This is a genomic window from Curtobacterium sp. MCBA15_009 (genome assembly GCF_001864895.1).
Classification (GTDB): Bacteria; Actinomycetota; Actinomycetes; order Actinomycetales; family Microbacteriaceae; genus Curtobacterium.
This window is the reverse complement of sequence record NZ_MJGO01000037.1, coordinates 617,038-671,932: the sequence shown is the minus strand read 5'-3', so window position 1 is coordinate 671,932 and position 54,895 is coordinate 617,038. Positions and strand designations below refer to the sequence as shown.

56 protein-coding genes (2 of these 56 running past the window's edge) are annotated in these 54,895 nt (G+C 72.8%); 24 read left to right on the top strand and 32 right to left on the bottom strand.

All coding sequences use genetic code 11. From position 1 onward, the window contains the following. The 4 genes from BIU97_RS11665 to BIU97_RS11650 all read right to left on the bottom strand — a co-directional run. Positions 1 to 421, bottom strand: the 5' portion of a protein-coding gene (locus BIU97_RS11665) for an NAD-dependent epimerase/dehydratase family protein (RefSeq protein ID WP_071297699.1). It extends 686 nt beyond the left edge of the window; the window shows 421 of its 1,107 coding nt (coding positions 1-421); the start codon lies at positions 419 to 421; its stop codon lies beyond the left edge, outside the window. After that, positions 421 to 1,614, bottom strand: a complete 1,194-nt coding sequence (locus BIU97_RS11660; protein ID WP_071254204.1) for a zinc-dependent alcohol dehydrogenase — start codon at positions 1,612 to 1,614, stop codon at positions 421 to 423. Before BIU97_RS11660 ends, BIU97_RS11665 begins: the two co-directional genes overlap by 1 nt. A 133-nt stretch (positions 1,615 to 1,747) precedes the next feature. Next, positions 1,748 to 2,383 (bottom strand): DNA alkylation repair protein, encoded by a 636-nt coding sequence (locus BIU97_RS11655; protein WP_071254205.1) that lies wholly within the window; start codon positions 2,381 to 2,383, stop codon positions 1,748 to 1,750. Positions 2,384 to 2,548: 165 nt separating this feature from the next. Then, entirely contained in the window at positions 2,549 to 3,760 is a 1,212-nt protein-coding gene (locus BIU97_RS11650; RefSeq protein WP_071254206.1) for a peptidoglycan DD-metalloendopeptidase family protein, read from the bottom strand. Positions 3,761 to 3,921: 161 nt separating this feature from the next. On the opposite strand from BIU97_RS11650, the gene BIU97_RS11645 reads away from it, so the two are divergent. Then, positions 3,922 to 5,817, top strand: coding sequence for a gamma-glutamyltransferase family protein (locus BIU97_RS11645; protein ID WP_071254207.1), 1,896 nt, complete (start codon positions 3,922 to 3,924; stop codon positions 5,815 to 5,817). Positions 5,818 to 5,864: 47 nt separating this feature from the next. On the opposite strand, the gene BIU97_RS11640 is transcribed toward BIU97_RS11645, so the two are convergent. Both BIU97_RS11640 and BIU97_RS11635 read right to left on the bottom strand, forming a co-directional pair. After that, entirely contained in the window at positions 5,865 to 6,269 is a 405-nt protein-coding gene (locus BIU97_RS11640) for a VOC family protein (protein WP_071254208.1), read from the bottom strand. A gap of 57 nt (positions 6,270 to 6,326) precedes the next feature. Further along, positions 6,327 to 7,370: an NAD(P)-dependent alcohol dehydrogenase gene (locus BIU97_RS11635; RefSeq protein WP_071254209.1), complete on the bottom strand. Its 1,044-nt coding sequence runs from the start codon at positions 7,368 to 7,370 to the stop codon at positions 6,327 to 6,329. Between the two features lie 428 nt (positions 7,371 to 7,798). On the opposite strand from BIU97_RS11635, the gene BIU97_RS11630 reads away from it, so the two are divergent. From BIU97_RS11630 to BIU97_RS11620, 3 genes are all read left to right on the top strand, one after another. Beyond that, the gene (locus BIU97_RS11630; RefSeq protein WP_071254211.1) at positions 7,799 to 8,239 is read left to right on the top strand and encodes an OsmC family protein; all 441 of its coding nucleotides are present in this window, start codon (positions 7,799 to 7,801) and stop codon (positions 8,237 to 8,239) included. Positions 8,240 to 8,325: 86 nt separating this feature from the next. After that, complete coding sequence (locus BIU97_RS11625; protein WP_071254213.1) at positions 8,326 to 8,583, top strand: hypothetical protein; 258 nt, start codon at positions 8,326 to 8,328, stop codon at positions 8,581 to 8,583. A 58-nt stretch (positions 8,584 to 8,641) separates the two neighbouring features. After that, on the top strand, positions 8,642 to 10,153 hold the full coding sequence (locus BIU97_RS11620) for a threonine/serine ThrE exporter family protein (protein WP_071254215.1): 1,512 nt from the start codon (positions 8,642 to 8,644) through the stop codon (positions 10,151 to 10,153). A gap of 158 nt (positions 10,154 to 10,311) precedes the next feature. Here BIU97_RS11620 and BIU97_RS11615 read toward each other — a convergent pair whose 3' ends face one another. Both BIU97_RS11615 and BIU97_RS11610 read right to left on the bottom strand, forming a co-directional pair. Further along, a complete protein-coding gene (locus BIU97_RS11615) occupies positions 10,312 to 10,506 on the bottom strand; it encodes a DUF2795 domain-containing protein (protein ID WP_071254217.1) in 195 nt (64 codons plus the stop codon). Positions 10,507 to 10,604: 98 nt separating this feature from the next. Then, positions 10,605 to 11,291: a TetR/AcrR family transcriptional regulator gene (locus BIU97_RS11610; RefSeq protein WP_071254219.1), complete on the bottom strand. Its 687-nt coding sequence runs from the start codon at positions 11,289 to 11,291 to the stop codon at positions 10,605 to 10,607. Between the two features lie 165 nt (positions 11,292 to 11,456). Here BIU97_RS11610 and BIU97_RS11605 point away from each other — a divergent pair, with 165 nt between their 5' ends. Beyond that, a complete protein-coding gene (locus BIU97_RS11605) occupies positions 11,457 to 11,774 on the top strand; it encodes a hypothetical protein (protein ID WP_139196005.1) in 318 nt (105 codons plus the stop codon). A gap of 94 nt (positions 11,775 to 11,868) precedes the next feature. On the opposite strand, the gene BIU97_RS11600 is transcribed toward BIU97_RS11605, so the two are convergent. Next, positions 11,869 to 12,768, bottom strand: coding sequence for an SDR family oxidoreductase (locus BIU97_RS11600; protein WP_071254270.1), 900 nt, complete (start codon positions 12,766 to 12,768; stop codon positions 11,869 to 11,871). A 198-nt stretch (positions 12,769 to 12,966) separates the two neighbouring features. Between BIU97_RS11600 and BIU97_RS11595 the strand changes: the two genes are divergently transcribed. Then, positions 12,967 to 13,698: a hypothetical protein gene (locus BIU97_RS11595; RefSeq protein WP_071297698.1), complete on the top strand. Its 732-nt coding sequence runs from the start codon at positions 12,967 to 12,969 to the stop codon at positions 13,696 to 13,698. Positions 13,699 to 13,713: 15 nt separating this feature from the next. Here BIU97_RS11595 and BIU97_RS11590 read toward each other — a convergent pair whose 3' ends face one another. The 3 genes from BIU97_RS11590 to BIU97_RS11580 all read right to left on the bottom strand — a co-directional run bounded on the left by BIU97_RS11590 (position 13,714) and on the right by BIU97_RS11580 (position 16,788). Then, on the bottom strand, positions 13,714 to 14,496 hold the full coding sequence (locus BIU97_RS11590; RefSeq protein WP_071254225.1) for an endonuclease/exonuclease/phosphatase family protein: 783 nt from the start codon (positions 14,494 to 14,496) through the stop codon (positions 13,714 to 13,716). 54 nt (positions 14,497 to 14,550) lie between these two features. Next, positions 14,551 to 16,071, bottom strand: coding sequence for an LCP family protein (locus tag BIU97_RS11585; RefSeq protein ID WP_071297697.1), 1,521 nt, complete (start codon positions 16,069 to 16,071; stop codon positions 14,551 to 14,553). Between the two features lie 66 nt (positions 16,072 to 16,137). Continuing rightward, the gene (locus BIU97_RS11580) at positions 16,138 to 16,788 is read right to left on the bottom strand and encodes a GntR family transcriptional regulator (RefSeq protein ID WP_071290523.1); all 651 of its coding nucleotides are present in this window, start codon (positions 16,786 to 16,788) and stop codon (positions 16,138 to 16,140) included. Between the two features lie 71 nt (positions 16,789 to 16,859). Here BIU97_RS11580 and BIU97_RS11575 point away from each other — a divergent pair, with 71 nt between their 5' ends. Further along, the gene (locus BIU97_RS11575) at positions 16,860 to 17,258 is read left to right on the top strand and encodes a MarR family winged helix-turn-helix transcriptional regulator (protein ID WP_071254231.1); all 399 of its coding nucleotides are present in this window, start codon (positions 16,860 to 16,862) and stop codon (positions 17,256 to 17,258) included. A gap of 79 nt (positions 17,259 to 17,337) precedes the next feature. Further along, a complete protein-coding gene (locus tag BIU97_RS11570) occupies positions 17,338 to 18,360 on the top strand; it encodes an LCP family protein (protein WP_071254233.1) in 1,023 nt (340 codons plus the stop codon). A gap of 80 nt (positions 18,361 to 18,440) precedes the next feature. Here the strand turns inward: BIU97_RS11570 and BIU97_RS18480 are convergent, their stop codons facing one another. From BIU97_RS18480 to BIU97_RS11540, 6 genes are all read right to left on the bottom strand, one after another. After that, on the bottom strand, positions 18,441 to 19,145 hold the full coding sequence (locus BIU97_RS18480) for a LysM peptidoglycan-binding domain-containing protein (RefSeq protein ID WP_071297696.1): 705 nt from the start codon (positions 19,143 to 19,145) through the stop codon (positions 18,441 to 18,443). A gap of 299 nt (positions 19,146 to 19,444) precedes the next feature. Further along, entirely contained in the window at positions 19,445 to 20,596 is a 1,152-nt protein-coding gene (gene rlmC / locus BIU97_RS11560; RefSeq protein ID WP_071254237.1) for a 23S rRNA (uracil(747)-C(5))-methyltransferase RlmC, read from the bottom strand. A 7-nt stretch (positions 20,597 to 20,603) separates the two neighbouring features. Then, on the bottom strand, positions 20,604 to 21,482 hold the full coding sequence (locus BIU97_RS11555) for an SMP-30/gluconolactonase/LRE family protein (RefSeq protein ID WP_441294394.1): 879 nt from the start codon (positions 21,480 to 21,482) through the stop codon (positions 20,604 to 20,606). Positions 21,483 to 21,519: 37 nt separating this feature from the next. Then, the gene (locus BIU97_RS11550) at positions 21,520 to 22,140 is read right to left on the bottom strand and encodes a DedA family protein (protein WP_071254239.1); all 621 of its coding nucleotides are present in this window, start codon (positions 22,138 to 22,140) and stop codon (positions 21,520 to 21,522) included. Between the two features lie 68 nt (positions 22,141 to 22,208). After that, complete coding sequence (locus BIU97_RS11545; RefSeq protein WP_071297695.1) at positions 22,209 to 22,868, bottom strand: FadR/GntR family transcriptional regulator; 660 nt, start codon at positions 22,866 to 22,868, stop codon at positions 22,209 to 22,211. Then, a complete protein-coding gene (locus tag BIU97_RS11540) occupies positions 22,865 to 23,587 on the bottom strand; it encodes an SDR family oxidoreductase (protein WP_071254243.1) in 723 nt (240 codons plus the stop codon). Before BIU97_RS11540 ends, BIU97_RS11545 begins: the two co-directional genes overlap by 4 nt. Before the next feature lie 45 nt (positions 23,588 to 23,632). Between BIU97_RS11540 and BIU97_RS11535 the strand changes: the two genes are divergently transcribed. The 7 genes from BIU97_RS11535 (at position 23,633) to BIU97_RS11505 (ending at position 30,856) form a co-directional block, all read left to right on the top strand. Beyond that, positions 23,633 to 24,382 (top strand): SDR family NAD(P)-dependent oxidoreductase, encoded by a 750-nt coding sequence (locus BIU97_RS11535; RefSeq protein ID WP_071297694.1) that lies wholly within the window; start codon positions 23,633 to 23,635, stop codon positions 24,380 to 24,382. Positions 24,383 to 24,510: 128 nt separating this feature from the next. Beyond that, positions 24,511 to 27,423, top strand: a complete 2,913-nt coding sequence (locus BIU97_RS11530) for a Na+/H+ antiporter subunit A (protein WP_071254247.1) — start codon at positions 24,511 to 24,513, stop codon at positions 27,421 to 27,423. Continuing rightward, entirely contained in the window at positions 27,420 to 27,830 is a 411-nt protein-coding gene (locus BIU97_RS11525) for a Na(+)/H(+) antiporter subunit C (protein WP_071254249.1), read from the top strand. Before BIU97_RS11530 ends, BIU97_RS11525 begins: the two co-directional genes overlap by 4 nt. Further along, positions 27,827 to 29,578 carry a Na+/H+ antiporter subunit D gene (locus BIU97_RS11520; protein WP_071297693.1) on the top strand — a complete coding sequence of 584 codons (1,752 nt, stop codon included), beginning with the start codon at positions 27,827 to 27,829 and terminating at the stop codon, positions 29,576 to 29,578. The genes BIU97_RS11525 and BIU97_RS11520 overlap by 4 nt, the downstream gene beginning before the upstream one ends. After that, on the top strand, positions 29,575 to 30,156 hold the full coding sequence (locus tag BIU97_RS11515; protein ID WP_071254253.1) for a Na+/H+ antiporter subunit E: 582 nt from the start codon (positions 29,575 to 29,577) through the stop codon (positions 30,154 to 30,156). The genes BIU97_RS11520 and BIU97_RS11515 overlap by 4 nt, the downstream gene beginning before the upstream one ends. Beyond that, complete coding sequence (locus tag BIU97_RS11510) at positions 30,153 to 30,506, top strand: hypothetical protein (protein ID WP_071254255.1); 354 nt, start codon at positions 30,153 to 30,155, stop codon at positions 30,504 to 30,506. Before BIU97_RS11515 ends, BIU97_RS11510 begins: the two co-directional genes overlap by 4 nt. Next, the gene (locus BIU97_RS11505) at positions 30,503 to 30,856 is read left to right on the top strand and encodes a cation:proton antiporter (RefSeq protein ID WP_111042026.1); all 354 of its coding nucleotides are present in this window, start codon (positions 30,503 to 30,505) and stop codon (positions 30,854 to 30,856) included. Before BIU97_RS11510 ends, BIU97_RS11505 begins: the two co-directional genes overlap by 4 nt. Before the next feature lie 4 nt (positions 30,857 to 30,860). Here BIU97_RS11505 and BIU97_RS11500 read toward each other — a convergent pair whose 3' ends face one another. Together BIU97_RS11500 and mgrA are read right to left on the bottom strand one after the other, a co-directional pair. Next, positions 30,861 to 32,096 carry an MFS transporter gene (locus tag BIU97_RS11500; RefSeq protein ID WP_071297692.1) on the bottom strand — a complete coding sequence of 412 codons (1,236 nt, stop codon included), beginning with the start codon at positions 32,094 to 32,096 and terminating at the stop codon, positions 30,861 to 30,863. A 217-nt stretch (positions 32,097 to 32,313) separates the two neighbouring features. Next, complete coding sequence (mgrA, locus tag BIU97_RS11495; protein WP_071297691.1) at positions 32,314 to 33,357, bottom strand: L-glyceraldehyde 3-phosphate reductase; 1,044 nt, start codon at positions 33,355 to 33,357, stop codon at positions 32,314 to 32,316. A gap of 88 nt (positions 33,358 to 33,445) precedes the next feature. Between mgrA and BIU97_RS11490 the strand changes: the two genes are divergently transcribed. The 3 genes from BIU97_RS11490 (at position 33,446) to soxR (ending at position 35,555) form a co-directional block, all read left to right on the top strand. Next, positions 33,446 to 33,898: an iron chaperone gene (locus BIU97_RS11490; RefSeq protein ID WP_071297690.1), complete on the top strand. Its 453-nt coding sequence runs from the start codon at positions 33,446 to 33,448 to the stop codon at positions 33,896 to 33,898. A 64-nt stretch (positions 33,899 to 33,962) separates the two neighbouring features. Further along, complete coding sequence (locus BIU97_RS11485) at positions 33,963 to 35,012, top strand: YdcF family protein (protein WP_254782965.1); 1,050 nt, start codon at positions 33,963 to 33,965, stop codon at positions 35,010 to 35,012. A gap of 21 nt (positions 35,013 to 35,033) precedes the next feature. After that, positions 35,034 to 35,555: a redox-sensitive transcriptional activator SoxR gene (soxR, locus tag BIU97_RS11480; RefSeq protein ID WP_071297689.1), complete on the top strand. Its 522-nt coding sequence runs from the start codon at positions 35,034 to 35,036 to the stop codon at positions 35,553 to 35,555. A 70-nt stretch (positions 35,556 to 35,625) separates the two neighbouring features. Here soxR and BIU97_RS11475 read toward each other — a convergent pair whose 3' ends face one another. Beyond that, positions 35,626 to 36,357, bottom strand: a complete 732-nt coding sequence (locus BIU97_RS11475) for a phosphatase PAP2 family protein (RefSeq protein ID WP_071297688.1) — start codon at positions 36,355 to 36,357, stop codon at positions 35,626 to 35,628. 88 nt (positions 36,358 to 36,445) lie between these two features. Between BIU97_RS11475 and poxB the strand changes: the two genes are divergently transcribed. Then, the gene (gene poxB / locus BIU97_RS11470) at positions 36,446 to 38,170 is read left to right on the top strand and encodes a ubiquinone-dependent pyruvate dehydrogenase (RefSeq protein ID WP_071297687.1); all 1,725 of its coding nucleotides are present in this window, start codon (positions 36,446 to 36,448) and stop codon (positions 38,168 to 38,170) included. Positions 38,171 to 38,296: 126 nt separating this feature from the next. Here poxB and BIU97_RS11465 read toward each other — a convergent pair whose 3' ends face one another. Then, positions 38,297 to 38,980 carry an SDR family NAD(P)-dependent oxidoreductase gene (locus BIU97_RS11465; RefSeq protein WP_071257898.1) on the bottom strand — a complete coding sequence of 228 codons (684 nt, stop codon included), beginning with the start codon at positions 38,978 to 38,980 and terminating at the stop codon, positions 38,297 to 38,299. A 101-nt stretch (positions 38,981 to 39,081) separates the two neighbouring features. Between BIU97_RS11465 and BIU97_RS11460 the strand changes: the two genes are divergently transcribed. Continuing rightward, entirely contained in the window at positions 39,082 to 39,924 is an 843-nt protein-coding gene (locus BIU97_RS11460; protein WP_071297686.1) for a helix-turn-helix transcriptional regulator, read from the top strand. Between the two features lie 123 nt (positions 39,925 to 40,047). Here the strand turns inward: BIU97_RS11460 and BIU97_RS11455 are convergent, their stop codons facing one another. Next, complete coding sequence (locus tag BIU97_RS11455; RefSeq protein WP_071297685.1) at positions 40,048 to 40,830, bottom strand: SDR family NAD(P)-dependent oxidoreductase; 783 nt, start codon at positions 40,828 to 40,830, stop codon at positions 40,048 to 40,050. Positions 40,831 to 40,916: 86 nt separating this feature from the next. Here BIU97_RS11455 and BIU97_RS11450 point away from each other — a divergent pair, with 86 nt between their 5' ends. Further along, the gene (locus tag BIU97_RS11450) at positions 40,917 to 41,780 is read left to right on the top strand and encodes a helix-turn-helix transcriptional regulator (protein WP_071297684.1); all 864 of its coding nucleotides are present in this window, start codon (positions 40,917 to 40,919) and stop codon (positions 41,778 to 41,780) included. Between the two features lie 562 nt (positions 41,781 to 42,342). Here BIU97_RS11450 and BIU97_RS11445 read toward each other — a convergent pair. The 3 genes from BIU97_RS11445 to BIU97_RS11435 form a co-directional block, all read right to left on the bottom strand. After that, a complete protein-coding gene (locus BIU97_RS11445; RefSeq protein WP_083404715.1) occupies positions 42,343 to 42,660 on the bottom strand; it encodes a Dabb family protein in 318 nt (105 codons plus the stop codon). An 84-nt stretch (positions 42,661 to 42,744) separates the two neighbouring features. Beyond that, positions 42,745 to 43,632, bottom strand: coding sequence for an SDR family oxidoreductase (locus BIU97_RS11440; protein WP_071260182.1), 888 nt, complete (start codon positions 43,630 to 43,632; stop codon positions 42,745 to 42,747). Between the two features lie 35 nt (positions 43,633 to 43,667). Beyond that, positions 43,668 to 44,255, bottom strand: a complete 588-nt coding sequence (locus tag BIU97_RS11435; RefSeq protein WP_071257926.1) for a hypothetical protein — start codon at positions 44,253 to 44,255, stop codon at positions 43,668 to 43,670. Between the two features lie 61 nt (positions 44,256 to 44,316). Between BIU97_RS11435 and BIU97_RS11430 the strand changes: the two genes are divergently transcribed. After that, on the top strand, positions 44,317 to 44,919 hold the full coding sequence (locus BIU97_RS11430; RefSeq protein ID WP_139196004.1) for a hypothetical protein: 603 nt from the start codon (positions 44,317 to 44,319) through the stop codon (positions 44,917 to 44,919). Positions 44,920 to 44,985: 66 nt separating this feature from the next. Here the strand turns inward: BIU97_RS11430 and BIU97_RS11425 are convergent, their stop codons facing one another. Beyond that, on the bottom strand, positions 44,986 to 45,717 hold the full coding sequence (locus tag BIU97_RS11425) for a S1 family peptidase (RefSeq protein ID WP_083404716.1): 732 nt from the start codon (positions 45,715 to 45,717) through the stop codon (positions 44,986 to 44,988). Between the two features lie 141 nt (positions 45,718 to 45,858). Here BIU97_RS11425 and BIU97_RS11420 point away from each other — a divergent pair, with 141 nt between their 5' ends. Beyond that, positions 45,859 to 46,440: a TlpA family protein disulfide reductase gene (locus BIU97_RS11420; protein ID WP_071257932.1), complete on the top strand. Its 582-nt coding sequence runs from the start codon at positions 45,859 to 45,861 to the stop codon at positions 46,438 to 46,440. Between the two features lie 18 nt (positions 46,441 to 46,458). Here BIU97_RS11420 and BIU97_RS11415 read toward each other — a convergent pair whose 3' ends face one another. From BIU97_RS11415 to BIU97_RS11400, 3 genes are all read right to left on the bottom strand, one after another. Then, on the bottom strand, positions 46,459 to 47,928 hold the full coding sequence (locus BIU97_RS11415; RefSeq protein WP_071297683.1) for a glycosyltransferase family 39 protein: 1,470 nt from the start codon (positions 47,926 to 47,928) through the stop codon (positions 46,459 to 46,461). 461 nt (positions 47,929 to 48,389) lie between these two features. Then, on the bottom strand, positions 48,390 to 50,525 hold the full coding sequence (locus tag BIU97_RS11405) for an Ig-like domain repeat protein (RefSeq protein WP_071297681.1): 2,136 nt from the start codon (positions 50,523 to 50,525) through the stop codon (positions 48,390 to 48,392). Between the two features lie 129 nt (positions 50,526 to 50,654). Continuing rightward, on the bottom strand, positions 50,655 to 51,920 hold the full coding sequence (locus tag BIU97_RS11400) for a HupE/UreJ family protein (RefSeq protein WP_254782964.1): 1,266 nt from the start codon (positions 51,918 to 51,920) through the stop codon (positions 50,655 to 50,657). A gap of 179 nt (positions 51,921 to 52,099) precedes the next feature. Between BIU97_RS11400 and BIU97_RS11395 the strand changes: the two genes are divergently transcribed. Beyond that, on the top strand, positions 52,100 to 52,804 hold the full coding sequence (locus tag BIU97_RS11395; RefSeq protein ID WP_083404719.1) for a hypothetical protein: 705 nt from the start codon (positions 52,100 to 52,102) through the stop codon (positions 52,802 to 52,804). 6 nt (positions 52,805 to 52,810) lie between these two features. Here BIU97_RS11395 and BIU97_RS11390 read toward each other — a convergent pair whose 3' ends face one another. Both BIU97_RS11390 and BIU97_RS11385 read right to left on the bottom strand, forming a co-directional pair. Further along, positions 52,811 to 53,749, bottom strand: coding sequence for an ROK family protein (locus tag BIU97_RS11390; protein ID WP_175472086.1), 939 nt, complete (start codon positions 53,747 to 53,749; stop codon positions 52,811 to 52,813). Beyond that, a protein-coding gene (locus tag BIU97_RS11385; RefSeq protein WP_071257950.1) for a dipeptide ABC transporter ATP-binding protein crosses the window boundary here: on the bottom strand, positions 53,746 to 54,895 show its 3' portion. It continues 536 nt past the right edge of the window; 1,150 of the gene's 1,686 nt are visible here — the last part of the coding sequence; its start codon lies off the right edge, out of view; its stop codon occupies positions 53,746 to 53,748. The genes BIU97_RS11390 and BIU97_RS11385 overlap by 4 nt, the downstream gene beginning before the upstream one ends.

Genomic DNA, 54,895 nt, shown 5'->3' with positions numbered 1-54,895 from the left:
CGATGACGACCTGGGGCACCCCGACGCGGGCGACCGCCGCCAGGACGTTCGCCGTCCCGGTGACGTTCGTCCGGTACTGCGTCGGGATGTCGTGCGTCGGCTGCAGGGCCCACGCCAGGTGGATGACGGCGTCGGCGCCGCGGAACACGGCCGCGAGCCGGTCGACGGCGTCCGTCGCGCCGACGTCGACGCTGTGCCACACCGCCGAGGCGTACGGCTCGGCGTGCGCGTCGGGCAGCCGTCGGGCGACGCCGACGAGCTCGACCTCGCCGCGAGCGGCGTCGGGCACCGTGGCCGCGTGGGCGCCGCCGTGCCCCGCGCCCGTCCCCCCAGCCCCGTCGCCGCCGGCGCGGACCGCGGCGAGCCGGCGGAGCACCGCCGTTCCGACGTTGCCGGTCGCGCCGACGACGACGATCCGCATCAGGCGGCTGCCATGGCCGGGTCGAGCACGACCTTCACGCAGTCGTCCTGCTTCTTCTGGAACACCTCGTACATGTGCGGGGCGTCCTCGAGCGACACCCGGTGCGAGGTCAGGTCGAGCGTGCCGAGCGGGTCCGACGGGTCGGACACGAGCGGCATGAGGTCGTCGACCCAGCGGCGGACGTTGCACTGGCCCTCGCGGACCGTGATCTGCTTGTCGAACAGCGTCATCATCGGCATCGGGTCGGCCATGCCGCCGTAGACACCGCTCAGGGAAACCGTGCCGCCGCGGCGGACCAGGTCGATCGCCGCGTGCACCGCAGCGAGCCGGTCGACGCCGGCGGTCTCGATCGCCTTCTGCGCGAGGGCGTCCGGCAGGAGCCCGGCCGCCCGCTGGGCGAACCCGGCGACGGGGTTGCCGTGCGCCTCCATGCCGACGGCGTCGACGACCCCGTCGGGGCCGCGGCCGTCCGTCAGGTCGACGAGTTCCGGCACGACGTCCTTCGTCAGGTCGAACACCTCGGCACCGTGCTTCGCACCGAGGTCACGGCGCACCGACTCCGGGTCGACGGCGAGCACGCGGTAGCCGAGGTGCTTGCCGATGCGGGCGGCGAACTGGCCGACCGGGCCGAGGCCGAGCACCGCGAGGGTGCCGCCCTCGGGCACGTTCGCGTACTGCACGGCCTGCCAGGCCGTCGGCAGGATGTCGCTCATGAACAACCAGTGGTCGTCGGGGGTGCCGTCGTCGGGGATGACGATGGGGCCGTAGTCGGCGTGCGGCACGCGGAGGTACTCCGCCTGGCCGCCGGGCACCTGGCCGTACATCTTCGTGTAGCCGAAGAGCGCCGCACCGGAGCCGTACTCGGTGACCTGGGTGGTCTCGCACTGCGACTGCAGGCCGCGCTCGCACATGTAGCAGTGCCCGCACGAGATGTTGAACGGGATGACGACGCGGTCGCCGACCTTGAGGTTCGTGACGGCGGAACCGACCTCCTCGACGATGCCCATCGGCTCGTGCCCGAGGACGTCGCCCTTGTCGATGTACGGTCCGAGCACCCGGTACAGGTGCAGGTCGGAGCCGCAGATCGCCGTCGAGGTGATCCGCACGATCGCGTCGGTCGGCTGCTGGATGGTCGGGTCGGGGACGGTCTCGACGGACACCTTCTCGGTGCCCTGCCAGGTGAGTGCGCGCACGTCGCGTTCCTCTCGTGGTTCGCTTCGGGCCGGCCGGGAGGCACGGCTCGCGTTCACGTCCTCGGTACCCGCCCGCCCCGTGGTGCGTTCCCAGCCCGGTGTGCCGTGCGCGCGTCGGCGCGCGTGGCGGCGGTCAGCCGCGCAGGCGGTCCCGCTCGGCCGCCGGCAGGTGCTCGGTCGCGGTGGCGAGCGCGGCGGGCGTCAGGAACCGTCCGCTCTGCTCGAGGAACGCCACGAGGGCGGGTTCCGACGCCCGCTTCCCCGTCTCGCGCAGCACCCGGCCGAGCGCCGATTGCACGGTGTCGCCGCGTTCCCGCACGAGCCGGCCCGCGATCCCGAGCGGCACGTCGGCGTCGCCCTGCTTCGCGAACGCCAGGGTCGCGACGACGGCGATCCGTCGCACCATCGCGACGTCGGACTTCACGAGCGCGAAGAGCGGGCCCGTCGAACCGCCGACGAGCGGGGCGCCGACGAGCTCCTCGGCCGCGAGGTCGACGAGCACCGGGTCGTCGAACCGCTCCGCCTTCGCGGCGGCCAGGTACTCCTCGGTCAGCTCCGGGTCGGGGTGCGCCCGCATGGCCTGCACGAGCAGCAGGACGGCGACGGTCTTCGCGCCGTCGTCCTCGCTCCAGAGCAGGGCGGAGCGCTCCCCCTCGTCGAGGTCCTGGAACTGCCGCGCGACCCGGCGGGCCGCCGCGACGTCCCCGGTGGTGCGGGCGAACGCGGCCAGCACGGCCTCGGCGTCGTGTCCTCCGCGGCTCTGTCCCATCGCCTCCAGCCTACGGTCCCGGAGCGGGGGCGTGGCGGGGTGTCGCCCGCCCCGCTCGGTGGGCAGGGGTGCGGACGCGCGCCCGTGGACGACGCGGCCGTCCCCGTCCACCCGAGCCGTGCCTCCCGGCCGGGACGCGCTCGTGCCGTCCGCCCGCGCGCCGCGTCAGCGGAAGTGCAGCGTTCCCAGCGGGTCGACGAGGGTGCCGTTCCGCCGGACCTCGACGTGCACGTGCGGCCCGGTCGACTGCCCGGTGTTGCCGGACTTCGCGATCTCGGTCGAGAGCTTGACGATCTGCCCCTGCTTGACCTCGATCTTGCTGAGGTGCGCCGTCAGGACGGTGGTGAGGCCGTAGGTCACGACGACGTAGTTGCCGTACGAACCGTCGTTCGCCACGGTCTTCGTCACCGTGCCCGAGCCGGACGCGTACACGGCGGTGCCCACCGCGACGGGCGCGTCGGTGCCCTGGTGGTAGCGCGGCACGTGTCCGGCGCCGCGGTCGTCGCCGTAGCGGCCGCTGATCTTCGTGCCGTTGACCGGCCACGCGAGGCCGGTGACCGGGCGGCTCGACCAGACCCGGGTGTCCTTGCCGCCGTAGAGCACGACGTTGCCGTCGACCTGTACCAGGAGCGTGCCGGAGCCGGCCGTGCCCGTGCGGCTGGACCAGAGCGCGACCTTCTTGCGCGAGGCGTCTCGGGTCCAGACGACCATGTTGCCCTTCGTCTGCAGCTCCACCCAGGCGCCGGGGTGCCCGCCGGTCTTCGACTGCCAGACGACGCGGCCGCCCTGCTTCTGCACGAGGTTGCCGTCGGTGCGCATGTTGAGGGTGCGGGTCGCGCTCGTGTCGGAACGCAGGACGGTGCCGCCGAGGATGCGGTTGCCGGACAGGACCCGGTCCTGGAAGTTCGTCCAGTTCACGACGACCTTCTTGCCCGCCAGGAGCGCCATGGTGCCGTCGGCACGGACCTTGAGCGCCGTCGACTGCCCGGTGCCGGCCGAGGCCCAGCGCGCGAGCCGCTTGCCGTTCCTGGTGATGTCGAGCGCGCGGTTCTTGCCGACCACGGCGACCGCGCCCGGCGCACCGGACGTGTTCGATGCCCAGAGCACCTGGTTCCCGATGCCGTACTCGACCAGGTTGCCGTCGCCCTGCATGATGAGGCGGAACTGGCCGTTCGGCGAGGTGACCTGGTCACCGGGGGCGATCGTGGTGCCGGCCGGTGCCGAGCCGACCCAGACCGCCGACGCCGAAGCGGGACGAGCGGTCACCGCGAGGTCGCCCGCGACGAGTGCGGTCGCGGCCACGGCGAGCGCCGTGACGAGCCCGGCGATGCGGAGGGACCGGCGCGCGCGCACGACGGTCGAGTGGTTGGTGGTCATGGAGTCCCTGCCTCGTGGAGCGGCCGCGCCCCTGCGCGGTCGTTCGGCGCTCGCCCTGCACGAGTCGCCGAACGATGGTCGCTTCTCACCGCGGGGCGCACAACCCCGTGACAGGGGGGTACGGCGACACCTGTCCGCCGGCGCTGGGACAGGATGGGGCCATGCCGACGCCGAACCCCGCCTTCGTCCCGCCCGCCGGGCACACCACGCGCCCCGACCTGCAGGGCACCTTCGGCATGGCCGCCGCGACCCACTGGACCGCCACGGCCACCGCGCAGTCCGTGCTGGAGCGGGGTGGGAACGCCTTCGACGCGGCGGTCGCCGGGGCGTTCGTGCTGCACGTCGTCGAGCCGCACCTGAACGGGCCGGGCGGCGACCTGACGGCGGTGTTCGCGACGGCGACGGACCCGACCCCGGTCGTGCTGGTCGGGCAGGGCCCCGCACCGGCCGCTGCGACGCCTGAGCACTACCGCGCCGAGGGCCTCGCCCTCGTGCCGGGGTCCGGCGCCCTCGCCGCGACGGTCCCCGGCGCGGTCGACGCGTGGCTGCTCCTGCTCCGCGACCACGGCACGTGGGAGCTCGCCGACGTCCTCGCCTCGGCCATCAGCTACGCCCGCGACGGCCACCCCGTCGCCCCCGCCGTGGTCCGCACGATCACGGCCGTGCACGACCTGTTCCGGCAGCACTGGCCGACGTCCGCGGCGCAGTGGCTGCCCGACGGTGCGGTGCCGGCCGCCGGCGACCTGGTGCGCAACGAGGCGCTCGCCTCGGTGCTCGACCGGCTCGTCGCCGCCGGTGCCGGCACCGACACCCGGACCGCCCGCATCGACGCCGCCCGCACCGAGTGGTCCGAGGGGATGGTGGCCGAGGCGATCGACCGGTTCGTCCGCGAACCGCACCGCCACGCCTCCGGCACCGACCACGCGGGGGTGATCCGCGCGTCGGACCTCGCGGCCTTCCGGGCGTCCTACGAACCGGCGACGACGGCGACGTTCCGCGGGTGCACGATCGCGAAGACCGGGCCGTGGGGGCAGGGGCCGGCGCTGCTGCAGACGCTCCGCCTGCTCGACCCCCTCGACGACGCACTGCTCGACCCGTCCACCGAGGTCGGCGCGCACACGATCGTCGAGGCGCAGAAGCTCGCGCTCGCCGACCGCGAGGCCTTCTACGGCGACGGCGACGTCCCGATGGACGTCCTGCTCTCCGACGCCTACACCGACGAACGTCGCGCGCTCATCGGCGACCGGGCGTCCGCGGAGCTCCGCCCGGGCACCGTCGCGGGCGTCGAGCACGTGCTGCCGCCGTTCCGTACCCCCGACGACGCCGAGCGCCCGGCGGGGCTCGGCGAGCCGACCGTGCAGGTCGCGCGGGGCGCCGGTCGCCCGCCCGCCGCGCCCGCCGCTCCCGCCGCTCCCGCTGCTCCCGTGGAGGACCGCGGCGAACCGTTCGTGGCCCCGGACGGCGAGACCCGCGGCGACACCTGCCACATCGACGTCGTCGACCGCTGGGGCAACATCGTCAGCGCGACCCCGTCCGGCGGCTGGCTGCAGTCGTCGCCGACGATCCCCGGCCTCGGGTTCTGCCTCGGCACGCGCCTGCAGATGACGTGGCTCGAGCCGGACACGGCCTCGACCCTGCGTCCGGGGGACCGTCCGCGCACGACGCTCACCCCGACGCTCGTGCTGCGGGACGGCGAGCCGGTCGCGGCCCTCGGCTCACCGGGCGGCGACCAGCAGGACCAGTGGCAGCTGCTCTTCCTGCTGCGCTGGATCGTCGGCGGGTACTCGCCGCAGCAGGCCATCGACGCCCCGGCCCTGCACACCACGTCGTTCCCCGGTTCGTTCTGGCCGCGCACGTGGGAGCCGGCGGGGCTCGTGGTCGAGGACCGGCTCGGCGACGCGGTGATCGCCGGCCTGGAGGCCCGTGGGCACGTCGTCACGCGCGCCGGCGACTGGTCACTCGGTCGCCTCTCCTGCGTCACCCGCGACCCGTCGACCGGCGTCCTCGGCGCAGCCGCCAACCCGCGGGGCGCGCAGGGCTACGCCGCCGGGCGCTGACACCCGGGGCGGGGTCGCGGGCGCCGGCATGACGGTCGCGGTCGCCGTCAGGGCGTCGGTCCCGTTCCCGGCTTCATCCAGAACGGCGAGTAGTGGTACCCGTCGGGGTCGTCGAACTGGCGCTGGTACATGAACGGGAAGTCGTCGGTGTCCCCGACCCGCCCCCCGGCGGCGGCGGCTCGCTCCACCAGGTCGTCGACCGCCTCGCGGCTGGCCAGGTCGAACGAGACCGTCACCTTCGAGGGTGTGTCCGGACCGCCGACGAGGTCCTCGGTCCCGCCGACGCTCGCGTACACCGCACGGCTGGCGAGCATGACGAACTGCCCGGGCGTGATCGCGAAGCACGACACGTCGTCGCGGGACATCGTGGTGTCCTGCGTCCAGCCGAGTGCGCTGTAGAAGGCGGTCGCGCGTTCGACGCTCTCGACCGGGCAGCTGATGAACAGGCTCATGCGGGCAAGGATCACCCCGCCCGCGACACCCGTCAAGGGCGCCGCGGGCACTGTCCGTCAGAGCGTCGGGACGACCACCGCGCGGCCCGAGAGCTCGCCGGCCTCGAGCTTGCGGTACGCCTCGAGCGCGTCCGACAGCGCGTAGCGCTCGACGTCGGGGACGATCTGCCCCGCGCGGTACATGGCGACGACCTCGTGCAGGTCCTCGATGGTGCCCCAGTACGTGTTCGTGATGGTCGACTCGTACGGCGTCGAGAAGAAGTTCCACTCGGTGGTGCCGCCCGCGATCCCGACGACGGTGAACCGGCCGCCGACCGCCATCGACGCCTGCGCGAGCGTGATCGTGGGGGTGGCGCCGACGAAGTCGAAGGCCGCATCGACGCCACGTCCGCCGGTGATCTCGCGGATCGCCGCGGCCTGGTCCGGGCCGCCGGGCACCGTGATCGCGCCCCGGGCGGCAGCGCGGTCCATCGCGTCCTGCTTCATGTCCGTGGCGATGACCGTGGCACCGGTGAGCGCGGTGAGGATCTGCACGGCGATCTGCCCGAGCCCGCCCAGCCCGACGACCAGCGCGTACTTGCCGCCGCCCGCCAGGTTCGGCAGGGAGTTCTTGATCGCGTGGTACGGCGTGAGCGCGGCGTCGCTGAGCGGTGCGGCCGCGATCGGGTCGGCGTCGCCGAGCGGCACGAGGTTCCGCGCCGGGACGGTCACGTACTCCGCCATGCCACCGTCGCGCCCGAGGCCGATGCCCATGTACGGGTTCGTCGCGGCGTTCTCGCAGTAGGTGTCCTGCCCCTTCGAGCAGTACGAGCAGTGCCCGCAGCCGACCGGCCCGTACACCAGGTAGGCGTCACCCTCGGCGAAACCGGTGACCCCGTCGCCGACGGCCTCGACCCAGCCGGAGTTCTCGTGACCGAGCACGAACGCGGGGGCCTGGGCACCCGGCTGGCCCTCCTGGAACTCGCGGTACACGGCGACGTCCGAGTGGCAGGCCCCGGCACCGGCGACCTTGAGCAGCACCTCCCCCGGCCCGGGGGTGGGCTTCGGGACCTCCGTCAGAGACGGGAAGGTCTGGTACTGCTCGAACACGACGGCGCGCATGGGGTTCTCCTCTTTCGCTGACTGCGGGGCGGCGGATCGGCGGTGATCCGTCGGGCGTCAGGAGGGGTGCGGCGTCGCGATCGGATCGTGTGATCCGGAGGTTCAGCCTACACCTGTCGCCCTCCCCGACACCTGTCGCAGACTTGCACGCGCACGTTCCGTCCCATCACGCATGGGATGGGAAGCAGTTCCGCGCGTGGTCGGCCGGAAGGAACGCCCCCCGACGCGCGGATCGCCTCACCACGCGCGGAACTGCTTCCCACGCGCGGAACAGCACCAGGCAGCACCAGGGCGCACCCGGGCGACACCGGGGCGCACCCGGAACCCTGCGTCTTCGCCGTGAGCGGGTTGCGAGAACGAGCGTTCTCCGATTGACTCGGCTCCGACGGTCCCGCTCGGGACCGATCCCCCACACGAAAGGAGCGGCCATGCCCACGCGCACCGCACGCACCGCCTGGAACGGCGGCCTCAACGACGGTTCCGGTCAGGTCGAGCTCTCGAGCTCGAAGGTCGGCACCTACGACGTCTCGTTCCCGAAGCGCGCCGCTGACGAGGCCGGCGGCACGACCAGCCCCGAGGAGCTCATCGCCGCAGCGCACTCGGCCTGCTACGCCATGCAGTTCTCCGCCGTCCTCGGTGAGGCCGGCGGCACCGTCGAGGCCCTCGACGTCAAGGCCGACGTCTCGCTCGGCCCGGACTCGGCTGGCGGCTTCAAGCTCACCGGCATCGCCCTCACCGTCAGCGGCGAGGTCTCCGGCATCGACGAGGCGACCTTCCTCAAGGCCGCCGAGGACGCCAAGGCGACCTGCCCGGTCAGCAAGGCCCTGACCGGCGTCGAGATCACGCTCGACGCGACGTTCGAGCAGTAGGCAGCAGACCGACCACCTGTCGGACGGGAGGCCCGTGGCGGATCCGCCACGGGCCTCCTGTCCGTCGTCCCCGTACGCTGGTGCGCATGGGACGTCGCCTGTTCGCCACCCCGTCCGGTATCGCGTTCTGGGTGGGCCTGGTCGCCCTCGTGGCGGGGGTCGTGGTCGCGCTGACCGCCCCGACGGCGTCGTTCGGCTGGTTCGCGTACGCACCTGTGTCCGACGACGCCTTCGTCGCCGGGACCGACTCGACGCAGCAGGCCGTCGGTCAGCTGCTCGCCGTCGCCGGCGCCGTGGTCGCCGCGTTCGCCCTCGGTCGGCTCAGCGTGCGCCGCCGGAGCTGATCCTGCCGCGTCCAGCGGACGTCCGGACTCGGCGCGATCCGCCTGGCACCATGGCGTGATGGCCGAGCAGCACCCCCCTGGCCCGCACAAGCCGGGCCGCCCACCACGGCCACGACGCCGCAGCCTGGCGCAGCACGACCTGCGCGACGCCCGGGCCCGTCTGCGCGGCACGATCTACGAGCACGTCGAGCCCGACGCGAAGGGGCGCGACCAGTACACCGCGACCCAGATCGTCGACTTCTGCCTCGACCTGGCCGAGGTGATGCTCGCCTCCGGCGCGGACACCCGGAGCGTCGAGACCGCCGTCGTCGCGGTGTCGACGAAGTGGAACCTCGCGCCGCTCGACCTCGACTTCTCCGGCAGCTCGGTGACGATCCAGTACGCGCCGTCCGACGTCCCGCCGCTCGTGAAGGTCCGCACCGTGCACTCCGACGGCTCCGACCTCGACCGCCTGGCGCGGGCGAACCAGATCGTCGACGACCTGATCCACGACGACCGGGACATGACCTCCGCCGTCAACGCGCTCGTCGCCGTGCTCCGGATGCCGCCGCGGTGGCCGATGTGGCTGTCCGACGTCGGCCTGTCCGTCCTCGGCACGTCCATCGCGATGCAGGCCGGCGGCGGCTGGCGCGCCGGGGTCGGCGCGTTCGTGCTCATGCTCGGCATCATCGTGTCCGGCCGGTGGCTGACCGGCCGCGGGTACCCGCAGTTCTTCGTCTCGGGGGCGCAGGCCGCGGTGGCCTCCGCGATCGGGTCGCTCGCCATCCGCGCCGAGGTCCTCGGGCCCGGCGGCGCGGCCACCATGGTCGCCGCCCTGGTCGTGCTGCTGCTGCCGCACCCGTCGCTCGTGACCTGGGCGCAGGACGCCATCTCCGGCTTCCGGGCGATGGCGGTGGCCCGCGCGTTCTACATCGGGCTGGTCATCGCCGCGATCGTGGTCGGGGTGCCGGCCGGCATCGCCGTCACGCACTGGCTGTCGATCGAGGTCGACCCGTCCGGCATCGTCATCCGCCCCCTGCCGCTCTGGGCACTCATGTCGCTCACCGTCGTGTCGGCGGCGGCGAACTGCTTCGTGCAGCAGGCGAGCGCCCGGGTGATCCCGGTCGCGGTGGTCTTCTCGGTCGCGGCCGGCGCCTCGCTGTGGATGCTGCGCCAGGCCGGGCTGCCGCTGCTCGGTGCGACGTTCCTGGCGTCGGTGCTGCTCGGTGTGCTGTCGACCTACGCGGCGGTCCGCATGCGGACGGCGGTGGCGGCGATCGCGGTGCCGGCGTTCTGCGGGGCGCTGCTCCCCGGTGTCGCGGTGTCGAACGCCCTGCTCAACTTCATGTCCGGGTCGTCCGGCGCGGCACTCGACTTCGTCGCCGCGGTGTCCGTCGCACTCGGCATCGGCGCCGGACTCGTGCTCGGCGGTCTGTTCGCCACCCCCGGTGCCCGTCGGGCCCTGCGCCGCACCCGTCGGGTCGTCGTGCACTCGGTCCACAACGACACCACGGCGCTGCGGGTCATCCGGGACTCCGGGTACGATCCGGGCGACGGTTCGGTGCCGCGCGGGTCACGGTCGCGCACGTAGCGCGGGTGACGCGGGTCGCGCTCGGGTCGCGCGGGTCGCGCTCCGGCGGCGCCCGGTGAGCAGAAGACGCCGGGTGCGATCACGCCACCCGACGTCTTCTGCTCACTCGATGCGACCGCGGTACGACCGCGGCGCGGTCCCGACGCCGTCGCGCGCGCTCAGCCCGCGTCGGAGACGGCGCTCGACACCGCGGTCGGGCCGTCGTACTCGCGGTCCGGGATGCCGCGCAGTGCCTCGAGCACGTCGTCGGGGGCGTTCTCCTGCTCGGCGGTCGAGACGATGTCGTCCTTCGACGCCGGGTAGTCGATGCCGCTCAGGTACTTCTGGACCTGGATGGGGTTCGGTGATGCCATGTCGGGTTCCTTCCGTCGACACCCATCGGTACGCGGTCGACGCTCGGCCCCGGCGCAGGCACGCGCTCAGCGGACGTCGGGCCGGGCAGGAACCGCGCTCAGATCTCCCAGCTGCCGGTGTCGTCGTCGTTCCAGGTCGCCAGGCGGCGGGCCGCGTTCGCCTCGTAGCGTTCCATCCACCCACGCTCGAGCCGCGCCACGGCCCGGTCGAAGGCCGGCACCAGGTCGAGGTCGGAGCGCAGCAGCGCCTGCAGCTGCAGGCCCTCGTACAGGGCGATGAGCTGCTCGGCACCCCGCCGGGGCTCCATGGTGTGCGGCGCCCGGCCGACGGCGACGTCGTGCTCGAGTCCGCGCTTGATCTGCGCGTAGAAGAGCTGGTACCGCGAGCGCAGGTAGTTCGCCATCGGGTGCAGCGGGTTGCCGGCCACGGACAGCAGCGCGACGAGCAGGCGCATGAGCGCGGGGTCCTCGGCGTTCGACGCGACGATGGCGCGGAGCAGGTCGACGGTGGAGCCGTCCCCGACCTCGCGGGTGACCTCGTCCATCCGGGCGCCGTTCCAGCGGTCCAGCGCGGCGAGCACCAGGCCGTCCCACGACGGGAAGTGCTGCTCGAGTTCGGAGACGGGGATCCCGAGGCGTTCGGCGACGTGGGCGGGTCGCGCCTCGTGGAAGGGGACGTCGCGCAGGAGGTCGACGGTGGCCCCCACGATCGTGATCCGCAGGTGCAGGGTGGCGGCCGCGGCGACAGCCGCTTGCGTGTCCGCGCTGGTGTGTTCGAGCATCATGCCCTCCGTCGTTCGCCGGACGTCGTGTCCGCGTCGCCCCGGTACCGGGACCCCTCCATGCTGACGCAGAACGGGGGACACCAGAATCCCCGGTCCGGGTGTCAGCACATCGGAGGACAAGCGACGTCCAGCGCCCTCGCGGCACCGCGTGTGACGATGCCGGACATGACCCCGAACGACCCCACCGCACAGGGACTCGCGACCATGGCCTCGGCCGGCTTCGAGTTCGGCGGCGACCCCGACCAGGTGGCCCACGACGTCCGGGCGATGTGGGAGCAGCTCGGCCGACCGGCCGGGGCGTTCGAGGCCGCCGCACGGGCCGTCGCGGTGCTGCCGCAGCGTCCGGAGGTCCCGATCGCCGACCAGGCTCGCCGCCGGGCCTTCGAACGGGCGATCGGCATCAACCCGGTCGAGGTCGAGCTCGCCGCGGCCCTGTCGGCGCGCGAGCTCCTCGAACGGATGGCCGGCACCGTCACCTGCTGACACCGCGCCGGCGGTGGACGCGACCCCGGACACGACAGGAGGCGCGGTGCCCACCGGCACCGCGCCTCCTGTCCGATCGCTCGTGGAGCGCGCCCTACGGCGTCGGCATCCCGCCGTCGACGTGCAGCGTCTCGCCCACGACGTACGACGACTCGCCGCTCGCCAGGAACACGAACGCCGGCGCGAGCTCGGCGGGCTGGCCCCAGCGGCCCAGGTAGGTCTGCTCACCGGCAGAGGGCAGCGCCTCCGGCGGCTGGCCGCCGGCCGGCTGCAGCGGCGTCCAGATCGGGCCCGGGGCGACCGCGTTGACGCGGATGCCCTTCGGGGCGAGCTGCGCCGCCAGGCCCTTGGCCATGTTGTTGACGGTCGCCTTCGTGGCGGCGTAGTGCACCAGGTGGGGCGACGGCGCGTAGGCCTGGATCGACGTCGTGTTGATGATCGTCGAACCCGGCTGCAGGTGCGGCACGGCGGCCTTCGTGATGCGGAAGGTCGCGTAGGCGTTCGTCTTGAAGGTCTCGTCGAACTCCTCGTCGGAGATCTTCGTGATGTCGTCGACGTTCTGCTGCTTGCCCGCGTTGTTCACGAGGATGTCGAGTCCGCCGAGCTGCTCGACGGCGTCGGCGACGAGCTGCTCGCAGAACTCGAGCGAGGTGATGTCGCCGGGCAGGGCGACGGCCTTGCGGCCGGCGGCCTCGATGAGGCCGACGATGCGCTCGGCGTCCTCCTGCTCCTCGGGCAGGTACGAGATGGCGACGTCGGCGCCCTCACGGGCGTAGGCGATGGCGACGGCTGCGCCGATGCCGGAGTCGCCGCCCGTCACGAGCGCCTTGCGGCCCTCGAGACGGCCGGAACCGCGGTAGGTGTCCTCGCCGTGGTCCGCGGGGACGTTCTTCGCCATCTCCGCGTCGGTACCGGCACCCTCGAGGTACTGCTCGTCGGGCTTCTTGTCGGCGTAGAGCTTGGTCGGGTCCTGCATGGTGTACTGGTCCGTCATGCCGGTGACGGTACGCAGCCCCGACAGCACGTCCGCCCAGGAGGCTGTCCCCCGGTCGCGCGGGTCGGCGCACGTCCGGCGGTGCGCACCACCAGGGCGCCGCTCGCGTCCCCGGCGAAGGTCACGGTCCGGTGACGGCCCGGATGCGATTCGGTAACACCTGTCGTCCACGCCGCTCCGGCGTCGTACCGTCGGACGGTGACTCCTCGGACCAAGCTCGCTCTCTGCGCCGCCGTCCTGGCCTGCACGGCCGGATCGGTCGTCGGCGGCGGCACGCCGTGGGCCGGGTCGGACGCCGCCGTCGCCGCCGTGCCCGTCCGCGACGCCGCACCGGTCGTCGTGACGGAGTCGCAGCTGCGCGGGGTGGACGCGATCGAGCTCGGCGCCGAGTCGCTCGTCCTGCGCGCCGGCGACCACACCGTCGTCCGTGCGTCGATGCGCGACTCCGCGCTCACCGTCGGCCTGCTCGACCGCCTGCTCGGCACACCGTCGCGCACCCAGACCGCCGAGGGCGACGGCGGCGCGTGCTTCCCCGCCGGCACCACCTACACCTGGCGCGGTGCGGTGCGGGTCGCGGCCCTGACCACCACGGCACGCATCGGCAACGCCGTCGAGATCCGGGTGCTGCGCGACGCGGTCCGCAGCCGATGGGGGTCGACGGTCGAGCTCTCCGGCCCGGACGGCGTGCGGGTCGGCGAAGACATCCGCCGGGCGATCGCCGACGCCCCGCGCTCGGCACGCGTGTCCTACGGCTCCGACGACGCCCAGGCGTGGCAGCTGCTCCTCCGCGAGGGGTGGGAGCGCACGGACCGGTCGCACCGCGCCGACCGCGCCCACTCCGGGAGGAACGGGGTGTCGGCCCTGACCGACGAGACCACGGTCACGGTGCTCGGGTCGCCGATGCCGGTGCACGCACAGCGCAGCTGCTGACCCGGCCGCCCGCGGTCAGACGCGGATCGTCGCGACGACCGGGAAGTGGTCGCTCGCGAACCAGGTCTCCGGGCCGTCGTGGTCGATCTCGACCCGCTCGACGGCGGCGACCCCGCGCGTGAGCACCCAGTCGATGCGCTCACCGGAGTCCACCGGGGGCTGCCACTCGTTGTAGCTCGCGGTCCGGTCGTCCGGGTCGCCGGCCACCAGCCAGGCGTCCTCGAAGCCGGCCTCGCGGAACACGCGCGACGCCGCACCCGAACCGGACGGCTCGTTGCAGTCGCCCGCGAACACGACCGGGCCGGTCTCCGCGGCCAGGCGCTCCACGATGAGGGCGGCGCTCTTCCCCCGCACCTCGTCGCCGTGCGGGCCGACCTCGTGGTCCATGTGCGTGGTGAGCAGGGTGAAGGCGGGGCCGTCGGCGTCGAGCAGCCGGACGTGGTTCGCGATCCGCGGGTACAGGCTGCCCCAGGTGTTCGACACCGGCTCGTCGGGGGTGTCCGACAGCCAGAACGACCCCTGGTCGGCCGGGCGGAACCGGTCGCGGCGGAAGAACACCGCCGCGTGCTCACCCGCGGTGCCGCCCTCGCGACCCTGCCCGACGTCGGCGTGGTCCGGGAGCCCGGCGCGCAGGGCGTCCATCTGGTGGTCGAAGGCCTCCTGGACGCACAGCACGTCCGGGTCGTGCCGCCGGATGATGTCGAGCACCACCGGCAGCCGTGCCGGCCAGTCGTGCGCCGGGTCGGGGTTCTTGACGTTGTAGGTCATCAGGACGATCGGACGGGCCGCAGTGCTCACCCGTCGACCGTACCGATCCCCCCGCCGGACGTTCCCATCCCGCGGGGGACGCGGTCAGTTGATGCAGGTGCCGTCGGTGCCGTAGTTGTGCACGTCGGTCGACTTCGGCGACGGCTCCTTCGACGGCTTCGCGCTGGACTTGGACCCCGAACCAGAACCCGATCCGGAGGAGCTGCCGGCGTCGGCGGCGGGCGACGAGGCGGTCGCACTCGGCGCCGCGACCGGCTTCGGGGTCTTGCCGTCGGTGCCGAGCACGAGCGTGACCGTCGAGACGACGTTCGTCCGCACCGCGACCGCACCCGGCGTCACGGCCGCGACGGCCTTCGCCTGCGACTCCTGGCCGGCCGGGTACTGCACCTGCGTGGTCTTCGTCGTCGGGGACGACCCGGCCGGGGCGACCTGGAACCCGCGTGCCGTCAGGACCTGCCCGGCGGCGGTCGCGGCGCCCTCGACGCCGGAGCCGTTCAGCACGGTGACCGAGGTGTTCGCTGGCTGCGCACGACCGGCCTTGGCGTACCGCTCCGGCTCGCCGACCAGGCCCTGCACGAAGGCGGGCAGCCCGACGGTGTCGACCTCGACGATCGAGAGCGCCGTGCCGTTCGGGTAGATCGTCGGGGTGCCGAGCGTCGGGATCGTCGCCGACTGGATGTTGCCCGGGCGCAGGTTCCGCATCTGCGTCGCGAGGGACACCAGGTCGGTGTCGGTCTGGATCGAGTCACCGATCGCCCCGAGGATGTTGTTCATCTTGATCGGGTTGAGCAGCGTGCCGGCGGACAGGACCTTGCGGGCCTCCTGCGACAGGAAGTACTGCTGCCGCACGTTGCGGTCGAGGTCGCCGTTCGGCAGCCCCTTGCGCTGACGCACGAACGACAGCGCCTCCTTCGCGTTCAGCGTCGACTTGCCCGCGGGCAGGTCCACGCCGGAGTCCTTGTCCTTCGCGGGCTGGTTCAGGCACACCTCGACCGGGCCGAGCTCCTTCACCACCTGGTAGAAGCCGAGCAGCGAGACGCGCACGTAGTGGTCGATCGACAGCCCGCTCAGGTTCTCGATCGTCTTGATGAGCATCTTCGCCCCGCCGGTGTCCCCACCGCCGTTGAGCGTGCCGTAGTAGAACGCGCTGTTGAGCTTGCCCTTGCCGACGTCCGGGATGTCGACGTACGAGTCGCGGGGGAACGAGATCATCGTCGCCTGCGAGCCGTCGGCGTTGATGTGCAGCACGATCATCGTGTCGGTGTTCGTCGCACCGCCGTCGGTCGTCGTGCTGAGCTCGGCCATCTGCTCGGGGGTGGCGTTCTCCGGACGGTGGTCGTCGCCGACGAGCAGGATGTTCTGCGCCTTGCCGTCGATGTCGTCCTTGTCCTTCTTGCCCCCGGCGATGGCGTCGATCCGCGTCACCCCGCTCTGCACGCGGTTGAACGCGAAGGCCGCGTACCCGCCGCTGAGCAGGAGCGCCATCGTGAGGACCCCGGCGACTGCAGGGAAGACCACACCCGCACGTCGCTTCTGGCGCCCGTGGCGCGCCGGCACGGAGCCGCGACGCGCGGGCTCGGTCGTCTGCTCGGGTTCGTTGCTCACCGGGAAACCATAACCGCCACGCGCAGGACGGACATGGAACGGACCTGGGAGGTCGCCGCTGCCCGCCTAGGACCGTTCGGGCAGCAGGTGGACGGCCTCCATCGCGAGTTCGGCCGCGATCGGGTCCTGGTCGAGGACGGCGGCGCGGAGCTTCTCGAGCTCGGGCAGGATCACGTCGGCCGGCACCAGCTCGGCGAGTTCGGGCACCCGCAGCTTGAAGGCGAGGCCGTCGGTCGTCGAGCGGCAGAGCTGTGCGAGCGAAGCGTTGCCGCAGGCGTCCGCCCACTGCGAGTACAGGTCGGCGCCCTTGCGGAACACCTCGTCCTGCTGGTCGGCTGCGATCTTGCCGTGCGCGTCGTCGAGCATCTTCACGATCTTCCCGCGCTGCGACTCGGTGAAGCGCGGGACCGCCAGGCGGACCACGCCGCCGTAGATGACGCCGAGCGTGCGGTACGCGTCGAGGAACTCCTCCGCCGTCGGGGCGGCCACCCGGGTGTAGCGGTTCGGCGCCATCTCGATGAGCCCGGCGCGGGCGAGCTCGGCGAGCGCCTCGCGGATGGGGGTGCGGGAGACCCCGAGCCAGGCGATGAGGTCGTCGTCGTTGAGCCGTTCCCCGGGCTCGAGCGTGCCGTCCATGATCGCGTCGCGGATCTTGTCCTGCACGGTGTCTCGGAGGAGCTTGCGCTCGGCTGCGGGCTGCGTCGACGGAACTGGCATGCGCCCAGCGTGTCACATGTCAGCGCCCGGCGGCGAGCGCCACGGCGGACGACGCGACCTAGACTGCGGCCATGGACGACACGACCACCCAGTGGCCGCTCGGTCGCCTGCTCTCGGCCGCGGCGCGAGCCGTCGAGCGCGAGTGGGACGAGCGCCTGCGGGCGATCGGTCTGCCGCACGCCGCGCTCATCGTCGTGGACATCCTCGTCCGGACCGGCCCCAGCGGCGCCGACTCGCTCGCGCGCACCGCCCGCGTCCAGCCGCAGACGATGTCGCGGACCCTGGAGCGCCTCGAGCGGGACGGCCTGGTCGAGCGGACGCCCCACCCGGCCGATCGTCGCCGCCGCGTCGTGCAGGTCACGGACGCCGGCCGAGCGTCGTGGGAGACGGCCCGGCACATCGAGCGCGAGGTCCTGCCCGAGGACCCGGCGCTCCGCACAGCGCTCCAGGGAGTGCTCGACCGGCTCTGACCATCCCGCCGGTCACATATCACATGCGATACCCTGGTTGGGTCGACTGCCGGTCGACCCGTCCCCGCAGGAGCCCCGCATGTCCGAACGTCGGGCGGCCCGTCTGGCCGCCGAACAGTCCGCCCGCCGATCCCGCCGCCGGCGGCCCGTGGTCGTCGCCGCCGTGGCGACGCTGGCGTCGATCCTCGGCATCGCTGTCGTCGTCGCCGTCGTCGCGAGCGTGTTCGTCGGCGGCCTCGCCCGGAGCTTCGGCGACCGCACCGACACGATCGGCGACGCGTTCCCGCAGGGTGCTCGACCGGCAGCGACGAAGGGCGCCGAGAACGTCCTGCTCATCGGCTCGGACCGTCGGCCGGCGGACGACCCCGACCGGACCGCCGGCGGCCGTGCGGACACCCTGATGCTCGCGCACGTCCCGGCGGACCGCAGCGCCGTCTACCTCATGTCGATCATGCGGGACTCCTGGGTCGAGGTCCCCGGCCACGGTCGCGCGAAGATCAACGCCGCGTACGCCTGGGGCGGCGTCCCGCTCACCGTGCAGACCGTCGAACGCCTGCTCGACGTCCGGATCGACCACGTCGCCGAGATCGACTTCACCGGGTTCGCGTCGATGACCGATGCCCTCGGCGGCGTCACGGTCGACTCCTCGCAGGCGTTCAGTGCTCGCGGTCACGACTTCGTCGCCGGACCGAACCACCTCGACGGCAACGCCGCGCTGGCGTTCGTCCGGGAGCGCTACGCCTTCGCCGACGCCGACCACACCCGGGTCCGCAACCAGCAGGCGTTCATGCGCGGGGTGCTCGACGGGTTGCTCTCGCGGGGGACCCTGACGAACCCCGGCCGCATCCAGGACTTCGTGACCGCGACGAGCGAGCACCTGTCCGTCGACCCCGGGCTCACGTTCCCACGGCTCGTGCGGCTCGGCTGGTCGCTCCGGGGTGTGCGCGCGGACGACCTGCGGACGTTCACCCTGCCGACCGCAGGCGCGGGGACGTCGCCGGACGGCCAGTCGATCGTGACGCTGAACACCCTCGCCGTGGGCGAGCTGTCCCAGGCGCTGCGCTCCGACGACGTCGCGGGGTGGCTGGCCGACCACCCGTAGGCCGCGGCCCCGACCCCGCACGCGACGACGCCCCACGACCGAGGTCGTGGGGCGTCGTCGTCGCTGGATCGGCGGAGCGATCAGGCGGGGAGCTGGAGCTCCTGGCCGGCGTAGATGAGGTTCGCGTCGTCGATGGTCGACGTGTTCGCGGCCCAGAGCTGCTTCCAGCCGCCATCGATCGTCAGCTTCGTCGCGATCGAGTCGAGGGTGTCGCCCGACTTGATCGTGTACGTCTTGCCGCTCGTCTCGACCGGGGCGGGCTTGCTCGGCGTCGTGGCGGCCGGAGCCGGTGCCGGTGCCGACTCGGTCGTGCTCGGCGCGGTCTGCTGCGGGGCCGTCTGCTGCGGGGCGGCCTGCTGCGGGGCGGCCTGCTGCGTCGGTGCGGCCTGCTGCACGGGGGCCTGGGGGGCCGGCGCGGCGGCAGCCGGAGCGGCACCGCTCGTGCCGCTCAGTCCGAGCTTCGCGGAGCAGGCGGGCCAGGCGCCCCAGCCCTGCGAGGCGAGGACGCGCTCGGCGACGGCGATCTGTGCCTCGCGGCTCGCCGACGCGGGGTTGCCCGCGCCGCCGTTGGCCTGCCAGGTGCCGAGGTTGAACTGCAGGCCGCCGTAGTAGCCGTTGCCGGTGTTGATGGCCCAGTTGCCGCCGGACTCGCACTGCGCGAGGGCGTCCCAGGTCGAACCGGACGCTGCGTTCGCGGGGGCTGCCGCGAGGCCGACACCGGTCGCGGCGATGCCGGCGAACGCCAGGCCGCCGACGATGGTGCGGGTACGGGAAAGCTTCTTCATGTGATTGCTCCACCGGGATCACGCGCTGCTCGAACGCAGCGGCCACTGCCCACCCCGACCGATCGCGGTCTGTTGTGGGGTGCGCCACCGGGGGCAGTGGACGTGTGCCGGCGGCACCTCGGCGGCAACCATAGGCAACTCATCACCGTTATCAAACCGAGACAAACGGTTCTACCCATCGATGCTATGTACCCCACCGGAGAACCTGTACGCGTCGATGCCCATGGGCATGGTCATCGCGTGTACCCGGGGGACGTCAACATGGCAATCCCCTGGCAATGGGGTGCAGCGGTCCTCGATCAGACCCGGGACAGCAGGGTCACGGCCTCCAGGTGACCGGTCTGCGGGAACATGTCGAGCACGCGCGCCCGACGCAGCCGCAGGGACGGCATCCGCGCCAGGTCCTTCGCCAGGGTCACCGGGTTGCAGCTCGAGTAGACGACGTGCTGCACGTCGGACTCCTCGAGCCAGCCGGACAGGGTCGCCCCGATGCCCCGCCGCGGCGGGTTCACCACGACGAGCTCCGGGACCGCGGTCGGACGGGCCCGCAGGGCGTGCTCGGTGGCGTCGTCGGCGGCGAACCGGACGCCCTCGAGTCCGGCTTCGCGCGCGGACTGCTTCGCGGAGCGGATCGCCTCGGCGCTCGTCTCGATCCCGGTGACGGCGCGGCCGGCACGTGCGGCGTGCAGGGCGAACCCGCCGACGCCGCAGTACAGGTCCCACATCGACGCCGGGTCGAGCTCGTCGATCCAGTCCGTCGCCTGCGCGTAGAGCTGCGTCGCCACGGCGGTGTTCGTCTGGAAGAAGCTCTGCGGCCGCAGGTGCATCGTGATCCCGCCGAGCCGCATCGGCAGGGTCTCCTGCTCGGTGAGCACGACCTCGCGGTCGCCCTCGGTCACGGCCTTGTGCTCGGGCAGCAGGTTCGCGGTGACCACGACGGCGTTCGGCAGCGCGGCGCGCAGCGCGTCGAGGTGCTGCCGGAGCTGCGGCAGCTGCCCCTCGGACCGCAGCACGAAGCGCACCATGAGCTCGCCGTCGGGCGACTCGGTGACCAGGACGTACTTCAGCTCGCCCCGGCGTGCGGCCACGTCGTACGGCATGAGCCCGGCGTACGAGACGAAGTCGGCGAGGACGGGCAACGCGTGCCGGATCCCCGGGGTGCAGATGCCGCAGTGCCGCAGGTCGACCCCGCGCTGCCGGTCGTCGAGGATCCCGACGGTCGGGTGCTGCGTCGAGCCGCCGACCACCATCTTCGCCTTGTTCCGGTACCCGGACTCGGGGCTGGTGATCGCGGGTGACCAGGTGACCGCCCCTGGTCCCCCGGCGGCCTCGACCGCGTCCTGCAGGAGTTCCCGCGTGCGGAGCTCCTTGTCGAGGACCTGGTCGGCGTAGGGCTGCCCCATGAGCGTGCAGGACCGGCACACCCCGCGGTCGAAGTAGTCGCACTGCATGGCCGGCTCAGGATACGGCAGCGTCCCGCGTCGTCGTCGCGATCCGGTACACCGACGTCGTCGACGTCAGGAAGAGCGTGGTGCCGTCGTCGCCGCCGAAGCACAGGTTCGCCGTCACCTCGGGCACCGCGATCGCACCGATCCGCGAGCCCGTCGGGTCGAACACGACGACCCCCGTGGCCGCCGACGACCACACGTTGCCGTGCACGTCGACGCGGATGCCATCCGGCACCCCCTCGCCCGGCTCGAGGCGCGCGAACACCCGGCCGTTCTTCAGCAGGTCGCCGCGGTCACCCCTGCGGTCGTACGCCCGGATGACCGGTTCGTCGCCGTCCGAGCTGGCGACGTAGAGCACCCGCTCGTCGGGGTCGAACGCCAGCCCGTTCGGCTGGTCGACGTCGGTCGCGACGGGTCGCAGGTCCTGGCCCTCTGGTCCGCAGCGGAAGAGCCAGTGGTCGCCGTACTCGCGCGCGCCCGGGTGCCCCTCGCGCGGCTGCGTGATGCCGTACGCCGGGTCGGTGAACCACACGCTGCCGTCCCGCGCCACGACGACGTCGTTCGGCGAGTTCAGCCGGACGCCGGCCCAGGCATCGACGATCGACGTCACGACCCCGTCGCGGTCGCGCTCGACGCGTCGACGGCCGTGCGAACACTGCACGACGCTGCCGTCCCGGTCGGCGGTGCGGCCGTTGGTGAACTCGACGTGCTCGGCGTACACCGAGGTCTCCCCCGAGTCCGCGTGCCACTGCAGGATGCGGTCGCCGGGGATGTCCGACCACCGCAGGGTGCGGCTCGCGGCGATCCAGCAGGGCCCCTCGGCCCAGGTGCTGCCGGTGGCGATGCGCTCGAGCGCGTCGGGGTCGGGCACGAGGTCGTCCAGCAGCACGGGTTCTCCTTCGAACGGGCTGCCCACCTTACGGTCGTCAGACCGCGGCCGCCGCCTCGCTGCGCCGTCGCACGGCCTTCTCGATCGCGGAGATCCCGAACCCGAGCAGGATCGACGCCACGACCGCCAGGACCGTCACGAGGAAGGGCTCGTCGCGGCTCCAGCGTCCGGTGGCCGCGGCGATGCCGACGCAGTACGCGGCCCACACGACGTCGGCGAGCACGCAGCTGACCAAGAAGCGCCGGACGTCGAGCCCGCTGTCCGCGCCGACCAGGTTCGTCGTGAGCCGCCCCATCGGGATGAAGCGCCCGAGGACCGCGATGCGACCGGGAGCGGCGCGGTACCGGCCGTCGATGGCGTCGCGGGCCTTCCGGACCTTCGGCCGCGAGAACCACGACCGCGAGCCGAGGTCGACCGTCCGTGCCAGGTGGAACAGGCCGAGGTCGCCGAGCACCATGCCGATCGAGGCCGCGACGACGAGGAGGAGCACCGCCAGGATCCCGCCGTCACCGCCCACCAGGAGCGTGCCGATCGCGACGACCAGTGCCTGGCTGGGCAGGAAGACCGCGACGCTGCCGACGGCGAGCACGAGGCCGACGACGAGGAACGCCCACGGGGTGCCGACGAGCTGGACCACCAGGTCCTGTGCTGCGTCCACGACTCCGCCTCTCACGGGCGTCGGGAGGACGCGCCGACCCCCATCCTCGCAGGTCGGCGGCGCTCCGCTCACGTGCGGTCGACGATCGCCCGCATCGTCGAGGCCGCCTCGTCGGGGCGACCGCCGACGACGGCACCGGCGAGTGCGAGGTGGAGGCCGACGTCGTGCCGGTCCGGGCGGATGCTCCCGCGCTCGCGCAGCACCTGGCCGACGACCTGGTGCAGCCGTCGGTACAGCGCGTTGCCGGACAGGTCGAGCACGAGCGAGTGGAACCGCACGTCCGCGATCACGAAGCCGACGCGGTCGTCGCGGGTCGCGGCGGCGGCGAGCTCGTCCGCGGTGGTGCGGAGGGCCTCCCGTCGGTCCGCGCACTCGTCGAGCGCTGCACGCCGGGCTGCTGCGGCAGCGGCGACGGGTTCGACCGCCGCACGCAGCTCGCGGAGCTCGACCGCCACGCGGTCGCCGTCGGGACCCCGCAGACGCCACCGCACCACGCGCGGGTCCAGGACGTCCCAGTGCCGCACGCCGAGGACGGTCACGCCGACCCGGCGCCGTGCGGTGAGCAGGCCGAGGCCGACGAGGACGCGGACGGCCTCGCGGACGATGCTGCGGCTGGCCCCGGTCCAGACCACCAGGTCGTCGATGCTCCGACGGCTGCCCACGGCGACGGCGCCGGAGACGACGGCGGCACCGATCTGGTCGAGCACCCGGTCGAAGGTGCTCGTCACCGCTGCGAGACCGGCGAGAGCACGAGCTCGTCGATGCGCACGTGCGCCGGCACCCCGAGCACGAAGGCGACCGTCCGCCCGACGTCCTCCGGCTGGAGCATGCGCCGCCGGGCAGCCGCGTCGGGGACCTCCGGGCGCTGGTCGAGGAAGTCGGTCGCGACGTCACCCGGGCACAGGTGCGTGGCACGCACGCCGTGCTCGGCCTCCTGCTGGTTGAGCGTCCGGACGACCGACGCGAGCGCGGACTTGCTCGCCGAGTACGCGACACCCGCCCCCGGCTGGAAGGACCACCCGGCGTACGACGACACGACCACGACCACGCCACCGGCCGCGCGGAGTGCCGGCAGCGCGGCGTCCACCATCGTGACGACGGCGGTGAGGTTCGTGTCCACGATCGCGCGGAAGTCGGTGAGCGACTGGTCGTCCCACCGGCGTCGCGGGGCGTTGCGCCCGGCCGCCAGCACGAGCCCGTCGAGCCGCCCGTGCCGCTCGAGCACGGTGTCCCGCGCGGCTGCGACGGCGTCGGGGTCGTTCGCGTCGAGGGGCAGGACCTCCGCGGTGCCACCGGTGTCCCGGATGGCACCTGCCACCTGCTCGAGCCGGTCGACACGGCGCCCGCTGAGCACCACGGACCAGCCGTCACGTGCCGCTGCCTCGGCACTCGCGGCCCCCATGCCGCTGCCCCCACCCGTGACCCAGAGCACACGCTGATCCGTCATGCTCGAATAGTATGCCTATTCGAGGCACCGACGACGGGAGCAACGATGCACCTCGACCTGACCGACCGCGTGGTGGTCGTGACCGGAGCAGCACGCGGGATCGGGCGGACGCTCGCCGACCGCTTCGTCGCGGAGGGCTGCCGCGTCGTCGCCCTCGACCTGGGCTTCGAGCCCGACTTCCCGCTCGACCACGTCGTGTGCAACGTCGCCGACCCGGCGTCCGCCCGCGCCGCCGTCGACGAGGTCGTCGCTCGCCACGGCACCATCGACGTGCTCGTGAACAACGCCGGCATCAACGTCGAGGGCACCGTCGCCGAGCTGCAGTGGGACGCCTGGCGCCGCTGCATGGACGTCAACCTCGGCGGCACGTTCCTCATGAGCCAGGCCGTCGCGCCGGTGATGCAGGCGGCCGGCCGCGGTCGGATCGTCAACGCCGCCTCGTTCGCGGCGATCGTGCCCAGCGTCGGGAGCGCTGCCTACGCGGCGTCGAAGGCCGCCGTCGTCTCGTTCACCCGGGTGCTCGCGTCGGAGCTCGGCCCGTGGGGGATCACCGTGAACGCCTACGCACCGGGCATGGTGCCGACGGCGATGAACGGCTTCGCGACGATGCCGGCCGAGGCGCAGGACCGCCTGCTCGACACGTTGTCCCTGCGCCGGTGGGAGACCGCCGACGACGTCGCCGACCTGCTCGTCTTCGTGGCGAGCGACGCCTCCGGGTACATCACCGGCACCCTGCTCGACGTCTCCGGCGGCAAGCTGGCGACGCAGATCCCGTCGCGCGCGCACGGTCGCTGAGGGCTCGGGTCGTCGCGTCGACCGGGCGCGGCCCGCCTGTCCGGTCGCACAGGTTCTCCACATGGCGCTCTTCGTAAGCTGTGAGGGCCCAGTGAGCCGGACTCCAGCCCGACCCGAGGAGGTGCCCGATGGTCCCCATCCTCATCGTGTTCGCGATCGTCGCCCTGATCGTCCCCGCCCTGACCCCCGTCCTCGGCCGCCGCGTCTTCTTCGTCGCCGCCGTCGCGCCCGCCGCGGCCGCGGTGCTGACGATCGCGCAGACCGACGCGGCCCTGCACGACGGCGTCGTCGAACGCCACCGGTGGGTGCCGCAACTCGACCTCGAGATCGCCCTGCGGATGGACGCCCTGTCGTGGGTGCTCGCGCTCGTGGTGTCGGTCGTCGGGGCCCTCGTGCTCGTCTACTGCGCGTCGTACTTCGGTCGCGACGAACCCGGGACCGGCCGGTTCGCCGGGGTCCTCACGGCATTCGCCGGGTCGATGTACGGCCTGGTCGTCGCCGACGACGTCATCGTCCTGTTCGTGCTGTGGGAGGCCACGACGGTCTTCTCGTACCTGCTCATCGGGCACGACGCCGACAAGCGGGCGAGCCGCGCCGCCGCCATGCAGGCGCTCGTGGTCACGACGGCCGGTGGTCTCGCGATGCTCGCCGGCCTCGTCATGCTCTCCGTCGCGGCGGGCACGACCTCGCTGTCCGGCATCATCGCCGCGCCGCCGACCGGCGCGATGGTGTCGGTGTCGGTGGTCCTCGTGCTGCTCGGCGCACTCACGAAGTCGGCGATCGTGCCGTTCCACTTCTGGCTCCCCGCTGCGATGGCCGCCCCGACCCCGGTCAGCGCGTACCTGCACGCCGCCGCCATGGTGAAGGCCGGCATCTACCTGGTGGCCCGGCTCGCCCCGGCGTTCGCGCTGCTCGGCGGCTGGCGCGAGACCATCACCGTGCTCGGGGTGCTCGGCATGCTCGTCGGCGGCTACCGCGCACTCCGGCAGACCGACCTCAAGCTCCTGCTCGCCTACGGCACCGTGGCCCAGCTCGGCTTCCTCGTGCTCGCCGCCGGGTGGGGCACCCCCGCGGTCGCGCTCGGCGGTGTCGCGCTGCTCGTGGCGCACGCGGCGTTCAAGTCGACGCTCTTCCTGGTGGTCGGCGCGATCGACCACACCACCGGCACCCGTGACCTCGGGCGCCTGAGCGGGCTCGGCCGGAAGCGGCCGTGGCTCGCCGTCGTCGCCGTGCTCGCCCTGGTCTCGATGGCGGGCATCCCGCCGACGATCGGCTTCGTCGCGAAGGAGGCCGTGCTCACCGGCTTCGTCGAGTCCCTGCACGGTCCCGACGCCGGGTGGGCGTGGATCGCGCTCGTCGGCGTGACGGTCGGCTCGGTGCTCACCGTGGCGTACTCGCTGCGCTTCCTCTGGGGCGCGTTCGCCCGCAAGGACGGCGTCGCCGAGACCGAGCCGCACGCCCTGCACGGCCTCGGGGTCGTGCCGTCCGTCCTCGCGCTCACCGGGCTCGCACTCGGCCTGCTCACCCCGGTGGTCGCGCACGGCATCGAGCCCGCCGCGACCGCCGCCGCGCTGCCCGGCGAGGCCGTCCCGCACCTGGCGCTCTGGCACGGTCTCGAACCGGCACTCGGCCTGTCCGCCGTGACACTGGTCGGCGGCACCGCCCTGTTCCTGCTGCGCCGTCGGGTCGAGGCGCTCCAGCACCGGCTGGCGGGGTCCCCGAGCGCCGCCGGCACGTACCGGCGACTCATGCGCGGACTCGACCGGCTCGCGACGGGCATCACCGCCGGGCTGCAGCGGGGGTCCCTGCCGTACTACCTCACCGTCATCCTGTCGGTGTTCGTCGCCGGGGCGCTCGTCAACCTGGTGGTCGGCGGCCCGTGGGCGTTCCACGTCCGGTTCGCCGACTCGTGGGGCCAGGTCCCCGTCGTGCTCGTGATGGCCTTCGCCGCGATCGCCGTGCTCACCGCGAAGACCCGGTTCGCCGCCGCCGTCCTGGTCGGCGTGACCGGATACGGCATGTCCGTGCTCTTCGTCCTGCACGGCGCGGTCGACCTCGCACTCACGCAGCTCGTCGTCGAGACCGTCACGCTCATCGCCTTCGTCCTGGTGCTCCGGCGCCTGCCCCCGCGGATCGCGACGACCAACCCGTCGCGCTTCCGCGTCGCACGCGCGCTGTTCGCCGGGCTCGCCGGCCTCACCCTGGCGGTCGTCGTCGTCGTCGCGGCGTCTGCCCGCACGGCCGACCCGATCTGGCCCGACCTGCCGGCGCTCACGAGCTCGTTCGGCCACGGCCTGAACGTCGTCAACGTCGCCCTGGTCGACCTGCGCGGCTGGGACACCCTCGGCGAGCTGACCGTCGTCGTCGCCGCGGCCACCGGCGTCGCGAGCCTGATCTTCGTGAACTCCCGCGAGGACACCCTGCCCCGACTGCGCGACCTGCCCGAGAAGCTGACCGCCGACGGCCGCCGCGCCGACGGCGAGCCCCGGGCCTGGCTGCCGACGAGCGCCGCGATCCCGACCGGTCGCTCCGCCCTGCTCGACGTGGTGGTCCGCCTGCTGTTCCACGGCCTCATCGTGCTGTCGGTGTACCTGCTGTTCGCCGGGCACAACGCGGCCGGCGGCGGCTTCGCCGGCGGTCTCGTCGCGGGCATCGCCCTGGCCGCCCGCTACCTGGCCGGCGGCCCGGCGGAGCTCGGCGCGGCCGCCCCGGTACGCGCCGGTCGACTGCTCGGCCTCGGTGTCGCGACGGCGGCGATCACCGCGATCGTCCCGCTGTTCTTCGGCCGCGAGGCCCTGTACTCCGAGTTCTTCGAGGCCACCGTCCCCGTGCTCGGCCACGTCGAGTTCGTCACCGCGACGTTCTTCGACATCGGCGTCTACCTGGTCGTCGTCGGCCTGGTCCTCGACGTGCTGCGCAGCCTCGGCGCCGAGGTCGACCGGCAGCGCCTCGAGGACGCCTCGACGTCGGTCCGCGACACCACCGAGGAGTCCGCGCAGGACAACCTGCAGGCCCCCACCCCCGAAGGGAGCGCGACGTGACCGTCACCCTCGTCCTCGTCATCGCGATGGCCGTGCTCTTCTCGTGCGGCGTGTACCTGCTGCTCGAACGGTCCCTGACCCGGATGCTGCTCGGCTTCCTGCTGCTCGGCAACGCGCTCAACCTGCTGCTGCTCGTGATGTCCGGCGCCGCGGGCGACCCGCCCGTGGGCAAGTCCGCCGACGGCATCACCGACCCGCTCCCCCAGGCGTTCGCCCTCACCGCCATCGTGATCACCTTCGCCGTGAGCGCGTTCCTGCTCGCGCTCATCCACCGCTCGTGGCAACTGTCCCGCGCCGACGAGGTCGAGGTCGACGAGGCCGACGTCGCGATCGGCCGTGACCGCGACGAACCGGCCGACGAGGACCCGGAGACCACCACCGACGCCGAACAGGAGACGACCCGATGACCTGGCTCGCCCCGCTCCTCGTCCTCGTCCCGTTGCTCGGCGCCGCGGTCGCACTCGGACTCCTGCGCCACCAGAAGCTGCAGCGCGCGATCACCGTCGTGGTGCTCGTCGTCGCCCTGGCCGTCGCCGCGACGCTCATGGTGCTCGTCGACCGGCACGGCACGATCGTCGTGCAGGTCGGCGGCTGGGACGCCCCGTACGGCATCTCGCTCGTGGTCGACCGGCTGAGCGCCCTGCTGCTGACCGTCAGCGCGAGCGTGCTGCTGCTCGTCCTGCTGTTCTCGATCGGGCAGGGCCTGGCCGCGGACGACGAGGACGCCCCGGTCACGATCTTCTACCCGACGTACCTCGTGCTCGCCGCCGGCGTGCTCGACTCCTTCATCGCCGGCGACCTGTTCAACCTCTACGTCGCGTTCGAGATGCTGCTCGTGGCGAGCTACGTGCTCATCACCCTCGGCGGCAGCGAGCAGCGCGTCCGGGCCGGGACGACGTACATCGTGACGAGCCTCATCGCGTCGGCGATCTTCCTCGCCGCCATCGGCCTGGTCTACGGCGCGACCGGCACCGTCAACATCGCGCAGATCAGCGAGCGGGTCGCCGACCTGCCCGAGCACGTGCAGCTGCTCCTGCACACGATGCTGCTCATCGGGTTCGGGATCAAGGCGGCGGTGTTCCCGCTCGCCTTCTGGCTGCCCGACTCGTACCCGACGGCACCGGCACCGGTCACCGCGGTCTTCGCGGGCCTGCTCACGAAGGTCGGCATCTACGCGATCATCCGGCTCGAGACGGTGATCTTCCCCGGCTCGCAGCTCAACAACGTGCTGCTCGTGGTGGCGGTGCTCACGATGGTGGTCGGGGTGCTCGGCGCCGTCTCGCAGACCGACGTGAAACGGCTGCTGTCGTTCACCCTGATCAGCCACATCGGCTTCATGGTGATGGGCGTCGGCCTCGGCACCGTGGCGGGCACCGCCGCCGCCGTGTTCTACACCGTGCACCACATCGTCGTGCAGACCACGCTGTTCCTGGTCTCCGGGCTGATGGAACGCGTCGGCGGGACCACCTCGACCCGGTCGCTCGGCGGCTTGCTGAAGGCGGCGCCCCTGCTCGCGGCGCTCTACCTCATCCCAGCGTTCAACCTCGGAGGCATCCCGCCGTTCTCCGGGTTCATCGGCAAGCTCGGACTGTTCCGCGCGGCCGCCCAGGACGGCTCGCCGATGGCGTACGTCACGATCGCGGCGGGCGTGCTGACGTCCCTGCTCACCCTGTACGCGCTGATGCGCGTGTGGGACGCCGCCTTCTGGCGGCCGAAGCCCGCGGCCGAGGCCGCGGCCCCGCACGTCACCACCGCCGAACCGCACGCCGCCCTGCGGTCGCCGGAACCCGCCCCCCTGACCGTCTCCGAGGAGACGGGCGAGGCCTTCCACCCGGGAGGCTCGGTGACGGTCACCGACGCACCCCACGCGAGCCGCGCCTCTCCCATCCGGCACGGCCGCTCCGCCGCTGACGCGTCGGACCGGAACCGGCGGACGGGGCCCAGTCCGACCACCGGGTCGACCGAGACGGTCGGCGAGGCACCGACGAAGGTCCGACTGCCCCGCATGCTCGTCGGCGTGACGACCGTCGCGGTGCTCGGGTCCGTCGCCCTGACCGTCGTCGCGGGTCCGCTCTACGGCTACGCGACCCGCGCAGCGGAGTCGCTCGAGTCGCCGGACCGCTACGTGCAGGCCGTGCTCGGAGGTGACCGATGACCGACGTCCGTCGCATCTCGAACGCCCGCCGCATCGCGGTGGCGTGGCGCTACGACGTGCCGCTCGTGGCCGGGCTCACCGTGCTGTGGGCGCTGCTGTGGGGGTCGTGGACGCCGCTCACGCTGCTCTGCGGGCTGGTCGTGGCGCTCCTCGCCACGCAGGCGCTGCCGCTGCCACCGGTACCGCTGTCGACGCGGTTCTCGATCGTGCACGCGCTGCGGTTCCTCGTGGTGTGGACCGGGCTCGTCGTCGTCGCGTCGTTCCGGGTGGCCTGGGTGGCCGTCCGACCGCGCGGGGTCCGGCGCAGCTCCATCGTGCTCGTGCAGCTGCACACCACGGCGGAGATGACGTTCACGCTGGCGACCCTCGCGATCGCCCTGGTGCCGGGCTCGTACGTCGCCGACGTCGACCTGCGCCGCCGGCGCCTGCTGCTGCACGTCATCGACACCGACCGCGACGAGCAGGTCGAGGCCGCCCGCGCGGAGGCGCTCGGCATCGAGACGCTCGTCATCCGTGCGCTCGGGTCGAAGCAGGACGTGTCCGAACTGTCCGGGCCCCGACCGGAGGTCACCCGATGAGCGCCGCCGTCGTCGTCATGGGGATCGGCATCGCGCTCGTCCTCGCCCTGCTCGGAGCGGCACTCGCCCTCGCCGTGTACCGGATCGTGCGCGGGCCGACCATCCTGGACCGGATGATCGGCTCGGACATGGTCCTGACGACCGTGCTCGTGGTGATCGCGGCCGCGATGGTGGTCCGCCGTGACCTGACCGGCATCCCGGTGCTCGTCGTCATCGCGGCGACGAGCGTCTTCGCGACCATCGCCGTCGCCCGGGCCGTCACCCCGTCGTCCGACCCGTCCGACGAGGGGCTCACCGTCACCACCCCCGAGCGCGCCGAGGAACCCGCGGCGGAACAGGAGCAGTCGTGACCGAGATCATCGAGGCGTACCTCGACGGTGCCGGCGTGCGGGCGTGGATCGCACTCGGGCTGCTGCTCGTCGGCGCGGTGCTGTCGCTCGGCGCCGGGATCGGCATCGTGCGCTTCCCCGACCCGCTCGTCCGGCTGCACGCCATGGCGAAGCCGCAGGTGCTCGGCCTGGCGCTGTCACTCGCGGCGATCGTCGTCGCGGTCGGGACCTGGACGGCGTTCTGGCTCGTGCTGCCGATCATGGTGTTCCAGCTGTTCCTGGTGCCGGTGTCGACGCACATGATCGCCCGCGCCGGGCTCCGGTCGAACGACTACCGGCACGAGGACCTGCTGGTCGACGACACCGAGTGACGGCTCAGGCCGCGGTGCGCCGCGGCAGGAGCAGGTTCGCCACCGCCGCCAGCACGACGACCGCCGCCGCGACCGCCGGCACGGCCATCGCCGTCGTGGCACCGTGCTGCTCGGCGAGGTCGCCGGTCACGGCCGAGGCGATCGACTGCCCGACGATGACGGCCGACCCGAGGATCGTCATGGTCGTCGCCGAGCGGCCGACCGGCGAGCGGTCCGACCCGAGGCTGTACTGCGCGACGAGCGTGGGGCCAATGCCGACGCCCATGACCGCGAGCACGATGCCGGCGGCGACGACCGAGTCGGCCTGCGAGAACGCGATCGCGCCGCCGAGCAGCACGACGCCGAACACGAGCCAGCGCCAGCCGAGCCCGAACGCCTGCGGGAACGCCGCCGACCCGAGCGCGAGCCCCGCCGAGCCGATGCCCATCAGGCCGTAGAGGAGCCCGGCCTGCGAGGCCTGCCCGTGGACCTCCATGAAGGCGGTCAGGGCGGTCAGGGTCGAGCCGAAGAACAGCCCGACGCCGAGGATCCCGACGACGACCACGACGAGCCGGGGCCGCAGGAGCTGGCGTGCCGGTGCCTGGGTCGTCTGCTGCTCGCGGCCGAGCACCAGGCGCCCGGTCGGGTGCAGCGCGAAGGCCGTCACGAACACGAAGGTCAGGACCGACGCCCCGGCGACCGCGACCCAGGGGGCGATCGCGCTGGCGAGGATGCCGACCAGGAACGGTCCGATGATGAAGACGGTCTCGTCGGCGGCCGACTCGTACGCCATCGTGCCGCTGAGGGTCTTCTCGTGTCGTTCGGGCCGCATGCGCTGCCGGATGATCGCGACGAGCCGGGTGCGGGACATCGGCGCGACCTGCGGCGCGGACGCGCCGATGCAGAACGCCGTCGCGAGCACGGCGAGGTCGGGCGCGCTGCCGCTGACGACGAAGGGGAACGCCCCGAGGAGCGCCGCGTTCACCAGGCCGACGGGGACGAGCACGGCCCGCTGGCCGAACCGGTCGGCCGCGGCGCCGACCAGCGGCCCGAAGACCGCGGCACCGATGCCGACGGAGGCGGAGTTCACCCCGCCGAGCGCCACCGAGTCACGGGCGGCGACGACGAGCGTCAGGACGCCGACGACCATCATGGCGAACGGCAGCCGGGCGATGAACGCCACCGGGAAGTACCACCGGCCGGCGAGGGAGACGAGCGAGGGGGCGGCGGCGGGGGCCGCGTCGGGGCGTGTCTGGAGCATCGGGTCGTGCCTTCTCGGCCCGTCCCGGTTCGGCGGAGGCGGACCCATCGGGTGCCGCCGTTGTCCGCCGGGGTGCCGGCGTCCGGTAGGTACACACTGCGTGTTCTGAACTGCGCCCATCGTACCAACCGGACCGGTCACGGTGCGTCGGCAGCGGTGGACGGACGGGAGGCCCGTGGCGGCGCCGCCACGGGCCTCCCGTCCGCTGCGCCACCGGTCAGGAGACCTCGCCGGCGCGCGCCCCCGCCCACAGGTCGACGTCGGCGATGCCGACGGTGTGCTCGTCGATGGTGCGGAGCTCCGCGTCGGTGAACGTGGTGTTCGACAGCGCGGCGACGTTGTCCTCGAGCTGGGACACCTTCGACGCCCCGATCACGAGCGAGGTCACGCGCTCGTCGCGGAGCGCCCAGGCCAGGGCGAGCTGCGCGAGGGACTGCCCGCGGGCGGCCGCGACGTCGTTCAGGGCACGGAGGTGCTCGACGACCTCGGGCGTGATGCTCGACGCGTCGAGGGACTTGCCCGCTGCCGCACGGGAGTCGTCGGGTACGCCGTCCAGGTACTTGCCGGTGAGCAGCCCCTGCGCCAGCGCGGTGAAGCCGATGACGCCGAAGCCGAGCTCGCCGGCGGCGTCGAGCAGCCCCTCGGTCTCGATCCAGCGGTTGAGCATCGAGTACGAGGGCTGGTGGATGAGCAGCGGCGTGCCGAGGTCGCGCAGGATCTCGACGGCCTGGCGGCTGCGCTCGGCGTCGTACGACGAGATCCCGACGTACAGCGCCTTGCCCTGCTGCACGGCGGTGTGCAGGGCGCCCATGGTCTCCTCGAGCGGGGTCGACGCGTCGAGTCGGTGCGAGTAGAAGACGTCGACGTAGTCCAGGCCGGTGCGCTGCAGCGACTGGTCGAGCGAGGCGAGCACGTACTTGCGCGACCCGCCGCCCTGGCCGTACGGGCCGGGCCACATGTCCCAGCCGGCCTTCGTCGAGACGATCATCTCGTCGCGGTAGGGCCGGAAGTCCTCACGCATCAAGCGACCGAAGTTGACCTCGGCGGCGCCGTAGGGCGGCCCGTAGTTGTTCGCGAGGTCGTGGTGGGTGATGCCGAGGTCGAACGCCCGGCGGCTGATGGCGCGCTGGGTCTCGAAGGGCACGTCGTCCCCGAAGTTGTGCCAGTACCCGAGGGAGAGCAGCGGCAGGTCGAGGCCCGAGCGGCCGGTGCGGCGGTACGTCATCGAGTCGTAGCGGTCGTCGCTGGCGATGTAGGTCATGGTCCGAGCCTGCCACCAGCGCGCCAGACGAACGCCGTGGCCGGACACGGGTGCATCATCGAGGCACCGGTGGACGAGGGAGCAGACCATGGCAGGGACGACGACCGACCCGACGTTCTCGGACGACGAGCGCGCGGCGATGCGGGAGCACGCCGCCGAGGTGCAGCGTTCCCGGAGCACGAAGGGCACCAGGGCCGAGAAGGCCGCGGCGGCGGCGCAGGCCGTGCGGGACGCGATCGCCGGGATGCCCGAGCCGGACCGCGCGTTGGCCGAGCGGATCAGCCGCATCGCGCTCGAGACCGCTCCCGGGCTCACGTCGAAGCTCTGGTACGGGATGCCGGCGTGGGCGGAGGACGGCAAGGTCGTGTTCTTCTTCCAGGGCGCTGCGAAGTTCGGCGCCCGGTACGCGACGCTCGGGTTCCAGGACCCGGCCGCGCTCGACGACGGCTCGATGTGGCCGACCGCGTACGCGATCACGCCGGCGTTCTCCGACGACGACGCGACGAGGGTCGCGGCCCTGATCCGGCGCGCGGTCGGCTGACGGCGGGGAGGGCCGTCACCGGGCGCCGGTACCGTGGCTGCATGACCGACCCCCGTGCGACCGCGTGCTGACCGCGCTCGGCCCGGCGCCGATCATCGCCGTCGTCTTCCTGCTGCTCTACGTGTCCTGCCGTCGGCACGATCCGCGGATGCTCCGGAACGGGGTGTTCCTGACGGCTGCGGCGTTCTTCGCCCTGGTCACCGTCGTGTCCGCGCTCACGCTCGTGGTGCCCGGCTTCGGGTTCGTCGTCGCGTTCGGGTTGCTCCTCGTGCCCCTGGCCGTCGTGGCCCTCGGTGTCGCGCTCATCGCCAACGGTGTCCAGATGCTCCGTGCCGAGGGGCGGAGCCTCGGCAACATGCTCTCGCTCGTCGCCGGGGTGCTCGTCTTCGTGCTGCCCGCGATCGCCGTCGCCCTGTTCGTCAGCACCCGCAGCGGCGCATCCTCGCCCTGGAACGCGATCGGTGTCGCGCTCGCGGTGCTCATGGTGTTCGTGTGCGGGTACTTCGCGGTCGCCCTGGTGGCGTTCGCGGTCTACTCCGTGGTCTACGGCCGGATGCGGCACGGCCTGACCCCCGACGCGATCGTCGTGCTCGGCTCCGGGCTGGTCCGGGGCGAGGTGCCGCCCCTGCTCCGCAGCCGGCTCGACCGCGGGCTCGGCATCTACCGCGCCGAGCGGGCGGCGGGCCGGCGGCCGGTGCTCATCCCCTCCGGCGGGCAGGGCGACGACGAGCCCCGGCCCGAGGGCGCGGCGATGGCCGAGTACCTGCTCGCGAACGGCGCCGAGGAACAGGACGTGCTGCCCGAGACCGCGTCGCGGAACACCCGCGAGAACCTGGCGTACTCGCGGGCCGTGCAGACCGAGGCGGGCCGTGACGGGCAGGTCGTCGTGGTGACGAACGACTACCACGTGCTCCGCGCCGCGACCCTGGCCCGGCGGCTCGACCTGCCGGCGCAGGTCGTCGGGGCACGCACGGCCGCCTACTACGTGCCGAGTGCGTTCCTGCGCGAGTTCGTCGCCGTGGTCGTCGCGCACCGGTGGCTCAACGTGCTGGCGTGCGCGCCGTTCGTGCTGTTCACGGCGTTCCTGCTCTGGGAGTCGTTCCAGCAGCGGTGACCGCGCCGTAGGATCTCGACCATGGTCGAGATCCAGCAGCCACGACCGACCGACCTGCTGCCGATCGGCGAGATCGTCCGGCGCACCGGCGTCGCCGCGTCGGCCCTGCACTTCTACGAGCGCAAGGGCCTGATCCGGCCCGAGCGCACGGACGGCGGCACCCGCATGTACCCGCGGCACGTCGAGCGCCGCATCGCGATCATCCAGGTGGCCAAGCGGCTCGGCATCCCGCTCAGCGAGGTCGCGGAGCAGTTCGCGGCCCTGCCCGACGACCGGATGCCCTCGCTGCGGGACTGGGACCGGCTGAACGAGCGGTGGCGCGCACGGCTGCGGGCCCGGCAGCTCGAGCTCGAGCGGTTGCAGCAGGAGATGACGCAGTGCATCGGGTGCGGGTGCGTCTCGCTCGGGGCCTGCTCGGTGGTGAACCCCGGCGACGCGCTCGGTGACGAGGGGCACGGGGCGCGGCGACTGCTGCCGATCGACGACGAGCTGGCCGCGGACGCGGACGCGGGCGCCGAGGCCGAGGGGCTGTTCCGCGCGTAGGAGGTCGTTCCGCGCGTGGAGGGATCTTCCGCGCGTAGGAGGGCAGAACTTCCGGCCTCCTACGCGCGATTCATCCCCCTACGCGCGATTCATCCCCAGCCCGCCCCGGCCGCAGGAACGGGATCCTCGGCATGAGCCAGTCCACCCACGCCACCCGCACCCCGGGCGCCACGGCGAGCGCCCAGAGGATCGAGGCCGCAGCGTCGGTCGGGTAGTGCACGGCGTCGATGGACACCGCGAAGAACACGACGACGATCGCGACCACCCCGAGGGTGAGCACCAGGCGGTGCCACCGGGTCTCTCGGAGCAGCCAGATCAGGGCGAGCACGAACGCGGTGATGTAGACGGTGTGGCCGCTCGGGTAGCCGGGGTCTGGCTGCACCGGGAACGGGTGCGGCAGCACCGAGACGTCCGGGCGGGCGCGGTGCACAATCTCCTTCACGACGGCGGAGGGTACCCACGTGATCGCGATCGTGCCGCCGAAGGCCAGGGCCGGGCGCAGGTCGCGGGTGCGCCACCAGATCACCGCGACGACGACGACCGTGATGCCGATCGCGGGTGCCGGGCTGATGACGTGGTAGACCGCGTCGCTGAAGCCGCCGACGAACCCGGTGTGCAGCGCGTTGAGGGCCTTCGACAGCCCGAGGTCGACCGTGCCGAGCGCGAACCCGACGAGGGTGATGACGACGACGGCGATGACCGCGATGGCGACCGAGACGAGCGGGTAGGGCGAGCGTTCGAGGATCCCGGGCAGCGCGGGCTCCGGTCGGCGGGAGCGGAGGAGCGGCGCGTCGTCGGTCATCCGACCATCGTCCCAGTGCCGACTGCGACCCGTTCCGTCGGGCCGTGTGAAAGCACTCAGCGCAGGTGCTCCCGAGTAGACAGGGGGCATGCCAACTGTTGCCGAGAACATCGTCGCCACCCTCCGCGCCAACGACGTCACGCGCGTCTACGGCCTGCCGGGGGACTCCCTCAACGGGTTCACGGACGCCCTGCGCAAGGACGGCACGATCCGGTGGGAGCACGTGCGGCACGAGGAGGCAGCCGCCTTCGCCGCTTCCGGCGAGGCCGGCCTGACCGGGGAGCTCGCGGTCTGCGCGGGCAGCTGCGGCCCCGGCAACCTGCACCTGGTCAACGGCCTCTACGACGCGAACCGCTCCCGCGTGCCGGTGCTGGCGATCGCGGCGCACATCCCGACGGCGGAGATCGGTACCGGCTACTTCCAGGAGACCCACCCGCAGGAGCTGTTCCGCGAGTGCTCGGTGTACGTCGAGTACGTCGCCGACCCGGTGCAGATGCCCCGCCTGCTCGAGATCGCGATGCGCGAGGCCGTCGAGAAGCGCGGCGTCGCGGTGCTCGTGATCCCGGGCGACGTGCTGCTCGCAGAGGCGAAGAGCGACCGCGTCACCCGGGTCGAGCGCACCGAGCCGCGCATCGTGCCGAGCGACGCCGAGCTGCAGCGCACCGCCGACCTGCTCAACGGCGCCGACAAGATCACGATCCTGGCCGGAGCCGGCGTCGCCGGTGCACACGACGAGGTCGTTGCGCTGGCCGAGCGCCTGCAGGCCCCGATCGTGCACGCGATGCGCGGCAAGGAGTACATCGAGTACGACAACCCGTACGACGTCGGCATGACCGGGCTGCTCGGCTTCTCGTCCGGGTACCGCGCCATGGAGGATGCCGACGTCGTGCTCATGCTCGGCACCGACTTCCCGTACCCGCAGTTCTTCCCCGAGCACGCGAAGCACGTGCAGGTCGACATCCGCGGTTCGCAGCTCGGCCGGCGGCACCCGGTCGACATCGGCCTGGTCGGGACCGTCAAGGACACCGCCCTCGCGCTCATCCCCCTGCTGACCGGTTCGCACCCGACGAAGCACCTCGAGGACTCCCTGAAGCACTACCGGAAGACCCGCGAGAAGCTCGACGACCTCGCCGTCCCCGCCGGCAGGAAGAAGCCGCTGCACCCGCAGTACGTCACGCGCGTGCTCGACCGGATCGCCGCCGAGGACGCCGTCTTCATCCCCGACGTCGGCTCCCCCGTCGTGTGGGCGTCGCGCTACCTGACGATGAACGGCAAGCGCCGGCTCATCGGCTCGTTCTGGCACGGCTCGATGGCGAACGCGGTCTCGCAGGCGATCGGCGCGCAGACGGCGTTCCCGGACCGGCAGGTCATCGCGATGGCCGGTGACGGCGGGCTGACGATGCTCCTCGGCGAGCTCGTCACGATCGTGCAGAACAAGCTGCCGGTGAAGATCGTCGTGTTCGACAACTCGTCGCTCAACTTCGTCGAGCTCGAGATGAAGGCTGCCGGCTTCGTGAACTACGGCACCGAGCTGCAGAACCCGGACTTCGCCGCCGTCGCCGAGGCGATCGGCATCAAGGGCTTCCGGGTCGACGTGTCCGACGACCTCGAAGACGCGATGGCCGCCGCGCTCGCGCACGACGGCCCCGCGCTCGTGTCCGTCCGCGCGAACCGTCAGGAGCTCTCGATGCCCCCGGCCGTCACGCTCGAGCAGGCGAAGGGCTTCACGCTCTACGCCATCCGCACGGTGCTGTCGGGTCGCGGCGACGAGCTGCTGGACCTCGCGTCGACGAACGCGCGCCAGCTGCTGTAGACGCGACCGGACGACGGACGGGAGGCGCGGTGCCAGCTGGCACCGCGCCTCCCCCCACCAACACGGCCGGTACGCCGTTGGCGCGTCGTCCCGGAACCGGCGCCGTGGGCCCAGTCCGTCGCGGCGTCACCACCCGAGCGGCTGGCCGTCCTCCAGGAACACGCCGGTCGGGCCCTCGGGGCCGGCGCTCGCGGCGGCCGCGATCGTGGCTGCGCTCACCTCGACGGGGCGACCGTGCGGGTTCGGCATGCCACCGAACTCGGTGGCCGTGTAGCCGGGCTCGACCGCGACGAAGTGCACCTCGGGCGCGATCTTCGCGTACTGCACCGTCAGCATCGAGACGGCCGCCTTCGAGGCGCCGTAGACGACCGCCGGCACGGTGAACGCGGGCTTCGACGGGTCATGGGTGGCCTCGAACGAGCCGAGCGCGCTCGACAGGTTCACCACGATCGGGTTCGCCGAGCGGCGCAGGAGCGGCAGCGCGGCCTCGGTCGCGCGGATCGTGCCGACGGCGTTCGTGTCGAACACGTCGAGCGCCTGGGGGCCGTCCTGTCCCCACACGGCGATGCCGGCGTTGTTCACGAGCACGTCGAGGCCGCCGTTCGCGGCGACGTGGGCGAAGGCCGCGGCGACCGAGTCGTCGTCGCGGACGTCGAGCTGCACGGAGCGGGCGCCGATCTCGGCGGCGACCGCCGCTCCCTGCTCGGCATCGCGGGCGCCGATCCAGACCGTGTGCCCGGCATCGACGAGCTGGCGGGCGGTTTCCTTGCCGAGGCCGCGGGTGGCCCCGGTGATGAGTGTCGTTGTCATGGCCCCAGCGTCGCCCTCGTGCCGTCGGGCAGGGAGTCGCCCGGTTGTCGTAGGACCGGCAGGGCCAGGACCAGGTCGCTCGTCGCGCGCAGACTGGAGGCATGGCGGACACGGACTTCGGGCACACCCTGCGGCGGCTGCGCGACCACGTCACCCCGGCCGCCGCGGGCGTCGTCGTCGGGCCGCGTCGGCGAGCGGCGGGCCTGCGGCGAGAGGAACTCGCAGGCCTGGCGGGGATCTCCGCCGACTACCTGACCCGGCTCGAGCAGGGCCGGGCGACCTCGCCGTCGGCGCAGGTCGTCGAGGCGCTCGTCCGGGCGCTCCGCGTCGCCGACGCCGACCGCGCGCTGCTCTACCGGCTCGCCGGGCACGCCGTCCCCGGCGCCGACGTCGTGCCGACACGGATCCCGCCGAGCGTGCAGCGGCTGCTCGACCGGCTGGCGGACACCCCCGTCGCGGTGCTCGACGCCGCCGGCAACCTGCTCGTCGCGAACGCTCCGTACGACGCACTCATGGGACCGATCGCCGCACTCCGCGGCCACGAGCGGAACACCACCTGGCGGCACCTCGTCGGCTCCGGCAGCCGCGCCGTGCACACACCCGACGAACAGGCCGCGTTCGAGGAGACCCTGGTCGCCGGCCTCCGGATGACCGCGGCCCGCTACCCGCTCGACCGGCAGCTGCAGCAGCTCGTGCGCGACCTGCGGGCGGCCAGCCCCCGGTTCGTCGACCTGTGGGACTCGGGCGCGACCGCCCTGGGCGGGACCGCCCGCCGGAAGGTGATCGACCACCCGGACGTCGGGCTGATCACCCTGGACTGCGACACCCTGGTCGTCGGGCCGGAGGACCTGCGGATCCTCGCCTACACGGCCGAGCCGGGGACGGCCGACGCGGAGCGGCTGGCCCTCGCGGTGGTGGTGGGGGCGCAGGCGTTGGCGGGGTGAGGCGCACGACTGAGGTCGTGCGGTCGTGCGGTCGTGGTGCGCTTGCGCTGCGCACAACCAAAGTGCAACGAAACCGCGCGCTCGTCCGGTTCCGTTGCACTTCGGTTGTGCGGAGCGCCGGCGTCAGGCCCCCGCTCCCCCGTCGACGGGGACGATCGCGCCGGCGACCATCGCAGCGCGGTCGCTGAGCAGCCATGCCGCGACCTCGGCCACCTCGACCGGTTCGGCCATCCGGCCCAGCGGTACCGACGCGTTGATCTGCTCGGTGACGCCCGGAGTCGCCGCCTCCCACGCCTCGATCATCTCCGTCGCCGTGCCGCCCGGGGTGATGCCGTTCACCCGGATGCGCTCGGGCGCCCAGGTGACGGCCGCCGTCTCGGTGATGCTGTTCAGCGCCCGCTTCATCGCGCCGTACGCGGGCAGTGCCGGGTTGGCCCGACGGCTCCCGATGCTCGACGTGTTCACGATCGCCCCGCCTCCGGAGCGACGCATCAGTGCTGCCTCGGCGGTCATGGCGACCCAGTGTCCACGGAAGTTCACGGCGAACTGGGTGTCGATGTCCTCGTCGCTGGTGGTGTCGAGCGGTCCGGGCTGCTGGATGGTGGCGCCGTTGTTGAAGGCGGCGTCGAGTCGACCGTGCAGCTCGTCGACCCGCGCCACCGCGGCGCGGATGCTGTCCGGGTCGGCCAGGTCGAGCGCGACGGCGTCCGCCGTGCCGCCGGAGCCGCGGACGTCGGCGACGACCGCGTCGAGCGCCTCGGTACTGCGGGCGGCGAGGACGACCCGGGCGCCTTCCCGGGCGAAGAGCCGTGCTGCGGCCGCGCCGATGCCGCGGCTCGCGCCGGTGATCAGCACGACCTTGTCGGAGAGCAGGCCGATGGGGGTGGATGCGGTTTCGTTGGTCATGACGACAGCGTCGGGCCGTACCTCGCCGCGGATACAGGTACGAGCGGTACCAGGGTGCGCGACGGCAGGCGGTGGAGACTCGTGGCATGGACAAGCCGGAACTCGCCGCCTTCCTGCGCTCGCGACGGGAACGGCTTCGCCCCGAGGACGTCGGTCTGCCAGCCGGACCCCGCCGCCGCACGCCGGGCCTGCGCCGTGAAGAGGTCGCGGTGCTCGCCCACATCTCCACCGAGTACTACGTCCGACTCGAGCAGGGCCGTGCGCCCCGGCCGTCGGCGGAGGTCCTGGCGGGCATCGCCGGGTCGCTCCTGCTGACCCCGGCGGAGTCGGACCACCTGCACGCCCTGGCCGGTACGGCCTCGCTGCAGACGGGCCGGGTCGAGCGGGCGGTCCGGCCGAGCATCCTCGCGCTCGTCGAGCGGCTGCCGCAGACCGCGGCCATCGTGCTGTCGGCCGCGTACGAGGTACTCGCGTGGAACGCGCTGGCGTCGGCGCTCATGGAGGACTTCTCTCGGCTCGCCCCGGCGGAACGGAACCTGGCACGTCGAGCGTTCCCGCCGGACACGGTCGACGAGGCACCCCCGCCGTACGGCATCTCGGACGGCGCCGAGTTCTGCCGACACGTCGTGATGCAGCTGCGGACGAGCCGGACCCGGTACCCCGACGACCCGCAGGTCACCGACCTCGTCGAGGAGCTCCGCACCGGTAACGCAGAGTTCGCTCGGCTGTGGGACCGGCACGACGTACAGGTCACCCCGGTCCTCACGAAGACGTTCCGGCACCCGACCGTCGGGTCGGTGACGGTCGACTGCGACAGCCTGGCGCTGACGGACCGCGACCAGTACCTCGTGCTCTACACGGCACCACCGGGATCTCCGGATGCCGATGCGCTGGCGCTCCTCGGTCTCCTGGCCGCTGAGGACGACACGGCGACTGCCCGGACGACGTAGCCGTCAGGACCGGAGGCGATCCGTCGGTGCGACCTCAACCGAGACCCGAGCGGCGGTGGTCACGTCACGGTCCCCCGTCCTGACGCGCTCCTCACTCCGCACTCCTGATCGCGTCGCCCTCGAGCCACTTCCGCAGGACGTGCAAGGTCTGCGCGGACACCGCCCCGTCGACGAGGCGATCTGCGTGGAAGCCCCAGTTGACGATCACCTCGCCCGAGCGGAGCTCGATCGCCGCAGGTGCCTCGACACGGGCGACCGCACTGCGGTGGACCTTCCGGGTCGCGATCAGTCCGACACTGGAGATCGAGTCCGCGCAGTTCGTCCCGGAGCCGTGCAGCCCGCCACGAGGCGATGCCGCACGGAACGGCAGCGAGGAGACCGATCCCGACCCGGAGGCCGTCGAGCGGTGGGACGGCTGCGACGACGAGCATCGCGACGCAGCACATCCCGTTGACGATCGAGAGCAGCACCCGCAGCTGCACGGGAGCGTCGATCCTGTGCACGTCTCCTCCGCCCGGACCGCCGGGCCGGCGAGGACGAGCGTCCGGAGACGGTCGATCGGTCACGACAGGGTCGGGGCGCCGCTCGCATCCTCCACGTCGAAGACCACGACCCGCGCACTTGCCCCGCCGATGAACTCCGCGACCGGCCGGTGCTCAGGGTGCGGCAGGTAGGCGTCGAGCGCCGCGTGGTCCCGGAAGCGGACGACGAGCATCCAGTGGAAGCCGCCCTCCTTGCCCTCGGTGCTCACGCTGGGCCCGGCCTGCACCGAGTCGACACCGTCGATGCGCGTCAGGTGGTCGCGGGCGAGCGCCGAGGCCTCGGACGAGCGGTCGTCGCTGTCCCACTCGACCAGCACGACGTGCGTCACTGCGGACACGTGATCTCCTCTGACGGACGATGAACGGACGAAGGAACCGGCGACGGACGGTCGGCCGGACGAGCGCCCGGCCGACCGACCGGATCAGAAGGCGGGGGTGCCGCCGGCGATCGTGATGGTGGAGCCGGACTGGTAGCTCGACTCCGGGCTGACCAGGTGCACGTAGGCGGCGCCGAGTTCGGCGGGCTGGCCGGGGCGGCCGAACGGCGAGCCCTCGCCGAAGTGCGCGACGGTCTCGGCGTCGTCCGAGCCGGGCTGCAGCGGGGTCCACACGGGGCCGGGGGCGACCGAGTTCACGCGGATGCCCTTGGGGGCGAGCTGCTGGGCGACGGCCTCGGTGAAGAGCTTGATCGCGCCCTTCGAGACGGCGTAGTCGATCTTGTCGGCGGACGGGGTCGACGCCTGGATCGAGCCGGTGGTGACGATGGTCGAGCCGGGCTCCAGGTGCGGCACGGCGGCCTTGGTCAGCCAGAACAGCGAGTAGATGTTCGTCTTGAAGGTGGAGTCGAACATCGAGGTGTCGAGCGTCAGGATGTCGTCGTTGCTGTCCATGCGGCCGGCGACCATGACGAGCGTGTCGAGACCGCCGAGCTCGTCGACGCCCTTCTGCACGAGGTCCTTGCAGTACTGCTCGTCGGCGATGTCACCGGGGAACAGCACGGCGCGACGGCCCTCGGACTCGAGCAGGTCGCGGACCTGCTCGGCGTCCTCCTGCTCGTCGGGCAGGTAGGACAGCACCAGGTCGGCGCCCTCGCGCGACAGCGCGATCGCGGCGGCACGGCCGATGCCGGAGTCGGCGCCGGTCACGATGCCGCGGTAGCCCTTCAGCCGGCCGAGGCCGACGTAGCTCTCCTCGCCGTGGTCGGGCTTCGGGTCCATCTTCCAGGCGGCTCCGGGGAGCGACTGCTCCTGCTCCGGGTACGGCGGGGCCGGGTAGAGGGTGTTCGGATCGCGCTTGTCGTACTGGCTCATGCCGCCCACTGTCGTCGTCGTTCGTGAACGCGTGTTCAGCGTCGCGCTTCGGCGCGCTGCTGGACGACGGTGAGCACGAGGAACAGGAGTCCGACGGCGGTGACGATGATCCCGGCGACGGGGACCTCGCCGCCGGTGGCCATCGGCGTGACGAGGAACACGAGGCCGAACGCGGTCATCGCACCGGACAGCCACCACCCGGCCTTCACGCTGACGAACCAGCGCGGGCGGCCGGCGGCGTCGGCTTCGGCGGTGCGCTCGTCCTCGCGCTGGCGCCAGGCGCTGCCGGGCCCTCGGTGGCGGAGCACGGTCGCCCAGAACAGGAGCATGCCGCCACCGAGGACGACGAAGAGCACCGTCAGGCCCAGTGCCGGACCGACCTGCCCCTCGAGCCAGAACGGGATGGTGACGAGCAGGCCGAGCACGGCACCGCCGACCGCGACCCACGGGGCCACCGTCCGCCCGTACGTCTGGTACCCACGAGCGACGGCTCGGTCGGCGCGCAGGAACCGCTGCTCCCGCTCGGACCGCTCGGCCTGTGGCTTGCGCATCACACGGGCCTCGATGACGATCACGACGATCGAGACGAGCAGGACGGCACCGACGACGACGAGGGCGATCATGACCCGGACCGTACCCACGAGGACTCCTCATCCCCTGGCACACCGGGGTACGGTGCAGGGCGTGACGGAGGCGCACTGGGTCGAGTTCGACGACGAGCCGAAGCGACGGGTCTTCCGTGCCCGCTTCCGCCGCGCGATGCCGTTCTTCTTGGTCTTCGGAGCGGCGAGCGCGTTCCTCTCGAGGGGCGGCGAGGCCCCCTTCCAGACGTGGGGGTGGATCGCCGTGCCGATCTGCTTCGCCGGGACGGGTCTGATCCTCGCGGCGCTGTGGGGCGTCGTGCTGCTGCAGACGCGTCCCTTCGCGATCGACGTCGGGCGCCAGCGGGTCCGGATGCGCGGGCGGACCGTCGCGTTCTCCGACGTGGACGTGGCGGAGCTCGACCCGTTCACGAACAACGAGCCGGACATGCTCTCGCTGCGGTTCGGCAGGCGTCGCGGCCGCAAGGTCTCCCTGCTCGTCCGCGAGGGCCGGGAACCCGCCATCACCGGCGAGCGGCGTGATGCGCTGCTCGCCCTCATCGCCGGTTCGTCCATCACCCGGCCGTCGAGTCCCTACGATCCGAAGGGCACGTTCGCCCGCTTCAACTTCCCCGGCACTCTGGACAAGGCGGGGGCTGCCAGCGTCGTCGACGACCCGCCCCAGGTGGACCAGTCAGGGCCCTGAACGCACGTGGTGACGGACGGGAGGCGCGGTGCGGGCCCGCCCCGCGCCTCCTGTCCGTCACCTGGTTCAGACGCCGGCCGTGGTGCGGATCCAGGACGAGGCCTGCGACAGCAGGGCGTAGTTGGAGCCGGCCTTGGTGTCCGCGCCGGGGTCGGCGCTGTCGCCCGTCGAGCAGACCGCGACGACCTTGCCGTTGACGAGCAGCGGGCCGCCGGAATCGCCGTGGTTCGAGGCCCCGGTCACGCCGGTGAGGTGCTGGGCACGGCCGCTGTACGCGTCGGTGCTCGCCCCGGTGAGCGAGACGGTCGCCTGGTACAGGCCGTCGGACTGCGTCGCGTTCGCGCGGAGGCCGTAGCCCTGGATGGTCCCGGTCCCGCTCGACTTGGCGGTGGCGGTGAGGTCGAGCGGTGCGTAGGTGGAGAGCGCGTACGCGGTGCGCAGGTGCACGAGCGCGATGTCACCGGCGGGCGAGGCGCTCACGCGGTCCACGGCGACGGCCGTGCCCCGGTTGGTGGTGGAGTTCGAGTGGTAGACGTTCATCGCGCCGATGCCGTCGATGCAGTGCCGGGCCGTGAGGATCCACGAGGCGTTGATCTGCTCGCCGGTGCAGTTGCTGACGTAGCCGGAGGGGATGGACCCGCCGGAGGCCTCGAGCTGCACGGCCCACGAGGTGGTCGGGGCCTTCTCGCCGCCGACGACCTTCGTGCTGGCGGGCAGGGCCGATGCGGGTGCGGCGGTGAGCACGCCGGCGGTGACGACGGCGAGCGCCGCGAACGCGGCGACGATGGGCTTCTGCATGACGACTCCTCTGTCGGGGTGGAGCGGGACCTGACCCGTTGCGGTGTGCAACTGGACAGCATCATCGCCCCCCGTTCGAGGGGCACACCAGTCCGCACTTCGACCGACGATGCGGGGTGCAGGGCGACCTAGGATGGCGGCATGAGGATCCGTCCGGTCGCCGTGCTCGCCGTCGTCGCGGCAGCCGCGCTGCTCGCCGGGTGCACCGACTCGGACGGCCTGGTCAGCCAGTACAAGGCCGGCGACACGAAGAACTACGTGTCCGGCAACGGTGCGGTGAGCGAGTTCCCGGCGGCGCACCGCGGCGACCCGGTCGTGTTCACCACCCGCGACCTGCAGGGGCACACCGTCACCGCGGAGCAGTTCCGCGGCAAGGCCCTCGTGCTCAACTTCTGGTTCGCCGGCTGCGTGCCCTGCCGGGTCGAGGCGGCCGACCTCAACGACGTCAGCACGCGGCAGCGCGACCACGCGGCGTTCCTCGGGGTGAACGTCCGCGACTCGGCCGGCACCGCCGAGTCGTTCGTCCGCCGGCACGACGTCGCCTACGACACCGTGCTCGACGTCGACGGTGCGCCCGTGCAGCTGGCCTTCTCGGGCTCGGCCGCGCCGAACGCCACCCCGTCGACGATCGTGCTCGACCGACGCGGGCGGGTCAGCGCCCGGATCCTCGGGCCCGTGAACGTGAGCGTGCTCGAGACCCTGGTGCGCGACGCCGACCGGTGAACCCGGCCGGCTCGCCGGTCAGCGGGTCCAGAGCGTGATCTCGGCCCCGGCGACGTGTTCGCGGTGCGCCGGAGCGAAGCCGGTGGCCCGGAGCGCGTCCCGCAGCTCCCGGTCGCCCGCGTCCGGCACGACGAGCCACACCCGCTGCTCGGACCGCAGCCGGTCGCGCAACGCCGCGGTGCCGACGAGCCGGTCGGAGTAGCTGCCCGTCGTCCGGTAGGACCCGCGGTACGCGACGTCGTCGAGCCCGGCGAAGGCGTCCGGGTACGCGGCGAGCGCCACGCGGGGCCGGAGCGACACCGTGCCGCCGTCGGCGAGCAGGAACCCGTCCCCCGGCCGCGCCTCGTGCTGCAGCGTCCGCGCGATGCCGCGCAGGTCGGTGCCCGCCGGCTTGCCGAGCGGGGTGCGCATCGTCACGAGCGCCGGCGCCGCGGCGAGCACCACCGCGGCCAGCAGCACCCACGCGACGGTGCGCCGGACCCCGGCGACGGCCAGCCCGACGACGACCGCCGCGGCGGGGGTGCTCATGCTGAGGTACCGCGGTGTGTACACCGGCGTCACGAGCAGGCTGCCGAGGACGAGCACCGCTCCGGGCAGCAGCAGCCAGAGCGCCAGCGCCAGGACGGTCCGGCGGTGTGCGACCCACGGCCGTCGTGCTCGCCGCGCCCCGACGACCACGACGATCGTGGTCAGCAGGGCCGCGAGCCACCAGGCCTGCTCGGCGAACGGTTCGACCAGGACGGTCCAGGCGTTCACGGGCTGGTGCGCGAGCCACCCGACCTGCGAACCCTGCGACGCCGCGGTGACGAGGACCGGCGCCGCGATCACGACGGCGGCCGCGACGGCGACGGCGAGCGCCACCAGCCGCCGACGGTCGACGCGCCCGTGCAGCAGCGCCAGCGCGACGAACGCCGGCACGAGCAGCAGCGCGTACACGAAGGTGGCCGCCGCGAGCCCGGTCAGCACCGCGAACACGGTCCAGCGCCCGGCGCCGCGGTTGCGTCCGGCACGGAGCGCCCACACCGCCGCCCAGGTGACGAGCGCGGTGGTCAGGGCGTACGAGCGGGCCTCGGTGCCGTTGAACGACGTCCGCGGCAGCACGACGAAGACGACCGCGGCGACGACCGCTGCCCGCGGCTGCCCGAGCTCCCGCACGAGCACGACGACCCCGGCGGTGGCGACCCCGACCGCGATCGCCGAGGGCGCCCGGACGGCCACCTCGGACTCGCCGAAGACGGCGATCCAACCGTGCACGAGCAACGCGTACACGACGTGCACGGCGTCCTTCTCCTGCACGAAGGCCAGCATGTCGGCGACCGGCAGGCGGGCGAGCCGGAGCGTCGCGGCCTCGTCGTTCCAGTACGAGGGGACGCCGCTGCCGACGGCGGTCGCGAGCGTCGCGAGGAGCCCGATGAACCACGCGCTGCCGAACACGCGGCGCAGGGCCCCGGTGGCGTGCGGGACGGCGCCGCTCCCCCGTCCCTCCACGCGCACCACTGTAGGGCGTGGTCGGTGTGGCACACTCGCCGGCATGGGGAACGACGGGGAACGTGCAGCAGCGATCGACACGACGGCGGGAGCGGGCGACGCCGCCGAGACCGGACGGCCGCGGGGGGACCGCGAGTTCGCCGTGGCGATGGTGGGGACCGTGGTGGGCCTGCTCGTCGCGGCGGTCGACCTGTTCGTCTGGTTCGCCCCGGACATGACGACGTTCCTGACCCTGCTCGTCGTCGCCGCCGTCGGCACACCGGTGGCTGTCATCGTGGTCGCCGTCTGCGGCGCGTACGCTCCGGCGTTCCGCGTTCCGCGTCCTGCTCGTCGTGGTCGGCATCGTGCTCGTGGCCGCTCCGCTGGTGGGGTGGCTCGTCACGATCGGAGCCTGGGCCCGACCGTGACACGCACGAGGGCCCCGCGACCGGAGTCGCGGGGCCCTCGCTGGTGCGTGGTGGTTACTTGACGACCACCGCGACGACCGGGCTGGAGCTCTCGGTGAGCTCGCTCGTGCCGGCGAAGACGGCGTGCAGCTTGTGCGTGCCCTTCTGCAGCGGCATCGTCGTGGTGACCTTGCCGTTCTCCACGGTGACGGTCGCCAGGCGCTTCGTGCCCTGGTAGATCCGGGCGGTGCCGTCGACCGTGAAGCCGGTCGCCTTCACCTGGACGGTCGCCTTCGTGCCGCTGTACTTGATCGCGGTGCGCGACGGGGCCTTCGTGACGGTGACCGAGGTGGCCTTCGCCGTCTTCGAGTCGGTGCCCGAGAAGGTCGAGTCGGCGTTGACGAACGATGCCGTGATCGCGTGCCCGCCGATCGCGAGCGTGCTCGGCAGGACCAGGCTGGCCTTCCCGCCCTGCAGTTCGGCGGTGCCGAGGACCTTGCTGCCGTCCGAGAACGTCACCGTGCCCTGCTGGGTGCCGATGCCGCCGGAGACCGTCGCGGTGACCGTGGCCGGCTTCGCCGTGCGGAAGGTCTGCTCGGCTGCCGAGACGGCGAGGGTGGTGGCGGTCGCCGGGAGCTCGGCGTGCAGGTTGAACGCGTCGACCGTGGAGCCGATGGGCGCCGGGTCGGCCGAGGCGGTCGGCTGGAGCGTGACGCCGCAGTCCGGCACGTTGCCGTGCACGACGGCGGAGTTCAGCGTGCTGCAGTCACCGGCGCGGATGTTCTCGACGTTCAGCTTCTCGTCGGTGACGGACACCTTGACGAACGTGCGGACGTGCTCCTGGTTCTCGACCGAGTTGGCGAAGTGGCGCTTGCCGGTCGGGTCGAGCGGGTCGGCGCCGTAACCGCCCTGGGTGGCGTCCGGGGTGGTGAGGTCGTAGTACTTCGAGCCGGAGGCCGAGTTCGCCGTGATGTAGATCACGCCACCGGGGCCGGAGAAGACGTCAGGAGCGGCGGGCTGCTCGTTCTTGTTGGCCTTCTTGCCGTTCTTGATCGCGTAGCTGCGCGAGTACGAGTGGTCGTGGCCCTGCAGGACGATGTCGACACCCATGTCCGAGAACGCGCGGGTGAAGTCGAACCGGCGCTGCTGGTTGTCCTTGTCGTTCGCGTGGTCGGCCGGCGAGTAGATCGAGTGGTGGTAGACCAGCGCGGTCCACTTGGCGTCCTCGCCGTGGCGCTCGATGACGTCGCGGACGTAGTTCACGTGCGCTGCGTCCGAGCCGCCGGAGTAGGCGTTCGAGTTGATGTCGATGAACAGGACGCCCTTGTACATGTACCAGTAGTCGCCGCCGGAGTTCGCGGTCGAGTTGCCACCGGGGTAGAAGTCGGGGACCTTGAGCGAGTTCGGCACCTGGTTGTGCTGCTCGTAGGCCTTGCCGCCGACGTCGTGGTTGCCGATGGTCGAGGCCCACGGGTAGCGCTTCAGGACGTCGCTGCTGTCCGCGAAGGCGCCCCACTCGTACTCGTTGTTCGCGTGCTCGATCTGGTCGCCGCCGGAGACCAGGAGCTCGGCGTCCGGCTCGGTGCTCGTGGCGTAGTCGAGCGTGTTCGCCCAGCCCGCGCCGTCGTCGTCGACGTAGCCCGACGAACCGATCTGCGGGTCACCGAAGAACAGGAAGTCGAAGTCCCCGGAGAAGCTCTTCGTGGTGAACGTGTACGACGCCGACCACGCCGAACCGTCGGCGGCACCCACGTGGTACGTGTACGAGGTGTTCGGCTCGAGGTCCGAGATCGTCGCGTGCGCGTTGATGTAGCCGGACTCGGCGGCGATGCCGGGCAGGTTCTTCGTGTTCGAGTCGGTGGTGCTCGTGTCGACCGCGGTGTTCGCGGCCTTCGACGCGGCGATGGTCTGCTTCGCGTCGGTGAAGACGCCGCCGGTCATGTCGGCGGTCTTCTGGATCTCGAGCGACTGCGCGACGTTCGTGGGGAAGTACCACGACGCGATGCGCTGGCTCTCGGTCGCGCCGACGCCGAGCAGGATGTGGATGGGGCCGCCCGTCGAGATGTTCGAGGTGGGCGAGGTCGGCGCCGCCGAGGCGGCCCCGGTGCCGATCACCGAGGCGCCCGCGATGAGCGCGGCCCCGATGACCGCTCCGCCGATGCGGAGCGTGGTGGTTCTGCGCCGCGAAGGGGCGCCGGACAGGAGACTCATGGTGGTCCGTTTCTCGAAACGTGGGGATGGTGCAGCACACGCGACTCTGCATGGCCTGCTGAACGCCTTGGTGAACGCTGAGTGTCGATTCGCCCCGGATCGGCTCGCGTCACCGCAGCACCGCGGGGGTCAGCCGGCAGCGAGCCGCTCGACGAACCAGATCATCCCCATCACGAACACCCCGGCGGTGACGGCCCCGGTCACCCAGAGCGAGACGCGGTGGGCCTTCCGGCGCAGCAGCGACAGCGGCGGGAACACGATGACGATGATCGCGAGCTGCACCGCCTCGATGCCGATGTTGAACACGAGCAGTGACACGAGCAGCTGCCACGAGAACGCCTCGTGGATGCCGAGGGCACCGGCGAACCCGAGCCCGTGGATGAGCCCGAAGCCGAACACCACGGCCAGCCGCGTCCAGCCGGCGCGGTCGAGCGAGAAGTGCCCGTGCTCGCCGACGACGAGTTCGTCGGCGCGCGACCGGCGTCGCCAGAGCCGCCACAGGTACCAGCCGGCGACCGCCGCGATGGACAGCGCGATGAGCGGCTCGACGACGATCGCCGGCGGGCTCACCACGCCGAGCGCGGCCAGGATGAACGTGATCGAGTGCGCGATGGTGAACGCCGACGCGGTGAACACGACCTCGCGCAGGCGCCGGGAGCCGGCGATGAGCGCGACGAGGAACAGGATGTGGTCGATCCCGGACAGCAGGTGCTCGGCGCCGAGGCGGAAGAACTCCCAGAAGCGCTCCCCCGCCGACTGCTCGGTCGAGAACGACGGCTGCGACGCGTCGAGCGTCGCCGACCCCTGCTTCGCGTCGACGTCGTAGGTGACGATGGTCTTCGTGTCCCGCACGAAGGACTCGTCGTCGGGGAACAGCGTCGAGGTGACGACGTGCCCGGACTCGGTGTGTCCCGCCGCGGGGCAGGTGAAGTCGGCGGCGACCTCGGCGTACGGCACCTCGTCCTGCATGTCGACGGTGATCGTCGGGTCGAGCTCGCCGGTGCAGGGCCGACCGCCGGACGTCACCGAGAAGCGGTCGAACACGTACGACCCGAGGGCGTCGGCGTGCTCCTCGGCGGCGGACACCATCGCGGGGAAGTCCCCGTCGTCCCAGGCCTGCTGCCCCTGCGTGTGGAAGGGGTCGTCGTGCTCGCTCGTCGCGACGGACACGAGCATCAGGTCGTACTCCAGGCCGAGCTCGGCGTGCACGACCTCGGGCCCGGACGAGGTCACGTGGGCGTACACGACCGAGCTGAAGCCGTGCGCACCGGCCGGGCCGGCGGACGCCAGCACGCCGAACACGACGGCCGCGAAGAGCACGACGGCGGCCACGATCCGGGCGGGCAGGGCCGGGAGGAGCGGGGCACGGAGGAGCGAGGTGGGGGTACGGGTCACCGGGCAGACGATGCGGCGCGCGCACGACCGGCAGGTGAACAGCCGGTGACCAGGAGCGGGACGGCACCCGGACAGGTGCCCCGCCCGGCCCGTCGGGCACCCCTGCCGTGTCAGCATGGTCGCGTCCGCCCCGGCCCCGTGCCCCACCGCCGGCGTCCCACCCGCACCAGGAGATCCCCGTGACCCGCCCCGCAGCCCGGACGACGGGCACCCTGACCGCCGTCGCGATCGCCGGCACGGTCGCCGCCCTGCTCGCCGGCTGCGCGACCGCGTCGCACGACGGCACCGACGCCGGCCCGGCGCCGCGGGCCACCGCCGGCACCCTCGGCACGGGGTTCTCCGACCCGGACCACCCGCCGGCTCCCGAGGCGACCATCACCCCGGCACCCGGGTCCTGGTCGGCCGTGCACCCGCCCGCCGACTACCGGGTGGTGCTGCTGTCCGACCGCGGCGACACCCGCGACAGCGCGGCGGCGCGGACGCTCGTCGACGCGGTCGACTCGTGGGCGGTCGCGGAGGACGTCACCGTGACCGAGGTCGAGGCGGCCACGCCGGACGACCGCATCGCCGCCGTGTCCCGCGCGGTGCACGAGGGCGCCGACCTCGTCGTCAGCGTCGGGAACGACATGGTCGACCCCGTCGCGGCCGTCTCACCGACGGCGCTGCACCAGCCGTTCCTGGTGCTCGGAGCGGAGATCGCCGAGCCCACGTCGAACGTGACGGCCGCGGACTGGACCGGCGGGGGCTTCCGCGGTGAGGGCCTCGGCCCCTCGAGCCACTACGACCCGGCGACCTTCACCGACGACCGCGCCGGTCGGGCGCTCCGGGCGGGCGTCGCCGCCGCGCTGCACGACCTCAGCGGCACCGTCGTCTGGGTCGACTGAGCCGGGTCACCACCGGGCGCCCTCGACGGGGTCGGCCGCGAGCACCAGTGCCCGCACCTGCGCCGCGGCACCGAGCGCGACGGCGTCCGACCCGAGCGTCGACTGCGCGAGCCGGATCGTCGCGCCGCTCACCGGCGGTTCGGCGGCGATCGCGGCGGTGATCGCGGGTTCGAGCAGGTCCCACGAGCGGGCGATGCCCCCGCCGATCACGACGGTGGTGACGTCGAGGATCCCCGCGGTGAGCAGCGCCGCGCGGGCGAGTCCCCGTCCGGCGGTGACGAAGATCGCCGCGGCGTCCGGGTCGCCGAGCCGGGCGGCTGCGGCGACCTCGCGGGCCGAGACCCGTCGGCCGGAGCGTTCGGCGTAGCGGTCCGCGATGCCCCGGGCACCCGCGATGGTCTCGAGGTGGCCGACCTGCCCGCAGGTGCAGCGGGCGTCGCCGAACCCGGGCACGTGTCCGATCTCGCCGGCGGCGCCGTGCGGGCCCGCGAACAGTCGACCGCCGAGCACGAGGGCCCCGCCGACGCCGGTACCGAGGGTCATCCCGAGCACGTCGCGCGCCCCCGTCCCGGCGCCGGTCGCGACCTCGCCGAGCAGGAACGCGTTGACGTCGTTGTCCAGGGTCGCCGGGACGCCGAGGGCCGCGGTCACCGCGTCGGTCACGCCGTACCCCGCCCAGCCGGTGAACGAATCGCCCGTCACGAGCACGGTGCCGGTGGCCTGGTCGACGACGCCGGCCGCGCCCACCCCGACCCCCGCCAAGGAGGCCCGGTGCCGGTCGAGCAGGTCCGTCACCGCCGCGAGCGCGGCCGTCACGATCGCCGCCCCACCCGCGTGGGCGGGTGTCGGCAGGTCGACGCGGTCGACCACCCGCAGGTCCGTCGTCGTGAGGACGACCTTCGTGTTCGTGCCGCCGACGTCGACACCGGCGAGCAGGTCGCTCACGCGTCCACCGCCGCGAGGGTCGCCAGGCGCTCGGCGCGGCGCTGCCGTTGCCGGACCGGGTCCGGCACGGGCACCGCGGCGAGCAGCCGCCGGGTGTAGTCGGTCGTCGGGTGCAGCAGCGTCGTGCTGGTCGGGCCCTGCTCCTCGACGACGCCCTGGCGCATCACGACGACGCGCTCGGCGTGGTGCTGCACGACGGCCAGGTCGTGCGAGACGAACAGGCAGGCGAAGCCGAGGTCGTCCTGCAGTTCGCGCAGGACCTCGAGCACGGTCTCCTGCACGCTGACGTCGAGCGCCGAGGTCGGTTCGTCGGCGACGAGCAGCCGCGGCTCGAGCACGAGGGCCCGAGCGAGCGACACCCGCTGGCGTTGTCCGCCGGAGAGCTCCCGGGGCGCGCGTGCGGCCAGCGAGCGGGGCAGCCGCACCGCGTCGAGCACCTCGTCGACACGACGCCGACGGTCGGCCGACGACGTCCCGCGACGGTGCACGGCGAGGGGCTCCGCGATGCACTCGGCCACGGACATCCGGGCGTCGAGGGACGCCACCGGGTCCTGCAGCACGACACCGATGCCGGACCGCAGTGCGCGGCGGTCGCGGCCCTTCGCGGTCCGCAGGTCCTGCCCGAAGAGCGACACCGCGCCGGACGTCGGCTTGACGAGCCCGAGCGCCACCCGGGCAGCGGTCGACTTGCCGGACCCGGACTCGCCGACCAGGCCGACGGTCTCACCGGCGTGAACCGCGATGTCGATGCCGGCGAGCGCGTGGACGGCGCGCGCCCCGCGCCCGAACGTCACCGAGACGTCCCGCAGGTCGACCACCGGGGCCGCGCCGGGCCTCCCGTCCGTCCCGGTCGGCGCGTCGGTGACGGGAGCCGGCGGACGGTCCCCGGCCACGTCGAGCCGCGGCACCGCGGCGAGGAGACGCTTGGTGTAGTCGTGCTCGGGACGGAGCAGGACGTCCTCGACGCCGCCCGTCTCGACGATCTCGCCCTGCAGCATGACCGCGACCCGGTCCGCGAAGTCCGCGACCACGCCCATGTTGTGGGTGACGAGCAGGACGCCCGTGCCGGTGTCGACGGCGAGCTTCCGGAGCAGCTCGAGGATCTCGGCCTGCACGGTCACGTCGAGGGCGGTCGTCGGCTCGTCC

Excerpts from the sequence above, each read along its gene's own strand:
- BIU97_RS11425 (WP_083404716.1), bottom strand. The coding sequence starts at position 45,717 with ATGCAGAAGCCCATCGTCGCCGCGTTCGCGGCGCTCGCCGTCGTCACC.
- poxB (WP_071297687.1), top strand. The coding sequence starts at position 36,446 with ATGCCAACTGTTGCCGAGAACATCGTCGCCACCCTCCGCGCCAACGAC.
- BIU97_RS11580 (WP_071290523.1), bottom strand. The coding sequence starts at position 16,788 with ATGCCAGTTCCGTCGACGCAGCCCGCAGCCGAGCGCAAGCTCCTCCGA.
- BIU97_RS11530 (WP_071254247.1), top strand. The coding sequence starts at position 24,511 with ATGGTCCCCATCCTCATCGTGTTCGCGATCGTCGCCCTGATCGTCCCC.
- soxR (WP_071297689.1), top strand. The coding sequence starts at position 35,034 with ATGGTCGAGATCCAGCAGCCACGACCGACCGACCTGCTGCCGATCGGC.
- BIU97_RS11540 (WP_071254243.1), bottom strand. The coding sequence starts at position 23,587 with ATGACGGATCAGCGTGTGCTCTGGGTCACGGGTGGGGGCAGCGGCATG.
- BIU97_RS11490 (WP_071297690.1), top strand. The coding sequence starts at position 33,446 with ATGGCAGGGACGACGACCGACCCGACGTTCTCGGACGACGAGCGCGCG.
- BIU97_RS11420 (WP_071257932.1), top strand. The coding sequence starts at position 45,859 with ATGAGGATCCGTCCGGTCGCCGTGCTCGCCGTCGTCGCGGCAGCCGCG.
- BIU97_RS11405 (WP_071297681.1), bottom strand. The coding sequence starts at position 50,525 with ATGAGTCTCCTGTCCGGCGCCCCTTCGCGGCGCAGAACCACCACGCTC.
- BIU97_RS18480 (WP_071297696.1), bottom strand. The coding sequence starts at position 19,145 with ATGAAGAAGCTTTCCCGTACCCGCACCATCGTCGGCGGCCTGGCGTTC.
- BIU97_RS11510 (WP_071254255.1), top strand. The coding sequence starts at position 30,153 with ATGAGCGCCGCCGTCGTCGTCATGGGGATCGGCATCGCGCTCGTCCTC.
- BIU97_RS11630 (WP_071254211.1), top strand. The coding sequence starts at position 7,799 with ATGCCCACGCGCACCGCACGCACCGCCTGGAACGGCGGCCTCAACGAC.
- BIU97_RS11610 (WP_071254219.1), bottom strand. The coding sequence starts at position 11,291 with ATGATGCTCGAACACACCAGCGCGGACACGCAAGCGGCTGTCGCCGCG.
- BIU97_RS11575 (WP_071254231.1), top strand. The coding sequence starts at position 16,860 with ATGGACGACACGACCACCCAGTGGCCGCTCGGTCGCCTGCTCTCGGCC.
- BIU97_RS11435 (WP_071257926.1), bottom strand. The coding sequence starts at position 44,255 with ATGATCGCCCTCGTCGTCGTCGGTGCCGTCCTGCTCGTCTCGATCGTC.
- BIU97_RS11640 (WP_071254208.1), bottom strand. The coding sequence starts at position 6,269 with ATGAGCCTGTTCATCAGCTGCCCGGTCGAGAGCGTCGAACGCGCGACC.
- BIU97_RS11455 (WP_071297685.1), bottom strand. The coding sequence starts at position 40,830 with ATGACCAACGAAACCGCATCCACCCCCATCGGCCTGCTCTCCGACAAG.
- BIU97_RS11465 (WP_071257898.1), bottom strand. The coding sequence starts at position 38,980 with ATGACAACGACACTCATCACCGGGGCCACCCGCGGCCTCGGCAAGGAA.
- BIU97_RS11440 (WP_071260182.1), bottom strand. The coding sequence starts at position 43,632 with ATGAGCCAGTACGACAAGCGCGATCCGAACACCCTCTACCCGGCCCCG.
- BIU97_RS11645 (WP_071254207.1), top strand. The coding sequence starts at position 3,922 with ATGCCGACGCCGAACCCCGCCTTCGTCCCGCCCGCCGGGCACACCACG.
- BIU97_RS11600 (WP_071254270.1), bottom strand. The coding sequence starts at position 12,768 with ATGACGGACCAGTACACCATGCAGGACCCGACCAAGCTCTACGCCGAC.
- BIU97_RS11570 (WP_071254233.1), top strand. The coding sequence starts at position 17,338 with ATGTCCGAACGTCGGGCGGCCCGTCTGGCCGCCGAACAGTCCGCCCGC.
- BIU97_RS11520 (WP_071297693.1), top strand. The coding sequence starts at position 27,827 with ATGACCTGGCTCGCCCCGCTCCTCGTCCTCGTCCCGTTGCTCGGCGCC.
- BIU97_RS11450 (WP_071297684.1), top strand. The coding sequence starts at position 40,917 with ATGGACAAGCCGGAACTCGCCGCCTTCCTGCGCTCGCGACGGGAACGG.
- BIU97_RS11535 (WP_071297694.1), top strand. The coding sequence starts at position 23,633 with ATGCACCTCGACCTGACCGACCGCGTGGTGGTCGTGACCGGAGCAGCA.
- BIU97_RS11500 (WP_071297692.1), bottom strand. The coding sequence starts at position 32,096 with ATGCTCCAGACACGCCCCGACGCGGCCCCCGCCGCCGCCCCCTCGCTC.
- BIU97_RS11650 (WP_071254206.1), bottom strand. The coding sequence starts at position 3,760 with ATGACCACCAACCACTCGACCGTCGTGCGCGCGCGCCGGTCCCTCCGC.
- BIU97_RS11515 (WP_071254253.1), top strand. The coding sequence starts at position 29,575 with ATGACCGACGTCCGTCGCATCTCGAACGCCCGCCGCATCGCGGTGGCG.
- BIU97_RS11475 (WP_071297688.1), bottom strand. The coding sequence starts at position 36,357 with ATGACCGACGACGCGCCGCTCCTCCGCTCCCGCCGACCGGAGCCCGCG.
- BIU97_RS11625 (WP_071254213.1), top strand. The coding sequence starts at position 8,326 with ATGGGACGTCGCCTGTTCGCCACCCCGTCCGGTATCGCGTTCTGGGTG.
- BIU97_RS11620 (WP_071254215.1), top strand. The coding sequence starts at position 8,642 with ATGGCCGAGCAGCACCCCCCTGGCCCGCACAAGCCGGGCCGCCCACCA.
- rlmC (WP_071254237.1), bottom strand. The coding sequence starts at position 20,596 with ATGCAGTGCGACTACTTCGACCGCGGGGTGTGCCGGTCCTGCACGCTC.
- BIU97_RS11605 (WP_139196005.1), top strand. The coding sequence starts at position 11,457 with ATGACCCCGAACGACCCCACCGCACAGGGACTCGCGACCATGGCCTCG.
- BIU97_RS11460 (WP_071297686.1), top strand. The coding sequence starts at position 39,082 with ATGGCGGACACGGACTTCGGGCACACCCTGCGGCGGCTGCGCGACCAC.
- BIU97_RS11635 (WP_071254209.1), bottom strand. The coding sequence starts at position 7,370 with ATGCGCGCCGTCGTGTTCGAGCAGTACCAGACCTTCCCGTCTCTGACG.
- BIU97_RS11615 (WP_071254217.1), bottom strand. The coding sequence starts at position 10,506 with ATGGCATCACCGAACCCCATCCAGGTCCAGAAGTACCTGAGCGGCATC.
- BIU97_RS11655 (WP_071254205.1), bottom strand. The coding sequence starts at position 2,383 with ATGGGACAGAGCCGCGGAGGACACGACGCCGAGGCCGTGCTGGCCGCG.
- mgrA (WP_071297691.1), bottom strand. The coding sequence starts at position 33,357 with ATGACCTACATCGCCAGCGACGACCGCTACGACTCGATGACGTACCGC.